52 protein-coding genes (1 of these 52 running past the window's edge) are annotated in these 57,224 nt (G+C 64.7%); 39 read left to right on the forward strand and 13 right to left on the reverse strand.

Translation table 11 applies throughout. The features are described 5' to 3' along the window. Positions 1-120 precede the first annotated feature (120 nt). Positions 121-2,448 carry a hypothetical protein gene (locus F9K20_RS07670; RefSeq protein ID WP_290999498.1) on the forward strand — a complete coding sequence of 776 codons (2,328 nt, stop codon included), beginning with the start codon at positions 121-123 and terminating at the stop codon, positions 2,446-2,448. 13 nt (positions 2,449-2,461) lie between these two features. Here F9K20_RS07670 and F9K20_RS07675 read toward each other — a convergent pair whose 3' ends face one another. Together F9K20_RS07675 and F9K20_RS07680 are read right to left on the reverse strand one after the other, a co-directional pair. After that, entirely contained in the window at positions 2,462-3,106 is a 645-nt protein-coding gene (locus F9K20_RS07675; RefSeq protein WP_290999500.1) for a hemolysin III family protein, read from the reverse strand. 153 nt (positions 3,107-3,259) lie between these two features. Beyond that, complete coding sequence (locus F9K20_RS07680; protein ID WP_290999503.1) at positions 3,260-3,931, reverse strand: outer membrane beta-barrel protein; 672 nt, start codon at positions 3,929-3,931, stop codon at positions 3,260-3,262. A 502-nt stretch (positions 3,932-4,433) separates the two neighbouring features. On the opposite strand from F9K20_RS07680, the gene F9K20_RS07685 reads away from it, so the two are divergent. The 4 genes from F9K20_RS07685 (at position 4,434) to F9K20_RS07700 (ending at position 9,538) form a co-directional block, all read left to right on the forward strand. Next, positions 4,434-5,129 carry a helix-turn-helix domain-containing protein gene (locus F9K20_RS07685; protein WP_290999506.1) on the forward strand — a complete coding sequence of 232 codons (696 nt, stop codon included), beginning with the start codon at positions 4,434-4,436 and terminating at the stop codon, positions 5,127-5,129. Between the two features lie 86 nt (positions 5,130-5,215). Then, complete coding sequence (parC, locus tag F9K20_RS07690) at positions 5,216-7,471, forward strand: DNA topoisomerase IV subunit A (protein ID WP_290999509.1); 2,256 nt, start codon at positions 5,216-5,218, stop codon at positions 7,469-7,471. Positions 7,472-7,757: 286 nt separating this feature from the next. Next, a complete protein-coding gene (glnA, locus tag F9K20_RS07695; protein WP_290999510.1) occupies positions 7,758-9,188 on the forward strand; it encodes a type I glutamate--ammonia ligase in 1,431 nt (476 codons plus the stop codon). Between the two features lie 29 nt (positions 9,189-9,217). After that, a complete protein-coding gene (locus F9K20_RS07700) occupies positions 9,218-9,538 on the forward strand; it encodes a hypothetical protein (protein WP_290999513.1) in 321 nt (106 codons plus the stop codon). A gap of 381 nt (positions 9,539-9,919) precedes the next feature. Here F9K20_RS07700 and F9K20_RS07705 read toward each other — a convergent pair whose 3' ends face one another. The 7 genes from F9K20_RS07705 to F9K20_RS07735 form a co-directional block, all read right to left on the reverse strand. Next, positions 9,920-10,252 carry a hypothetical protein gene (locus tag F9K20_RS07705; RefSeq protein WP_290999516.1) on the reverse strand — a complete coding sequence of 111 codons (333 nt, stop codon included), beginning with the start codon at positions 10,250-10,252 and terminating at the stop codon, positions 9,920-9,922. A 339-nt stretch (positions 10,253-10,591) separates the two neighbouring features. Continuing rightward, on the reverse strand, positions 10,592-11,140 hold the full coding sequence (locus F9K20_RS07710) for a CAP domain-containing protein (RefSeq protein ID WP_290999519.1): 549 nt from the start codon (positions 11,138-11,140) through the stop codon (positions 10,592-10,594). 225 nt (positions 11,141-11,365) lie between these two features. Beyond that, positions 11,366-11,680 carry a hypothetical protein gene (locus F9K20_RS07715; protein ID WP_290999522.1) on the reverse strand — a complete coding sequence of 105 codons (315 nt, stop codon included), beginning with the start codon at positions 11,678-11,680 and terminating at the stop codon, positions 11,366-11,368. Continuing rightward, the gene (gene pedF / locus F9K20_RS07720) at positions 11,673-12,089 is read right to left on the reverse strand and encodes a cytochrome c-550 PedF (protein WP_290999524.1); all 417 of its coding nucleotides are present in this window, start codon (positions 12,087-12,089) and stop codon (positions 11,673-11,675) included. Before pedF ends, F9K20_RS07715 begins: the two co-directional genes overlap by 8 nt. Before the next feature lie 19 nt (positions 12,090-12,108). Then, positions 12,109-12,549 (reverse strand): hypothetical protein, encoded by a 441-nt coding sequence (locus F9K20_RS07725; protein WP_290999527.1) that lies wholly within the window; start codon positions 12,547-12,549, stop codon positions 12,109-12,111. After that, the gene (locus F9K20_RS07730; RefSeq protein ID WP_290999531.1) at positions 12,546-13,259 is read right to left on the reverse strand and encodes a pentapeptide repeat-containing protein; all 714 of its coding nucleotides are present in this window, start codon (positions 13,257-13,259) and stop codon (positions 12,546-12,548) included. The genes F9K20_RS07725 and F9K20_RS07730 overlap by 4 nt, the downstream gene beginning before the upstream one ends. 123 nt (positions 13,260-13,382) lie before the next feature. Beyond that, positions 13,383-15,269 carry a methanol/ethanol family PQQ-dependent dehydrogenase gene (locus F9K20_RS07735; RefSeq protein ID WP_290999895.1) on the reverse strand — a complete coding sequence of 629 codons (1,887 nt, stop codon included), beginning with the start codon at positions 15,267-15,269 and terminating at the stop codon, positions 13,383-13,385. Positions 15,270-15,854: 585 nt separating this feature from the next. Here F9K20_RS07735 and F9K20_RS07740 point away from each other — a divergent pair. Then, complete coding sequence (locus tag F9K20_RS07740) at positions 15,855-16,994, forward strand: ABC transporter ATP-binding protein (RefSeq protein ID WP_290999534.1); 1,140 nt, start codon at positions 15,855-15,857, stop codon at positions 16,992-16,994. On the opposite strand, the gene F9K20_RS07745 is transcribed toward F9K20_RS07740, so the two are convergent. Continuing rightward, on the reverse strand, positions 16,991-18,358 hold the full coding sequence (locus tag F9K20_RS07745) for a GH1 family beta-glucosidase (protein WP_290999537.1): 1,368 nt from the start codon (positions 18,356-18,358) through the stop codon (positions 16,991-16,993). The two genes, F9K20_RS07740 and F9K20_RS07745, sit on opposite strands and share 4 nt — an antisense overlap. A gap of 619 nt (positions 18,359-18,977) precedes the next feature. Here F9K20_RS07745 and F9K20_RS07750 point away from each other — a divergent pair. The 5 genes from F9K20_RS07750 to F9K20_RS07770 all read left to right on the forward strand — a co-directional run bounded on the left by F9K20_RS07750 (position 18,978) and on the right by F9K20_RS07770 (position 26,649). After that, the gene (locus F9K20_RS07750; protein WP_290999540.1) at positions 18,978-20,381 is read left to right on the forward strand and encodes a glucoamylase family protein; all 1,404 of its coding nucleotides are present in this window, start codon (positions 18,978-18,980) and stop codon (positions 20,379-20,381) included. Positions 20,382-20,460: 79 nt separating this feature from the next. After that, positions 20,461-21,729 carry a sugar ABC transporter substrate-binding protein gene (locus F9K20_RS07755; RefSeq protein WP_290999543.1) on the forward strand — a complete coding sequence of 423 codons (1,269 nt, stop codon included), beginning with the start codon at positions 20,461-20,463 and terminating at the stop codon, positions 21,727-21,729. After that, on the forward strand, positions 21,726-22,604 hold the full coding sequence (locus F9K20_RS07760; protein WP_290999547.1) for a carbohydrate ABC transporter permease: 879 nt from the start codon (positions 21,726-21,728) through the stop codon (positions 22,602-22,604). Before F9K20_RS07755 ends, F9K20_RS07760 begins: the two co-directional genes overlap by 4 nt. Continuing rightward, positions 22,601-23,422 (forward strand): carbohydrate ABC transporter permease, encoded by an 822-nt coding sequence (locus F9K20_RS07765; protein WP_290999549.1) that lies wholly within the window; start codon positions 22,601-22,603, stop codon positions 23,420-23,422. The genes F9K20_RS07760 and F9K20_RS07765 overlap by 4 nt, the downstream gene beginning before the upstream one ends. A 2-nt stretch (positions 23,423-23,424) precedes the next feature. After that, positions 23,425-26,649: a discoidin domain-containing protein gene (locus F9K20_RS07770; protein WP_290999551.1), complete on the forward strand. Its 3,225-nt coding sequence runs from the start codon at positions 23,425-23,427 to the stop codon at positions 26,647-26,649. A 17-nt stretch (positions 26,650-26,666) separates the two neighbouring features. Here F9K20_RS07770 and F9K20_RS07775 read toward each other — a convergent pair whose 3' ends face one another. Then, complete coding sequence (locus F9K20_RS07775) at positions 26,667-28,238, reverse strand: glucan biosynthesis protein (protein WP_290999554.1); 1,572 nt, start codon at positions 28,236-28,238, stop codon at positions 26,667-26,669. 107 nt (positions 28,239-28,345) lie between these two features. Continuing rightward, positions 28,346-29,044, reverse strand: a complete 699-nt coding sequence (locus F9K20_RS07780; protein ID WP_290999556.1) for a L,D-transpeptidase — start codon at positions 29,042-29,044, stop codon at positions 28,346-28,348. Between the two features lie 125 nt (positions 29,045-29,169). On the opposite strand from F9K20_RS07780, the gene F9K20_RS07785 reads away from it, so the two are divergent. The 28 genes from F9K20_RS07785 to F9K20_RS07920 all read left to right on the forward strand — a co-directional run bounded on the left by F9K20_RS07785 (position 29,170) and on the right by F9K20_RS07920 (position 55,482). Then, positions 29,170-29,742, forward strand: coding sequence for an alpha/beta hydrolase (locus tag F9K20_RS07785; RefSeq protein WP_290999559.1), 573 nt, complete (start codon positions 29,170-29,172; stop codon positions 29,740-29,742). 253 nt (positions 29,743-29,995) lie between these two features. Continuing rightward, the gene (locus tag F9K20_RS07790) at positions 29,996-30,445 is read left to right on the forward strand and encodes a CBS domain-containing protein (protein ID WP_290999562.1); all 450 of its coding nucleotides are present in this window, start codon (positions 29,996-29,998) and stop codon (positions 30,443-30,445) included. Between the two features lie 314 nt (positions 30,446-30,759). Beyond that, positions 30,760-31,830 carry a hydrogenase small subunit gene (locus F9K20_RS07795; RefSeq protein WP_290999565.1) on the forward strand — a complete coding sequence of 357 codons (1,071 nt, stop codon included), beginning with the start codon at positions 30,760-30,762 and terminating at the stop codon, positions 31,828-31,830. Beyond that, positions 31,830-33,623, forward strand: a complete 1,794-nt coding sequence (locus tag F9K20_RS07800; protein ID WP_290999568.1) for a nickel-dependent hydrogenase large subunit — start codon at positions 31,830-31,832, stop codon at positions 33,621-33,623. The genes F9K20_RS07795 and F9K20_RS07800 overlap by 1 nt, the downstream gene beginning before the upstream one ends. An 18-nt stretch (positions 33,624-33,641) precedes the next feature. Further along, a complete protein-coding gene (locus F9K20_RS07805; protein ID WP_290999571.1) occupies positions 33,642-34,226 on the forward strand; it encodes a HupE/UreJ family protein in 585 nt (194 codons plus the stop codon). 10 nt (positions 34,227-34,236) lie between these two features. Further along, positions 34,237-34,965 (forward strand): Ni/Fe-hydrogenase, b-type cytochrome subunit, encoded by a 729-nt coding sequence (gene cybH, locus F9K20_RS07810; protein ID WP_290999573.1) that lies wholly within the window; start codon positions 34,237-34,239, stop codon positions 34,963-34,965. Between the two features lie 376 nt (positions 34,966-35,341). Continuing rightward, positions 35,342-36,019, forward strand: a complete 678-nt coding sequence (locus tag F9K20_RS07815) for a HyaD/HybD family hydrogenase maturation endopeptidase (protein WP_290999575.1) — start codon at positions 35,342-35,344, stop codon at positions 36,017-36,019. Then, on the forward strand, positions 36,019-36,351 hold the full coding sequence (locus F9K20_RS07820) for a HypC/HybG/HupF family hydrogenase formation chaperone (RefSeq protein WP_290999578.1): 333 nt from the start codon (positions 36,019-36,021) through the stop codon (positions 36,349-36,351). Before F9K20_RS07815 ends, F9K20_RS07820 begins: the two co-directional genes overlap by 1 nt. After that, complete coding sequence (locus F9K20_RS07825) at positions 36,348-36,809, forward strand: hydrogenase-1 expression HyaE (RefSeq protein ID WP_290999581.1); 462 nt, start codon at positions 36,348-36,350, stop codon at positions 36,807-36,809. Before F9K20_RS07820 ends, F9K20_RS07825 begins: the two co-directional genes overlap by 4 nt. Further along, positions 36,806-37,654, forward strand: a complete 849-nt coding sequence (locus F9K20_RS07830; protein ID WP_290999584.1) for a hydrogenase expression/formation protein — start codon at positions 36,806-36,808, stop codon at positions 37,652-37,654. The genes F9K20_RS07825 and F9K20_RS07830 overlap by 4 nt, the downstream gene beginning before the upstream one ends. Beyond that, positions 37,651-37,884 carry a rubredoxin gene (locus F9K20_RS07835; RefSeq protein WP_290999586.1) on the forward strand — a complete coding sequence of 78 codons (234 nt, stop codon included), beginning with the start codon at positions 37,651-37,653 and terminating at the stop codon, positions 37,882-37,884. The genes F9K20_RS07830 and F9K20_RS07835 overlap by 4 nt, the downstream gene beginning before the upstream one ends. Continuing rightward, positions 37,877-38,419, forward strand: a complete 543-nt coding sequence (gene hybE / locus F9K20_RS07840; protein ID WP_290999589.1) for a [NiFe]-hydrogenase assembly chaperone HybE — start codon at positions 37,877-37,879, stop codon at positions 38,417-38,419. The genes F9K20_RS07835 and hybE overlap by 8 nt, the downstream gene beginning before the upstream one ends. After that, entirely contained in the window at positions 38,419-39,606 is a 1,188-nt protein-coding gene (locus tag F9K20_RS07845; RefSeq protein ID WP_290999592.1) for a nickel-dependent hydrogenase large subunit, read from the forward strand. The genes hybE and F9K20_RS07845 overlap by 1 nt, the downstream gene beginning before the upstream one ends. Then, complete coding sequence (gene hypA, locus F9K20_RS07850) at positions 39,606-39,947, forward strand: hydrogenase maturation nickel metallochaperone HypA (protein ID WP_290999594.1); 342 nt, start codon at positions 39,606-39,608, stop codon at positions 39,945-39,947. The genes F9K20_RS07845 and hypA overlap by 1 nt, the downstream gene beginning before the upstream one ends. After that, positions 39,947-40,900, forward strand: coding sequence for a hydrogenase nickel incorporation protein HypB (gene hypB / locus F9K20_RS07855; protein ID WP_290999596.1), 954 nt, complete (start codon positions 39,947-39,949; stop codon positions 40,898-40,900). The genes hypA and hypB overlap by 1 nt, the downstream gene beginning before the upstream one ends. A 4-nt stretch (positions 40,901-40,904) precedes the next feature. Beyond that, positions 40,905-41,147: a HypC/HybG/HupF family hydrogenase formation chaperone gene (locus tag F9K20_RS07860; RefSeq protein ID WP_290999599.1), complete on the forward strand. Its 243-nt coding sequence runs from the start codon at positions 40,905-40,907 to the stop codon at positions 41,145-41,147. Continuing rightward, positions 41,144-42,313, forward strand: a complete 1,170-nt coding sequence (hypD, locus tag F9K20_RS07865) for a hydrogenase formation protein HypD (RefSeq protein WP_290999602.1) — start codon at positions 41,144-41,146, stop codon at positions 42,311-42,313. The genes F9K20_RS07860 and hypD overlap by 4 nt, the downstream gene beginning before the upstream one ends. Further along, positions 42,310-43,356, forward strand: a complete 1,047-nt coding sequence (hypE, locus tag F9K20_RS07870; RefSeq protein ID WP_290999603.1) for a hydrogenase expression/formation protein HypE — start codon at positions 42,310-42,312, stop codon at positions 43,354-43,356. The genes hypD and hypE overlap by 4 nt, the downstream gene beginning before the upstream one ends. A gap of 2 nt (positions 43,357-43,358) precedes the next feature. Continuing rightward, positions 43,359-45,071 carry a hydrogenase maturation protein gene (locus tag F9K20_RS07875; RefSeq protein ID WP_290999605.1) on the forward strand — a complete coding sequence of 571 codons (1,713 nt, stop codon included), beginning with the start codon at positions 43,359-43,361 and terminating at the stop codon, positions 45,069-45,071. Continuing rightward, complete coding sequence (locus F9K20_RS07880; RefSeq protein WP_290999608.1) at positions 45,068-46,555, forward strand: sigma-54 dependent transcriptional regulator; 1,488 nt, start codon at positions 45,068-45,070, stop codon at positions 46,553-46,555. Before F9K20_RS07875 ends, F9K20_RS07880 begins: the two co-directional genes overlap by 4 nt. Positions 46,556-46,568: 13 nt before the next feature. Next, positions 46,569-47,954, forward strand: coding sequence for an ATP-binding protein (locus tag F9K20_RS07885; protein ID WP_290999611.1), 1,386 nt, complete (start codon positions 46,569-46,571; stop codon positions 47,952-47,954). Beyond that, positions 47,944-48,984, forward strand: a complete 1,041-nt coding sequence (locus F9K20_RS07890) for a HupU protein (protein ID WP_290999614.1) — start codon at positions 47,944-47,946, stop codon at positions 48,982-48,984. Before F9K20_RS07885 ends, F9K20_RS07890 begins: the two co-directional genes overlap by 11 nt. Continuing rightward, positions 48,981-50,432, forward strand: coding sequence for a nickel-dependent hydrogenase large subunit (locus F9K20_RS07895; RefSeq protein WP_290999617.1), 1,452 nt, complete (start codon positions 48,981-48,983; stop codon positions 50,430-50,432). The genes F9K20_RS07890 and F9K20_RS07895 overlap by 4 nt, the downstream gene beginning before the upstream one ends. Before the next feature lie 11 nt (positions 50,433-50,443). Next, positions 50,444-52,822 carry a carbamoyltransferase HypF gene (gene hypF, locus F9K20_RS07900; RefSeq protein WP_367115902.1) on the forward strand — a complete coding sequence of 793 codons (2,379 nt, stop codon included), beginning with the start codon at positions 50,444-50,446 and terminating at the stop codon, positions 52,820-52,822. Positions 52,823-52,851: 29 nt separating this feature from the next. Beyond that, on the forward strand, positions 52,852-53,346 hold the full coding sequence (locus F9K20_RS07905; RefSeq protein WP_290999620.1) for a hypothetical protein: 495 nt from the start codon (positions 52,852-52,854) through the stop codon (positions 53,344-53,346). A gap of 291 nt (positions 53,347-53,637) precedes the next feature. Next, positions 53,638-54,111, forward strand: coding sequence for an aminoacyl-tRNA deacylase (locus F9K20_RS07910; protein ID WP_290999623.1), 474 nt, complete (start codon positions 53,638-53,640; stop codon positions 54,109-54,111). 64 nt (positions 54,112-54,175) lie between these two features. Further along, the gene (locus F9K20_RS07915; protein ID WP_290999625.1) at positions 54,176-55,006 is read left to right on the forward strand and encodes a cytidylate kinase family protein; all 831 of its coding nucleotides are present in this window, start codon (positions 54,176-54,178) and stop codon (positions 55,004-55,006) included. Between the two features lie 41 nt (positions 55,007-55,047). After that, positions 55,048-55,482 carry a CBS domain-containing protein gene (locus F9K20_RS07920; RefSeq protein ID WP_290999628.1) on the forward strand — a complete coding sequence of 145 codons (435 nt, stop codon included), beginning with the start codon at positions 55,048-55,050 and terminating at the stop codon, positions 55,480-55,482. Positions 55,483-55,540: 58 nt separating this feature from the next. Here the strand turns inward: F9K20_RS07920 and F9K20_RS07925 are convergent, their stop codons facing one another. After that, positions 55,541-57,224, reverse strand: the 3' portion of a protein-coding gene (locus F9K20_RS07925; RefSeq protein WP_290999631.1) for an efflux RND transporter permease subunit. 1,484 nt of this gene lie beyond the right edge of the window; the window shows 1,684 of its 3,168 coding nt (coding positions 1,485-3,168); its start codon lies beyond the right edge, outside the window; the stop codon is at positions 55,541-55,543.

Genomic DNA, 57,224 nt, shown 5'->3' on the forward strand with positions numbered 1-57,224 from the left:
GGGAAGGGGAGAGGGGCGGGGATAAGAAGAACGGAAAGCTGCGGGTAAAGCACAGACCGATACTACCTAGGCGCGTGCGGAACGGTTACCTTCTGCATTCGATTCAGGATCAGCAATCAGATGACCAACAGCATCTTCGCCGCCTATCCGAGCGCCCCAACTGTGATCGGCGACTGTATCTGCGCCGCAGTGCCAAAGTTAGCCACCCGCAATGTCACGTTCCACCCCTGGGAACACAACGATATCTGTGGTGTCGTACTGACAGACCCAATCTTTAAGGCCATCGAAGAAAGTTCGGCTATGTTTGCCGACATCACGAAGGCTAACTTCAATGTTACATTCGAGATTGCGTATGCCATTGCTAAATCAAAGCCGCTTCTTCTGTTTGTGAATGAGGGTATTGTCTTCGATCGTCCTGCGCTCAATCGAATTGGAATATTTGATACGATCGGATATGAATCCTACCAGAACTCCGACGAACTAGCCGCTGGACTCGTCAACGTCATCCATTCGCGCCCGCTTAAAACAGACTATGAACCAAACCGGCGGGCGCCCATTTACATGATCGAAATGCCTCGACAGAGCGAGGCGATGACCCACATTGTGGCAAGAACGAAAAAAACTCGCCTCAAATACCGAAGCTTCAATCTCAAGGAACATGTGCGCCTCTCCGCTAATGACGCAATTGCTCATGTTGCCAGCTCGTACGGCGTTATAGTTCCACTCGCCCCTGACAATATGCCGGATGCGGAATCACACAATATCCGGGCGGCTTTCATATTTGGATTGGCTGTAGGTTTTGGAAAGCCCGCACTTATCCTTCAGGACTTGGCTGGTCCATTCCCTATGGACGCCCGCGATTTGATATCCATCTATCGATCGCCGGCAGACATTGAGCGCTTCATTAATGACTTTTCGCTCGACGTGGTTGAGGCGATGCAGGGTCAGCAGAGCCTCAATTTGGTGAAGCCGGATCTTCTGTCAAGGCTAAGACTCGGTGACCCGGTTGCCGAAAGTGAATTTGAGACTCTTGGGCTATATTACGTTCAGGGCGACGCCTATCTGCGAGCTTTGAGAGGGGAGGTGAACTTGGTGGTAGGCCGAAAGGGCACCGGAAAAACAGCCTTGTTTTCGCAACTTCGCAATGCGAAGCGCGCGGACAAAGCAAACGTAGTTGTGGATTTGAAACCAGAGGGGTACCAGCTTGTCCGACTAAAAGAGGAGCTTCTATCGTTCATTACACGGGGAGCCCAGGAGCATTTGATTACAATATTCTGGGAGTACGTCCTTTACCTTGAGATCTGCTATAAGCTTCTCGAGAAGGATAAGGATAGGCAACGCTTTGATCACACGATTCGGGATGTGTACCAAAGGCTTAGCGTAGCTTATGCAAGCAATGACGACCTGCTTGAGGGGGATTTCTCTGAGCGACTTTTGAAGCTCTCCGAGCGGGTTATACAGAATTTCAGGCAGCGTGCAGGAAGTGACAAGGAGGGCGCGGAGGTGCGCCTTTCGTCGGGCGAGGTTTCAAATCTTGTGTATGCCCACGATATTCGGGCGCTGCGGGATTTAATTTCCAATTACCTCGTAAATAAGAAGACGACATGGGTTTTGTTTGACAATCTTGATAAAGGCTGGCCGGCGCATGGACTTCAGACTATTGACGGTATCATCTTGCGGTGTCTTATTGACGCTAGCAGAAAGATACAGCGCGAGATGACGCGGCAGGAGATTGATTTCGTTTCTGTAGTATTTGTTAGGAATGACGTTTATGAGTTGTTGATGCAAAACTCCGCTGATTTCGGCAAGGAGATGAGGGTGTCATTGGATTGGTCCGATGCGGAGATGTTGCGGGAGATGGTGAAAAGGAGAATTGTGGCTTCTGAGCGTCTTAAGGAGGGGGTCGAGTTTGAGGCGTTATGGGCTCAGATGTGTGTTTCCCATGTCAAAGGGGAGGATTCATTCTTTTATTTGATTGACCGGTGCCTAATGCGTCCAAGAAACATCCTTAAACTGGTTATGCACTGCAAAGGTGTCGCGGTTAATCTGGGTCATAAGAAGATTGGCGCAGATGATGTGGGGAAGGGCCTGCTTCTCTACTCGAACGACGTTCTGATTGAAGCGGATCAAGAGTTGGCGGATATTGACCCAAAAGCTGAGAACTTAATGTATAGGTTTATCGGTTTACCGCCGAGGTTGTCGCTCATTGAGGTGTGGGAGATTCTAGAGAAGCACGCGGTCCCGACGACAAAGTGGGATCAGATAATTGACTATTTGCTTTATTACGGGTTTTTTGGAATTGTCGTGGATGGGGATCCGGAAGTTATTTACGACGTTTCATACAACATGAAGATTCTGAAGTCTAAATTCGAAGCAGCCGGAGACGGGGTTGTATTGTACATGAGCCCGGCTTTTTGGCCGGCGCTTAGCACGAGGGAAGCGGCGTGAATGTCCGGGGGCACTAACCCAACACCACGGCGTCGAGCACGGCGGCGAAGTGGCAGCCGGACGCCGTGAGTACGCAGCCGTGCCAGATGGCGTTGTTGTAGGGCAGCTTCTCCCACAGGTGGAAGACGACGCCCACCGTGTAGAGCACGCCGCCGGCGAGCAGCAGCGTCAGCGCCGTCCCCGATAAGGCTTCGAGCATCGGGCCGAACGCCAGCACCCCCGCCCATCCCTGCGCCAGGTACAAGACGTAGCTGGTGCGCACCAGCTGCGCCGGCGCGATCAGCTTCGCCGCCACTCCGAACACCGCGATGCCCCACACGATGGCGAGCAGGAGCAAGCCGGCGCCGCCGCCCATCTTGATGGCCGCGAACGGGGTATAGGTGGCGGCGATCTTGACGTAGATGGCGGCGTGGTCGAGGCGGCGCAGGAGCCAGCGGCGCGGCCCGCGGTTGAGATTGTAGGCGGCGGAGAAGCAGAACACGGCCAGCATGCCGGCGCCGTAGACGAGGACGGCGATGGCCGCGGCGGGGTCGAGCTGCGTGGCGGCGAGGGCGATGAGGACGCTGGCGCCGATCAGCCCCAGCGTGACGCCGAGGACGTGCACGGCGCCGTCGGCGATCAGCTCGGACCTCGAATAGCTGGGGAAGATATGGCTCATGCGCTCTGCTCGGCCGTGCCCATGCGGGCAACGTGGGCGCCAGGGAAGCGCAAAACAAGGGTTGGCGCCGCTCCGCGCGGAACAGCGCACGAAAAAGGCCGGGCGCGTGGGCGCCCGGCCGGTTGGGGTGAGCCCGGTGTGTGCGTCGTGGGTCTAGAGCCCGCCCCACTTGACGTTGAGCCGTGCGGTCACGGTGTTGAGCTCGATCTCGCGGTCGCCCGACGACAGGATGCCGCCGAGGAACAGGCCGGAGCCTTCCGATTCCAGCTCCATGCGCGTGTACTCGACGCCGAAGCTGACCGACTCGGTGAACGCGTACTCGACGCCGCCGCCGAAGGCGAAGCCGTCCGCGGTGTCGTTCTCGCCCGAGGGCAGCGTGATCACCGGAAAACCTGGAACGATGACGATCGAGGAACCATAGTCGACACCGGCCACGGCCCAGCCGGCGGTGCCGTAGATAAGCCAGCGGTTCTGCGCGTAGCCGAGTTTGGCCAGCGCCGCGGCGACCCAGTTGACGTTGGTGTCGCAGTTGAACACGCCCGGTGGGATACCTAGGCCGCTTAGCCCGAGGCAGTCGTTCGTCGAGCCGCTGATGTCGGCGCCGCTCAAGCGGAACTCGCCGCCGACGACCCAGTTGCCGAACTGTTTGTTCATGCCCAGCTGCACGCCGCCGAGGCCGCCATCGACATCGCTGCTGCTGCTCAAACTCGGCGGGATGAAGCCGAAGATCTGCAGCGGCTCCTCGGTGATGTCGGAGTCGCCCCAGCCGTAACCGCCGTGGACGCCCATGTAGACGCCGGACCAGCTGTAGGCGGGCGGGGCCACGAAGAGCCCTTGCTCCCCCTGTCGTAACCGTCGGCCGAGGCGGCCGCGCCGAGCCCCACGACGGTCGCCAGCGACACCGCCGCTGCCGAGAACACGCTGAACTTACGCATGACGCTACTCCCGTTACTTGACGCGCGATCGCGGCACTTAGCGATTGCCCCCGCGACCCCCTTGCCCAAACCCTCCACTTGCTGGCGCCGGCCGGCCCCGGGCGTGCTCGGGCCGGCCGGCTTGCGAGAAGCGTAGTGAGAAGCGCGGGCGGAATTGGTGGTATCGGAGCAACAACGGTGGCGAAGACACCTCTAAATTTAAAGATGAAGCAAGAAGGACTGAATAATGAAGGCCAGCCGATTGATCATTTTCTCCTCATGCCTTGATGAATGTCGCCCCATCGTCTTGCGCATGTCGCGCGCTTAGTCATGTTCGGCGGCGGCGCGTGCGATATTTGTATTGTCGACTACACTTGCGCCGTGGACGGCTTCTGCAACCGCTGGAGGCCGCAATGGAGTACGAGCTCGCCGAGATCCGCGCCCACGCCTTGTTCAAGGATCTGGGCGATCAGAGCCTGCAGCGGGTCTTGAGCAATGCGGTGATGTCGCTGTTTCCGCGTCACTCGACGCTGGTCACGGAAGGGCAGCGCTGCGACCTGCTCTACATGCTGTTCGAAGGCACGGCGACGTCGACCAGCGTGCATCGCGGGCGCGCAACGACGCTGTTTCTGCTGAAGCCCGGCGCCGCCTTCCCGCTGTCGTCGATCGTGCGCAACGAGGTGCCGCTGTCGACCATCGTCACCCAGGGGCCGTGCCGCATCCTCATGCTGCCGGCGGAAGGGGTGCGCGCGCTTCTATCCGCCGACAACGCCTTCTGCCTCGCGGTGCTCAACGCCATGGCGCGTACGAGCCGCGACAAGACGCGCGAGATCAAGAACCTGAAGCTGCGCTCGAGCGCCGAGCGGCTGGCCAACTGGATCCACGAGATGCACCGCAAGACGCCCAAGCGCCGGCGCCTCGACCTGCCGATGGACAAGAAGACGCTGGCGCTGCGCCTCGGCATGACGCCGGAGAACCTGGCGCGCGGGTTTGCGCACCTGCGCGCCTACGGGGTGCGGGTGGAGGGGCGGACGATCTGGATCGAGGACCCCGGCGCCTTGGCGCGCTATGCCGACCCCAGCCCGCTCATCGACGAGAGCCAGGCCTAGTGGAGGGAGCGCAGTTCCCTTCTTTCGAAAGCTGCATCCACAACCTGGGGCTTGCGGGGAGCCCCAAGGGGCAGTAGCCCATCCCCATGACCGAAAAACCGATTCTGCCCGGCCCCGACGGCATCGAGCCCATAAACCTCAAGGACGCGCTGGAAGAGCGCTACCTCGCCTACGCGCTGTCGACCATCATGCACCGGGCGCTGCCCGACGTGCGCGATGGCTTGAAGCCCGTGCACCGGCGCATCCTCTACGCCATGCACCAGCTGCGGCTGACGCCGGACGGCGGCTTTTTGAAGTGCGCCAAGATCGTCGGCGACGCCATGGGCGACTATCACCCGCATGGCAACCAGGCGATCTACGACGCCCTCGCCCGCCTCGCGCAGGATTTCGCCGTGCGCTACCCGCTCATCGACGGGCAGGGCAACTTCGGCAACATCGACGGCGACAACCCGGCCGCCGAGCGCTACACGGAGGCGCGCATCACCGCCGTCGCCGCCGACCTCCTCGAGGGCCTCGAGGAGGAGACGGTCGACTTCCGCGCCAACTACGACGGGCGCAAGCAGGAGCCGGTGGTGCTCCCCGCGGCGTTCCCCAACCTCTTGGCCAACGGTGCGTCCGGCATCGCCGTGGGCATGGCGACCAACATCCCGCCGCACAACGTCGATGAGCTGTGCGCGGGGCTCCTGCATCTGATCAAGCACCCCAACGCCACCATCGACAAGCTGGTGGAGATGATCCCGGGGCCGGACTTCCCCACCGGCGGCGTGCTGGTCGAGCCGCGCGATTCAATTCTGGAAGCGTACAAGACGGGGCGCGGCGGCTTCCGCCTGCGCGCCAAGTGGGACAGGGAGGAGGGCGGGCGCGGCACCTACCAGATCGTCGTCACCGAGATCCCCTACCAGGTGCAGAAGGCAAAGCTCGTGGAGCGCATCGCCGAGCTCCTGACCGAGAAGAAGCTGCCGCTGCTGGGCGACGTGCGCGACGAGAGCGCCGAGGAGATCCGCCTCATTCTGGAGCCGAAGAGCCGCACGGTCGATCCGGTGCTCTTGATGGAGAGCCTCTTCCGCCTCACCGAGCTAGAGGTGCGCTTCGGCCTCAACATGAACGTGCTGTCGGCCGGTCAGATCCCGGGCGTGCTCTCGCTGCGCGACGTGCTGCGCCAGTGGCTCGAGCACCGCGTCGACGTGCTCGTCAAGCGCTCGCAGTATCGCCTGCAGAAGATCGAGCACCGCCTCGAGGTGCTGGACGGCTACCTCGTCGCCTATCTCAACCTCGACGAGGTGATCAAAATCGTCCGCTTCGAGGACGACCCGAAGGCCAAGCTGATCGCCCGCTTCAAGCTCACCGAGGTGCAGGCCGACGCCATCCTCAACCTGCGCCTAAAGTCGCTGTCGAAGCTGGAGGAGATGGAGATCCGCGCCGAGCACGACAAGCTGTCGAAGGAGCGGCGCGAGCTAAAGCAGCTCTTGAAGTCGGACGAATTGCAGTGGGAGCGCATCGCGGCGGAAGTCAAGGAGGTGCGCGAGCGCTATGCCAAGTCGACCCCGCTCGGGCGCCGCCGCACCTCCTTCGCCGACGCGCCGACGATCGACGTCGACCTCGACGCCGCGCTGATCGAGAAGGAGCCGATCACCATCGTGCTCTCCGACAAGGGCTGGGTGCGGGCCTTGAAGGGCCACATCGACGACCTCTCGAAGCTCGACTTCAAGCAGGGCGACAAATTAAAGCGCGCCATCAAGGCCTCGACGACGGATAAGCTGCTGCTGCTGGCCACCAACGGCAAGATCTTCACGCTGGAAGCCTCGCTGCTGCCGGGCGGGCGCGGGCACGGCGAACCGGTGCGCCTGATGATCGACCTGGAAGAGAATCACGACATCGCCGACGCCTTCCCCTACCAGCCGGGGCGCAAGCTCTTGATCGCCTCGACGGCGGGGTACGGCTTCATCGTGCCGGAGGACGAGGTCGTCGCCGCAACGCGCAAGGGCAAGCAGGTGCTGAACGTGACGGAGCCCGAGGAGGCGCGGCTCATTGTGCCGGTGCCGGAGGGCGCCGACCACGTGGCGACCGTGGGCGAGAACCGCAAGCTTTTGATCTTCAAGCTCGACGAGGTGAACGAGATGACGCGCGGCAAGGGCGTCATCCTGCAGCGCTTCAAGGATGGCCAGCTGGCAGACGCGCGCGTGTTCAAGAAGGCGGACGGGCTGTCGTGGAGCGACAGCGCCGGGCGCACCTTCACGCTCTCCTGGAGCGAACTGCGCGACTGGGTTGGCGTGCGCGCGCAAGCCGGGCGCGTCGTGCCCAAGGGCTTTCCGCGCTCGAACAGCTTCGGGCCTGCGTTTTAGCCGGGCGCTATTGCCGGGTGAGGCAAGGTTGCTGGTCGAGGCCGCTGGTGAGCGGTCCGGATAAGTTCATGCGTGCTGCCATTAACCCACACTGGCCTGACGCGGACGACCTCAGGTGCGCTGCCCTGCTGTGACGGCAAAGCGAGTTGGGCTATGCTGGTGGGCTGTTGAGCAGCGAAGTCCGAACGTCCCGCAAGGGAGATCCGACTCGGGCGATTTATTGAATAGATCTGCTGCCTAATTGCTCGAGCCCATCCTGCACGTTCGGCCAGATGGGAGCGAAGCCATGTTCTTGAATTGCGGCACCGCCGACGACGTCCTCAAGTCCATCAAGGACAAGGACGTGCGCATGATCGATCTGCGCTTCACCGATTTGCCCGGCACCTGGCAGCATTTCTCCGTCCCGCCGGGCGCGCTCGATGCCGATGCGCTGAGGGACGGCATCGGCTTCGATGGGTCGTCGATCCGCGGCTTCCAGGAAATCCAGGAAAGCGACATGCTGGTCGTTCCCGACCCGTCGACGGCGCTCCTCGATCCGTTCGCCGAAGCGACAACGCTCGCCCTTATCTGCAACATCAGGGACCCGGTGACGGGGCAGAGCTACAGCCGCGATGCCCGCCACATCGCGCAGAAGGCGGAGACGCACCTGACCTCAACCGGCATTGCAGATGCCGCCTATTTCGGCCCCGAGGCGGAGTTCTTTGTCTTCGACGACGTGCGCTACGGGCAGGACATCAACTATGCCTTCCACGAGATCGGCTCGAAGGAGGGGACGTGGAACACCGGGGCCGAGGAGAACCCGAACCTCGCCCACAAACCGCGCCAGAAGGAGGGCTACTTCCCCGTCCCGCCCGTCGACAGCCTGCAGGATCTGCGCACCGAGATGGTGCTGACCATGGAGGAGCTGGGGATCAAGGTGGAGGCGCACCATCATGAGGTGGCGACCGCCGGCCAGGGCGAGATCGACATGCGCTTCACCACGCTCACGCGCATGGCCGACAACCTGATGCTCTATAAGTACGTGGTCAAGAACGTCGCCCGCCGGCACGACAAGACGGCGACCTTCATGCCCAAGCCGCTGTTCGAGGACAACGCCTCGGGCATGCACGTGCATCAGAGCTTGTGGAAGGGCGGCACCAATCTGTTCTTCAGTGATGCGCACTACGCGGGCCTGAGCGACCTCGGACGCTATTATATCGGCGGCCTATTGAAGCATGCGTGGGCGCTGTGTGCGCTGTGCGCGCCGACGACCAACTCTTATCGGCGTCTGGTGCCGGGCTACGAGGCACCGATCAATCTCGTCTATTCGCAGCGCAACCGCTCCGCCTGTTGCCGCATCCCGATGTACTCGCCGAGCCCCAAGGCGAAGCGCGTCGAGTTCCGCACGCCCGATCCATCCTGCAACGGCTACCTAGCCTTCGCGGCGATGCTGATGGCAGGTCTCGACGGCATCGAGGGGCGCATCGATCCCGGCGAGCCCATCGACAAGAATCTCTACGATCTGCCGCCCGCTGAGGCCAAGGCGGTCAAATCGACCCCCGGCTCATTGCAGCAGGCGCTCGACGCACTCGAAACCGACCATGATTTCTTGCTGCGCGGCGACGTCTTCACCCGGGACGTGATCGAAACCTGGCTCAGCTACAAGCGGGAGAAGGAGGTCGACGCCATCGCCTTGCGGCCTCACCCATATGAGTTCCATCTCTACTACGACATCTAGTGACGGTCGCACCCATGCCTGCGAAGAGAGTGATCGACACGGATCACGGCGCAATCGATGCCGACGTGCTCGCGGAGCTGCAACAAAGCTTCGCGACATCCGAGCTGCTGACGGCGATCGAGGCGATCGAAGCCAGCGAGGGCCGGCAGAAATGGCTGCGCGCGTGTCTCGTTCGGCTGCACGCCATGGCGAACCATCTGATCAACGGCGCGCCCCAAGCAGTCACCGGCGAGGAGGCTATTTGGCAGTTGGCAGAAGAGATAGGCGATGAGCTGGATGCCCGCACGGCCAACCTCGCTCATGTATCGAAGCTGGTGGATCGGCTGGGACAATTGCGGCCCAATGGGTGATGCCTGGTAGATGCCATCGGAGTGCCAGGCGCACCTTTACGCTCGGCCGGAGCGAGCTGAAAGGTCAACGCCCCCGATCGATCCTGCAGACGATCTCGCTGGTCGCGGTCACCACGACGGGATCGAGGTTCAGGAAGAATGGAGGCGCAATTCCCGATTTCTCGCGCGCATCCTTGCTGTAGTCCGCATAACGGACCTCGTTGCGCCACCCGCTTGGCGTTAAACAATAGCGACTTCAAAGAAGCGCCGCCGCCGCGTCGCCCGAAACCCGGAAGTTGCCCGCCGGGTTTCGAGGTAGGTCTTAGTGTCGTCGTAGCGTTCCGAGAGTCAGTAATCCTTCGGACACCAGGATTCCGTGGAGGACGCGTACGACAGGGGCCGTCACTGGCATTCTGGCTTTTCGGGGTGATTCTGGCACGGGCACCAGGAACCCTCGGACGCCTTGCATGACTTGGAGTAGGCCGATGCCGTTTTCTCCGTTTGATTCCACTCGTCCGCATCGACGCTGTTGTTGCGGTCGGTGTCCATGGCCGAGAATTCTGGCTGGGCGGTTCCAAGCTTCATCTTTCCAGCGTTCTCGTTCCATTCACTGCGGCTGACCGTGCCGCTGCCATCGGTGTCAACAATTTTCATCTTGTCGCTCCACTCGCCCGCGACGGCGGCCGTCCCCGAAAGCAGCAGAACCGAAACGAAAGCGACCCAATTCTTGGTCATTGCGTCTTCTCCCTAATTCTATCGTCATGGCGTCGTCGACCGTTGCGGGCAACGGTCCTGTCGCCGTTTTTCGGCGGCCTCGTAACGGGCGCCTTCTCTCGAAGCTTAATCAATGGCAAACCCTCCAAATCCACGCGGGACATACTGGCAGGCGTCGGCGACGGCAGAGATCTGTTGAGTTCTGCTTTTGGCCGCGCGCGAGCGAACACCTCCGAGCTGCGCTTTGTCAGATCTGCACCAGCGAGCGCACGGCAGTCAGCACGGTCCAACTTGCGTGGACGAATCGCTCTGTCCCGCGGCCGGGCAGATGTGGCCCGTAGGCCGCGCGCCCCCTGGCCGTCACGGCCAGCGCGAGAAGCATTGGACGAAGTAGGTGCAGGGGCCCAAGAAGCATGAGCCGCCCGCAACACCGACACCGATATGGTTCATCTCGGTTCCGACCAGATGTTTGCGGTGACCCGAGGAGTTGAGCCACATCCGGAGCGCGCTCTCGGGCGTGGTGCCGTTGCCCCTGGCGATGTTCTCGGTAACCCTGATTACACGTTGACCGGTGGTGTTGCGGCGCTGGTAGCGGCTGGTGGGCGAGCTGCCGCCAGGTCCGAAGTGATTGAAATAGCTCCGTCGTGCCATGTCCTGCGCGTGATCGAAGGCCGCTTGCGAGCAGACCGGGTCTTCCTCGAACGCGGGAAGGCCGGTCCGGCGGCGAAACGCGTTGGTGATCCTGATCGTCTCCGCCGCATGTCGCTCGAATGTGGTCAGTTGCCGTGGCGGAGTGGCTGCGGGCCCCTGGACAACGGGAGCGGGCGCCGGTGCATGCGTGATCGTTTGCGTGCGCCACGCACTAGTGCGCGCCTGGCCAAGCGCAGAGAAGGCCGGCAGCAACATCATGAGGACGAGTAGCCCGAACAACTTGGGGGCGCGGTGCCAAGCCGGGCTGGTTCGCTGTGCGTGACCAGGCAGAAGGCACACAATCCTGTCCCATCGAATCGTTTTGGCGGCCCGCAGCGATCATGTTGCCGCTGAATGTGCGCTCGTCTTGGCAGGATTGTTGCCGTTTAGGGGCGACGACCAATGCGCCCGCAGGGCCGAAGGCATTGGCGCCGGCCACCGCCGTTATGGCGGCCCGTCGGGCTGCAGCAGCCGCAGCGCCTTGAACTCCTGCTCCTTCGTCTCGACGACGCAGGAGCGATCGTCGTCGATGTCGCTGCAGGCGATCGTGAGACCGTCGGGGTAGCTGCTCACGTTGAGGCAGGTGGCTTTGAATCGACGCGCATTGGGCTTGCTTGCAAGACGCACAATACTCTCGATCCCGCATCCGGTCTCGAGAGTGACAAGACGCCGGATCATGTAGTCTTGGATCTCGGCACCGGCAGCCCCGGCGAGCGACAGCAGCATTGCCGCGCCAAGGAGCGCCGCCCACTCAGTCATCGGGCTGCGCATCGATATAGCTGCGAATGGCCCACATGGCCTCCTGGCTCAGAATGTTCTCGAACGGGGGCATCTTCACGCGATCATCGCGCTTGGCACCATTGATGACGCGCGACAGAAACCAGGCATCCATCTGGTCATTGACCTCCAGGGCTCGGAGGTCGGGGGCCATGCCACCGGACTTCACGTCGAGGCCATGGCAGCGGGCGCAATTGGAATTGTACCCCTTGCTGCCGATCTCGATTGCCTTGGGATCCCCGCGATAAGGATTGGAGAGCAGCCACTCGGTTCCGAGCGGCCTCAGCCCCGTCGTGTCCACAGGCTGCGGAGCGGCGTCGCCGTGAGCCCACACGATAATCGGCATCGCCATGACGGCGGTAAGGACGAGAAACAGGTGCTTCGACTGCATCGTGATGCTTCCAAAGTGCTCAGTTGGTGTTGGCTGCCTGCAGCGGCTCGAGCCAGACCCGCCAGGCTTCGCTGCCGTTGATTTGCAGGAAATAGGTTCCGGCTTTCTCGATGAGGTAGCGGTCCTCGCCGCCGCCGCCGATGTGCAGGTTCTGCACGACCTCGTCATCGGCGGTCTTGAGGTAGAGAACGAAGATCGCCCCGTCGCTCTGATAGCGGAGCCAGGTTGGCTGGGAGATATCGAAGCGCTCGGTGACGAGGCTCAAGCGGCCCGCGAAGCGCGGCTCTGTCAGTCGCCTGGCGGCGCGGTCGTAACAGCGGAGCCGCTCGCTGTCGCTGGCCATCGCCAGGCACGACCGCATGCTCTCCGCCGCTCCGCCGGCCCGCGCGAGATGATCCAGCCCCAACGGCATCGAAAGCGCGAGAGCAGCTATCGGACTTGCCAGGACGCCGATCCTCATTGCCCTGGCGCCGGCTCCCACTTCGACTTGTCCTCCTCCCAGGACTTCGAACCCTTCTGCCAATCGGTGGGACAGCCTGTGCAGCCGTCCATGAACGCGTCCTGGAAGATCGCGAAGCGGAGCTTCACGCCTTCGAAAACGGCGTTGCTGAGATTGGCTTCGTAGAATTTCGTCTCCTGCACGTCCGTATTGATAAACTTGGCGCCGATGAACTTGGCGCCTTTGGCGAACGCCTTCTCTAGCGTGGCGGCGCTGAGATCGGCGCCGGAGAAATCCGCCTTTGGCATGCGCACGAACGACAAGTCTGCTCCACGCAGCGTAGCGCCCGTTAGCTGCGCGCGCGCCATGAAGGCGATGGTGAGACGCGCCCCATCGAGGTTGGCACCGGTGAGATCGGCCCCTTGCAGGTTCGCATGACGCAAGTCGGCGCGTGCGAGATTGGCGCCTTTCAACTGCGCCCCTTCGAGGTTGGCGTCCTTGAGGTTGGCGTGGCGCAGATTGGCGCCCTCGCAACGCGTTCGCGGCGCGATCGTGCAGCCATTGACGACCCAGGGTTCGGGACGCGCCTCCTCGTTGGTAATGACGGGGTAGTCCTGCGCGAGACAGGCTGCCGAAGCCGCGCTCGCCATCAGCACGACGAGGAGCGCACGTGGGGACGCGACAGCGCGCAACAGTTTGGATGACCGCGCACGATGTGTTGGACCAGCCATGCTCAGTTTCCAGTTGAATTGCGAAAAGGGCAGCGGGGTCGTGCCCCGCTGCCAAGTGCCGTCCAGGAAACGCGTGGGAGAGGAATGTCCCAGGTGGTGGACGGAGCGCTTCGATTGTCGCGGCTATTCCGTCGTGGCCGTCGCCTGCGGAACCTCGAACACCCAGAACGAACCGCCCTGGCTGACCTGCTTGGTCTGGTCAGCCATGTCGCCGCCCCACAGCGGCACGGCGCCGCCGTAGCCCGACGCAATGCCGATGTACTGGCGACCATCCGTCTCCCAGGTGACGGGCTGCGAGACGACGCCCGAGCCGGTCTGGAACTTCCACAACTCCTTTCCGGTCTTCGCGTCGAAGGCCTTCACATAGCCGTCGCTGGTGCCCGTCAAAACCCAGCCGCCCTTGGTGGAGAGCGTTCCCGCCCACAGCGGCATCTGCTCCAGATGCTCCCAAACGATCTTGCCGGTCGCCGGGTCCATCGCGCGCAGAGCGCCGATGTGGGTGTCGAACAGGCGATGGATGCGGAAGCCCTGACCGAGGTAGGCAGCGCCCTTCTTATAGGTGAGGTTCTCGGTCCAGTAGTCCTCGGTCCAATCGTTGGTCGGGATGTAGAAGAGCTTGGTGTCTTGATTGTAGGACATCGGCATCCAGTTGGTGCCGCCGAGGAAGTTCGGTGTCACCTTGATCGGCTTGCCCTTCGCCTCGCCCTCGGCCGGCTTCGGCGGACGTTGGCCCGCGACCTCGTTTGGACGCCCGGTCGCGAGGTCCCATCCGGTCGCCCAGCTGATGTCGCGGACCATGGGGTAAATGCCAAATGCACTGCCAGCCTGCTTGGAGATATTTCCGTCACGCGCGGCGAGCTTCTCGAGGTCGGTGATGAACAGGAAGCCGTTGCGGTCGGCATGCGCGCCGGCACGTACGATCTTGCCGTCCTTCTCCATCTCAAAGAGCGTGATCGGGTTGTTGCCCGAGTAGTCCCAGGCGTCGTTGGGTGTGTGCTGGAAGAAGCCCACCAGCTCGCCGGTCGATGGTTCGACGTAGGCTTGGCCCGAAGTGTAGAGGCTGTCGCCCGGCGAGCGATAATGTGTGTTCCACGGCGCGGGGTTTCCGGTGCCGACGACGATGGTGTTGGTCTTCTCATCGTACGTTGCCGTCTGCCAGGGCGCACCGCCACCGTGGTGCCAGGCCTCGACCTTCTTGCCGTCCTTGTTGTTCGGCCACGAGGGGGCTTTCGTGTCGCCGGTCGGCGTCGAATCTTTGCCGTTCAAGCGGCCCATGTGGCCCTCGACCAGCGGGCGCATCCAGATCTCTTTTCCGGTGTCGGGATCGCGCGCATAGAGCCGCCCGACGACGCCGAACTCGTCGCCGGAGGAGCCATGGATCAGCAGCACCTTGCCGGTCTTGGCGTCTTTAACGATTGAGGGGGCGCCGGTCATCGTGTAGCCGGCCGTGTGGTCCTCGAACTTCTCGCTCCACACCACCTTGCCGGTCTTGCGGTCGAGGCCGACCATGCCGGCATCGAGGGTGCCCATGAAGATCTTGTCGCCGTAGATGGCGGCGCCGCGGTTGACGACGTCGCAGCAAGGACGGATGTCGTCGGGCAAGCGGTGCGAGTAGCCCCAGAGCTTCTTTCCGGTCTTGGCATCGAGCGCGAACAGACGCGAATAGGAGGCGGTGATGTAGATCACGCCGTCGTGTACGAGCGCCTGGCTCTCCTGCCCCCGCTGCTTCTCGTCCCCGAACGAGAACGACCAGGCGGGCTTCATGCGGGCGATGTTCTCGATGTTGATCTTGTCGAGCGTGCTGTAGCGATGATTGCGCACGCCCATGCCCCAGCTGACGACGTCGTGCGTCGTGCTCTCGTCGTTGAGGATGTCCTCCCAGGTGACGGATTTCGTGCCGTCGCCATCGGCGCTGGCAACGTTGAGATTGGCGATTGCCGCCAGCGCCAATACTGAGACCGCGGTCTTGAGCGCCAACTTGCCGCTCCGGCCAGGGCGCCTTGAAAGCATGAGCATGCGTTTTCTCCCATTTCCAAGGTTTTGAGCGGCGACTGAATTGCGCCGCTTGAGAAGACGCTTATGGGGCGCATGCCGAATGCGTAAATTCGACCTTAGACAAAGATTGCGCGATTTGTTTATTTGCTAATACCAAAGTCGAATGCATATTTTCCCTGAATTCCTAAAATGAGCAGGAGAAATTCCCATTTCAAATGGACAGAATTGCAATTGCTATTCCAATTCCTGGCAAATCGGGTTCGGGCCGGGGCGATGCTCGCGTGCACGCTGCAACTGCGCGCGGGGCGCGATCTCGTCGGGATGAGCTGCTTGAGGCCCGAGCCGGAGGTGGCGCGGCCTGGCCGACGCGTCGGCGGAGCTGCCATGCAACTCCGTCAACCGGAAAGTCGTGCGGCGTCACCAACCCCTGAGGGAATCCTGCCGCGTTCCGCAGCGTGCCACGTTCACTTAGTGTCTTCTGGCGTCTTTCGGTGCCCGCCGCCGCACGTCAAGCGTTGACACCTCAATCTTGTGGCCCTCAGTGGTCCACCATATAGACTTCGCCCCATCGCGAGCGATCAGTCCGGTGCACGGGATCCCATGAGCGAGCTTAAACTCTCCAACGTGCGCAAGAGCTTCGGCAGCGCCGTGGTGCTCGAGAACATCAACCTCGAGATCGCCGACGGCGAGCTCGTCGTCTTCGTCGGGCCCTCGGGGTGCGGAAAATCGACCCTGCTGCGCCTCATTGCCGGGCTCGACGAGGTCTCGGGCGGCGAAATCTGCATCGACGGACGGATCGTCAACGACGTCGCCCCGGCGCGCCGGGGCGTGGCGATGGTCTTCCAGTCGTATGCGCTTTATCCGCACATGACCGTTTATGAGAATATGTCGTTCGGGCTGCGGCTGGCCAAGCTCGATAAGACGGAGATCGAGGCGGCTGTGCGCGCGGCGGCGCGCACGCTGCATATCGAGCATCTCCTCGACAAGAAGCCGAAGGTTCTATCGGGTGGCCAGAGGCAGCGCGTCGCCATCGGGCGGGCGATCGTCCGCAAGCCGAAGGTGTTCCTGTTCGACGAGCCGCTGTCCAACCTCGATGCGGCGTTGCGGGCGAGCATGCGTTACGAGCTGGCGAAGCTCCACGCCGAGCTGAAGACGACGATGATTTACGTGACGCACGATCAGATCGAGGCGATGACGCTCGCCAAGCGCATCGTGGTGCTGTCGGCGGGATGCATCGAGCAGGTCGGCACCCCGATGGACATCTACCGGGATCCGGACAATGTCTTCGTCGCCGGCTTCATAGGCTCGCCGCGCATGAATTTCCTCGAGGCCGAGATCGAGTCGGCAGGCGCGCGAGGCGTCGTCATCCGACTTGCCTCGGGCGACACCATCACCGCGGCCGTCGATGCCGGTGCCGCGCGCCCCAAGCAGCGCGTGACGCTCGGCATTCGCCCGGAGCATTTCAACCCGCGTGCGCAGTTGAATGTGCTGCCGGTGAAAGTCCGCTTCGTCGAATCGCTGGGTAGCGTGACCATCGCCTACGGCACGCTGGCGCGGACCGAGACGGAGGTAACGGTGCAGCTGCCCGGCGATGTGGAGGTGCGTCCCGGGGAGACGATCCGGCCGGGATGTGCGCCGTCTGCCTGCTACCTCTTCGATGCTGACGGGCGCGCCTTCCGCCGCCTTGCCGAACCGGTCGATGAAACCCCGGAAGTCGCCTTGCCGCGTGGGCGCATCTAGCTGGCGGCGGCAGGGCTTTCCTCGAGCACGGCTCCGTTCGTGGCTATGACCTTGGCATAGAAGCGCGCGCTGTCCTTCGGCGTGCGCTCGAGGCTGGCGAAGTCGACATGCACGATGCCGAAGCGCTTCGAGTAGCCGAGCGACCATTCGAGGTTGTCGAGCAGCGACCAGACCATGTAGCCACGCACGTCGACTCCCTGCCGAATGGCCTCGTGCACGGCGCGGATATGCTCACGCAGGTAATCGACGCGCAGAGGATCCTCGACGCGGCCCTTCTTCGCCGTGGGCGGATCGAAGAAGGCGGCGCCGTTCTCGGTGATGTAGAGGGGGATGTCGCCGTAGCGGCGCTTGATCCATAGAAGCGTCTCCGTCAGGCCCGGCGGAAACACCTCCCAGCCCGTCTCGGTGTAGGTCGCCTGCTTCTGACGCACCGCACACGCCCTGAGCGGCCAAGCGTTGGGATCGTGGCGCGTGACGCTGCGCGTATAGTAGTTGACGCCGAGGAAATCGATCGGCTGGCGGATGCGCGCAAGGTCCCGCGCCGGCCACTGCGGCCACGCCTCGCCGAAGATCTCCGCCATCTCCTCCGGATAGCGGCCAAGGCATACTGGATCGAGGTACTGCCGGTTCATGTAGGCTTCGGCGCGCGCCGTGGCGGCCACATCGGCGGGATCCTCGGAGGCGCGATACTTCGGCTCGATATTGACCACGAGGCCGATCTCGTGGTGCCCCGTGGCGCGATAGGTCTCCACCGCGGCGCCGTGCGCGCGCAAGAGGTTATGCGAGGCGATCGGGGCCTCGAAGCGGTTGCGATGCCCCGGGGCCAGGGCCCCGTGCAGGTAGCCGCCATCCGATACGACCCACGGCTCGTTCAGCGTCACCCATTTCTTCACGCGGTCGTCGAGGCGGCGGTACATGACGTCGGCGTAATCGGCAAACCACTTCGATATCTCCGGATTGAGCCACCCCCCGCGGTCGTCGAGCGCGGCCGGCAGGTCCCAGTGATAGAGCGTGACGAGCGGCTCGATTCCGTTCTCGAGCAGGGCATCGACAAGACGCTCGTAGAAGTCGAGTCCGGCGTCATTCACGGCGCCGGTGCCGGCGGGGAGAATTCTGCTCCATGAGATGCTGAAGCGGTAGGCCTGCAATCCGAGGCGCCGCATCAGCGCCACGTCGTCGGCCCAGCGGCGGTAGTGATCGCAGGCGACGTCACCGGTGTCGCCGTCGCGCACTAGTCCCGGCGTGTGCACGAAGCGGTGCCAAATGCTCGGCCCGGCACCATCGGCGAGAGGCGATCCTTCGATCTGATATGCCGCTGTTGCGCTACCCCACAAGAACCCCTTTGGAAATTGTGCGCCGCGCATTGCTTCCCTCCGAGTATGTTGCACTGCAGTTCCTCGTTACGCACGATTTGAATACATCCCGCGTGCGTCAGTAGCACGCAAGACACGTCGCATCGCAACAAACGCACGCGACTTAACTCTGCGTTCGAAAAGCTCCGTATCAAGAGTTGCCGCGCTCCGCGGATGACGTTATGCGTCGTCGTACGGGGGAGCGGAGGGCATGATCTCTAGCCTGCAATCCACAGAACGGGTCAACCGTTCGCGACGAGATCGCAGCGCGCACCCGATGTCCGCGCAAATCCCTTCGGCATGTTTCACGCCTGTAGCCAAACGTGTAGAGCGCGATCGGTGTCGCGTGGCGCTCACCTTATTGCAGTCCCAAACTCTGCTTAGGCAACACCCGCCCTGCGAGGGGGCGCGGCAGCTGCAGCGGCCCATCCTCGTCGCCAACAACCACAAATCCCTGGAGGCGTGACGCCGGCCGACTTGGCCAGCCCGAGGTGTTTTCGGGATGCCCCGCGGTCCGAAGAAGGGAGACGGAACTTTGCCAAAACGCACAACGCTCGACCGAGGCAGAAGGTTGCCTGCAGCGCGCGCGCGCCCCAGCCGACGCTCAGTGCTCGTCGGCGGCTTGGGCCTTATGGCGACTGGTACACTGCCGTTCCTAGCGGCCCCGGGCGCAATTCCACGCCTGAAAGAACCTGAGCAGCCCGTGCTCGACCCTTTGATCGCAGACGTTCAGAAGCGCACGTTCCGATTTTTTTGGGAGACGACCAATGTGCGCAATGGGTTGGCGCGCGACCGCTACCCGTCGCAGTCGCCCTCGAGCATCGCCGCCGTCGGATTCGCGCTCACCGCTTACCCCATCGGTGTCGAGCGCGGCTACGTCACGCGCCGCGTGGCGGTCGAGCGCGTGCTCACGACCCTGCGCTTCTTCCACGATGCGCCCCAGGGCCCCGAACCGCGCGGCACGACGGGCCACCACGGTTTCTTCTACCACTTCCTGGATCTGACCACCGGGCTGCGCGCCGGAGGCTCGGAGCTGTCGACGGTCGATACAGCGCTGTTCCTCGCCGGAGCGCTGTTCTGCCAATCGTACTTCGACGCCGAAGACGACGACGAGGCGCAGATCCGCCAGCTCGCCGAGAATATCTACGCGCGCGTCGATTGGCGCTGGGCGCAGATTCGCCCGCCGGCGATCAGCCATGGCTGGTCGCCGGAGTGCGGGTTCCTCGAATACGATTGGCGCGGCTACAACGAGGCGATGATCGTCTACCTGCTGGCCCTCGGCTCACCGACGCATCCGGTCGAGCAGGCAGCGTGGGAGGAATGGACGAGCACCTACGACCAGTCCTGGCAAAGCGATTTCGGGGAGCCGCACCTCGCCTTCGCGCCGCTGTTCGGTCACCAGTATTGCCAGACGTGGATCGATCTGCGCGGCCTGCGGGACCGCTATATGAGCAATCGCGGCATAGACTACTTCGAGAACAACCGGCGCGCCATTTACGCGCAGCGGGCGTACGCCATCGCCAATCCGCATGGCTGGAAGGACTACGGCAGCGACGTGTGGGGCGTCACCGCGTCCGACGGACCGGCCGATGTTGCGCGCGAGTATGCCGGCAAGCTGCGTTTGTTTCGCAGCTATGCAGGGCGCGGTGTCGTCGGCCCCTATGGGTACGACGATGGCACGCTGGCGCCGACCGCCGTTCTCGGCTCCATCGCTTTCGCGCCGGAGATCGTCATTCCGACGATCCGCGAGCTGCATCGGCGCTATGGCCAGCACATATACTCCGAATATGGCTTCCTCGACGCGTTCAACCCGAGCTTCGATTTCGACGTCCCACTCGTGCACGGGCGCTGCATCAAGGGTTTCGGTTGGGTGGCGAGCGATTATCTCGGCATCGACCAGGGGCCCATCGTCGCCATGATCGAGAATGGACAAACGGGCCTCGTCTGGCGTGTGATGCGCAAGAACCCGCACTTGCGCCGCGGCCTCGAGCGTGCAGGGTTCAACGGCGGATGGCTCGCGACGACGGAAGCGTGAGGTGCGCCGACGGCGCAGCGGGCGAGACCTACATCGCGTGAGCGATGGCAGATCGGCGTTGGTCACGGGTAGCAGTCTTTTGACGAACCGCATCGCAGCGCGTCTCATCCCGATCTTCCTTCTCGCCTGGGCGCTCGCCGGCTGCCAGGAGAGCGCCGACACGGCGACGGTCGTCCGATTTTGGGCGATGGGCCGCGAAGGCGAGGTGGTGCGCGAGCTCATTCCCGACTTCGAGCGCGCGCATCCGAACGTCCGCGTCGAGGTGCAGCAGCTGCCGTGGACGGCTGCCCATCAAAAGCTGCTCACCGCGTTTGCCGGCGACGCGTTGCCCGACGTGGCCCAGCTCGGGAACACCTGGCTGCCGGAGTTCGTCGCGCTGCGCGCGGTCGATCCCGTCGATCCGTCGGTGGTCGACGTCGACGATTACTTTGCCGGCATCTGGCAGACCAACGTGCTCGACCAAACGGCGTATGGGGTGCCCTGGTACATCGACACGCGCCTCCTGTTCTATCGCCGCGACTTGCTTGCCGCTGCGGGGTACGCCGCTCCGCCGACGACGTGGGAGGAATGGGTCGAGATGTTGCGCGCCCTCGAGCAGCGTGCCGCGCCCCACAGTTACGGCGTGCTCTTGCCGCTCAACGAATACGAGCCGCTGCTGGCGCTCGCAGCGCAGCAGGAAGCGCCGTTGCTGCGCGACGGGGACACGCGGGGCAACTTCCGCAGCGATGGTTTCAAGCGTGCGCTCCGCTTCTATCTGGATATGTTCGAGGATGGCTTCGCGCCGGCCACGGGCGCCCACCAGATCGCCAACACGTGGGATGAGTTCGCGCGCGGACACTTCACGTTCTACATCACCGGGCCGTGGAACATCGGCGAGTTCAAGCGGCGGCTGCCGGCCAGCCTGCAGGCGAGCTGGATGACGGCGCCGCTGCCGGGAGCCAACGGCCCCGGCTATTCCACGGCTGGCGGCGCCAGCCTCGTGGTGTTCAGCGGCTCGCCGCGCAAGAAGGAAGCCTGGCAGCTCGTGCAATACCTTTCGCGGCCTGACGTGCAGCTGCGCTTCCACGCCATGACGGGCAACCTGCCGCCGCGGCGCAGCGCGTGGAACGATGAGCGGCTGCAGGCCGACGTTTACGCGCGCGCCTTTCGCGAGCAGCTCGAGCGGGTCAAGCCGGCGCCGATGGTGCCCGAGTGGGAGCGCATCGCCAGCGAGATGCAGCTCGTGGCCGAGCGCATGGTACAGGGGGGCCGCATGACGGTCGACGAGGCGGCGGCCGAGATCGATCGGCGCGCCGACCGCATCCTCGAAAAGCGGCGCTGGCTGCTGGCGCGAAAGGAGCAGCCGTGAAGCTCAACTGGGCGGCATGTGCATTTGTGGCGCCGGCGCTGGTGGTGATCGTCGTCTTCTTCTTCGCGCCGGTGCTGGCGGGATTCGCCCTGAGCTTCACCGACTTCGACATCTACGCGCTGGCCGACCTCGGCAACCTGCGCTTCGTCGGCATCGCGAACTACGTGGAGCTGCTGCAAACGCCGCTGTTCTGGAAGGCGCTCGGCAATACGCTCTATTTCGTCGGCGTCGGCGTGCCGCTGTCGATCGCCGCCTCGCTCGGGGCGGCCCTGTTGTTGAACTCCAAGCTGGCGCGGTTCAAGGGGTTCTTCCGCGTCGCCCTCTTCGCACCCGTCGTCACCACGCTCGTCGCCGTCGCCATCGTCTGGCGCTACCTGCTGCACACGCGCAGCGGCCTCATCAACTACGGTTTGGAATGGCTGGGGCTCGGCACCATCGATTGGCTCGGCGATCCGCGCTGGGCGATGCCGGCGATCATCCTCTTCGCGGTGTGGAAGAACTTCGGCTACAACATGATCATATTCCTGGCCGGGCTGCAGAGCATTCCCGAGGAGCTCTACGAGGCGGCGCGCATCGATGGCGCATCGAGTTGGCAGCAGCTCCGCTTCGTCACCTTGCCATCGCTCGCTCCGGTCATCCTGCTGGTGAGCGTGCTGACGATGGCCGGCTACTTCCAGCTCTTCGCCGAGCCGTATGTGATGACGCAGGGCGGCCCCCTGCAAAGCACGGTGAGCGTGCTCTATTTCATGTACGAGGAAGGCTTCAAGTGGTGGAACCTCGGTTTCGCCTCCGCCATCGCCTTCATTCTCTTCGTGCTCATGTTCGCGGTGACGATGCTGCAGCTCTACGTGGCACGCTTGAGGGAAGCGCGATGAAGCTGAGCCCGGCCGCCATCGCCATCAACGGTGCGCTCATCGGCGCCGCAATGCTGGCGCTGTTTCCGCTCGTGTGGATGCTCTCGGTCTCGTTCATGGCGCCGGGAGAGGCGAGCGCCTTTCCGCCTCCGCTCCTCCCGCAGGAGCCGACGCTCGCCAACTACCGCGAGCTGTTCGCCCGCGAAGGCATGGGCCGCTTCTTCTTCAACAGCTTGGCGCTCGCTGTCGCCGCCACCGTCCTGTCGCTCACCTTCAACGTCTTGGCCGGCTACGCCTTCGCCAAGCTGCGCTTTACGGGGCGTGAGCAGATCTTCCGCTCCCTGCTCGGCGCCATCGTCATCCCCGCCCAGGTGGCGATGCTGCCGCTGTTTCTGCTCTTGAAGAGCCTGGGGCTGGTCAACACCTATGCCGGCGTGCTCGTGCCGGCGCTCGCCACCATCTTCGGCATTGCGCTGGTGCGCCAGTACGCGCTCTCCATCCCCGATGAGATGCTCGAAGCGGCGCGCGTCGATGGCGCCAGCGAATTCAGGATCTTCGTCTCCATCGTCCTCCCCGCGCTGCGACCGATCCTGGCGACGCTGGCGACGTTTACGTTCCTGGGGACGTGGAACGACTTCATGTGGCCGCTCATCGTGCTGTCGGACGAGCGCCTCTATACGCTGCCCGTCGCCTTGGCCTCGCTGTCGCGCGAGCATGTACAAGACAACGAGCTGATGATGGCCGGCTCGGTGGTGACGATCCTTCCCGTGCTGCTGCTGTTTCTCGTGCTGCAGCGCCAGTATCTTGCCGGTCTGTTGGCGGGGAGCATCAAAGGATGAGGATGGCCAATGCCCTCGGCTGGCGTGAATGGCGTGCACGCGCTCTGCTGGCGGCCATCGGAATCGTTGCGTTGGGTGCGAGCGCGAGTGGTGCCAAGGTGAGCGATCAAGCGCAGGTGCTCGATGACTTTGAGCGGCTCGGTGCGTGGAAGGCCGATGCCTCCGACGGCGTCAAGGCTTCGAGCCGGTCGACGGCCGGCGTGCATGGGGGCGCCCTGCGGCTCGATTTCGACTTCGGACGCTCCGCCGGCTACGCATTCGTGCGCCGCGAATTGCCGCTCGATCTGCCGGAAAACTTCGAGATCTCGTTCCTGCTGCGCGCCAATGCGCTGGTGAACAACTTCGAGGTCAAGTTCTCCGATGCCAGCGGCGACAACGTGTGGTGGTTCGAGCGTCGCGACTTCGAGTTTCCCAACGAGTGGCGTCGCATCAAGATCAAGAAGCGACAGATCTCGTTTGCCTGGGGCCCCACCGAGGACCGCACCCTGCGGCGCATCGAGCGCCTGGAGATCCTTGTGGGCGCCGGTCGCGGCGGCGGCAGCGGCTCGATCGAGATCGACGATCTGAGGTTTCGCGCGCTACCGCCCCCACCGACGCATTTCCCGCCTCTTAAGGCGACGGCGACATCTTCGCTGCTCGACGCCGGGCCGCAGCTGGCGGTGGACGGTGATGCACGTACCGGCTGGCGCACCGATCCAAAAGCGCGACCGGCGCAAAGTCTCACCGTCGATATGGGCATGCTGCGCGAGTTCGGCGGTCTCGAGCTGAAGTGGATGGATGGCGCTCGGGCCCGCCGCTACGACGTGGAAATTTCGAGCGACGGCGTCGACTGGGAGGTGCTGCGGCGGGTGACCAATGGCGACGGCGTCAAGGACGCGCTGCTGCTTCCGGATCAGGAGGCACGCTTCGTTCGGCTCAATCTTCACGAGGGAGCGAAGGACGGCTACGCCCTTGCCGAGCTCGATATCAAGGACATCGCATTCGGTGCCTCGCCCAACGCCTTCTTCCAGGCCCTGGCGAGGGACGCGCCGCGCGGCCTCTACCCGCGCGGCTTCTCCGGTGAGCAGCCCTATTGGACGCTGGTCGGCGTCGACGGGGGCGACGATAGTGCACTTCTATCCGAGGATGGCGCGCTCGAGATCGGCCGCGGTGGATTCTCCATCGAGCCGTTCATCGTGTCGGACGGGCGCCTCGTCACCTGGTCCGACGTCACCACCACGCAGGCGCTGTCGGAAGGGTATCTACCGGTGCCGAGCGTCACCTGGAAGCATCGCGACTGGAGCCTGCGCGTCACCGCCTTTGCGCGCGGCTCACGCGACACTGCCGAGCTCGTGGCACGCTACACGGTCAGCAACGAGACCGATCGGCCGCAAACGTTGCAGCTCGCGCTCGCGGCGCGACCGTTCCAGGTCAATCCGCCGACGCAGTTCCTCAATCTCGCCGGCGGTGTGAGCGCGATCAGGTCGCTCGACTGGGACGGGGCGAAACTATCGGTCAACGGGCAGGCGAAGGTCGTGCCGCTCGCGGCGCCGGATCGATTTACCGCCTCGGCATTCGAAGCCGGCGGCTATCCCGACAAGCTGCTCGCGGCGGCAGATTCTTCGCCCAGCCACGTCGCCGACGACGTTGGATTTGCCTCCGGCGTTCTCGTCTACCGCATGCAGTTGGCGCCGCGAGCGAGCCGCACAATCGGTCTCGTGGCGCCGTTGGCGGGCGAGGCGACAGCACCCGATCTTGGCGGTCGCTCGGCGGAGGACTGGCTCGAGGCGCAGCAAAGTCAGCTCGAAGCAGAGTGGCGCGCCAAACTCAACCGCGTCGAGTTCGACGTCCCGGCGGGCGGCCGGCACATCGTCGACACACTACGCTCGTCCCTCGCTCAAATTCTCATGACGCGCGATGGGCCCATCCTACGCCCCGGTACGCGCTCCTATGGACGCTCGTGGATCCGCGATGGGGCGATGATATCGGAATCGCTGGTGCGGCTCGGGCATGCCAACATCGCGGCGGACTATCTGCGCTGGTTCGCCCCGCACCAGTTTGACAACGGCAAGGTTCCCTGCTGCGTCGATGCCAGGGGTGCCGACCCGGTGCCTGAGCACGACAGCAACGGACAACTGATCTTTCTCGCCAACGAGGTGTTTCGCTATACGGGCGACCGCGCCCTGTTGGAAACGACGTGGCCGCACGTCGAAGCCGCCGTGCGCTTCATGGACGGCCTGCGGGCATCGGAGCGCACGCCCGCCAACCTCACAGCGCAGCGCCGTATGCTGTTCGGGCTGCTGCCGCCTTCCATCAGCCACGAGGGCTACGCTAGCAAGCCGGCCTATTCGTATTGGGACGTGCTGTGGGGCCTGCTCGGCTACAAGAATGCGGTGGCCATCGCCGAAACGCTCGGCAAAGGTGACGCGGCGCGGGAATTCGCGCAGGCACAGAACGAGTTCCGGCGCGACTTCAAGGCGTCGGTGCGCACCGCCGCCGAGGTGCACGGCATCTCGTACGTGCCCGGCGCCGCCGACCTCGGCGACTTCGACGCCACATCGACGACCATCGCCTTGGCACCCGCGGGCGAGGAGCAGAATGTGCCCGGCGATCTGCTGCGCGCCACGTTCGAGCGCTATTGGCGCAACTTCTTGGATCGGCGCGACGGCAAGGTGAGCTGGGACGCCTACACGCCCTATGAGCTGCGCGTCGCCGGCAGCTTCGTTCGGCTCGGCTGGCGCGAGCGCGCCCACGAGCTTCTCGACTACTTCTTCAGGGACCAGCGCCCTGCGGCGTGGAACCAATGGGCGGAGGTGGTCGGCCGCGAGGCGCGGCAGCCTCGCTTCATTGGCGATATGCCGCACGCGTGGATTGCTTCTGACTACATCCGTTCGGTGCTCGACATGTTCGCTTACGAGCGCCAGAGCGACAAGGCGCTGGTGCTGGCGGCTGGAATACCCGGCGATTGGCTCGCTGGCCCCGGCTTCAAGGTGAACAACCTGCGCACGCCCTACGGCTCGCTCAGCATGTCGTTCAAGCGGCGCGGCGACGACATTGTGGTCCACCTTGGCGGCGATGCGCGCCCGCCCGGAGGCTTCTTCCTGCCATGGCCATGGTCACCGCCTGCGAATGCGCGTAGCAGCGACGGGCAGCCCCTGGCTTGGCAAAACGGTGAATTGCACATCAGGGATCTCCCCGCCGAGGTCCTGATCGAGCAGGGCGCCGCAGCGAAGCAGGATGCGGGCTGAGCTCCTCGCAGAGGAGACTAGCGACGCCAGCGGAAGAGCCAGACCTCCGACGCCGGCTGCCCGTCGGCAACCAAGGCAAGGCGCAGCTCGCTCTCCTTATGACCCTGCGGATCGAGCTCGAACGTCGCCCGAATGCCTCCGGACACGTCGTTGCGCTGCATGAGGGCGGGACCGGTGAGGCCGGCGCCGGCGCTGATCACGGCTTCCGGTAGCGGCCGCAGGGGTGCGTCGGTGACACCGACGGATGCGACCTGCTCCGGCTTGGTGGCGCGCGGGTCGAGGAAATCGATGACAAAGCGCACCGTCCCCGGTCGTGAGCCTTCGCCAATGCGCGTTGCTCCCACGCGATAACCGCGCCAGGCGGGTGTGTCGTCGCACCAGCTCAGCCGATAGCCGATTGAGTACGTGTGCCCGGCGTGCAGTGTCTTGTCGGGACGCCAGGCGGCGACGATGTTGTCGAAGTATTCGGCCTGCGTCGGGATCTCGATGAGCTGCACGCAGCCATCGCCCCAGTCGCCCTTGGGCTCGACCCAGGCGCTGGGGCGGTCCTGGTAGTGCGCCTCGAGGTCCTGATAGGCGTCGAAGTGCCGTTCGCGCTGAATGAGGCCGAAGCCCTTGGGGCTGCGGTCGCGGAAGCAGCTCATCTGCAGCTCGGGCGGACTGAGAAGCGGACGCCACAGACGCTCATCGGCGCCGTTCCAGGCAGCGAGCGCGCCTGAGTCGTGGATCGCGGGGCGGAAATCAGGCGGCCCATCGCCGTCGTGCGTCGCCTTCAGAAACATGCTGGTGAGGGGTGCCAATCCCACCTTGGGCAGATCGCGCCGCGGGAAGATCTGTGCCTCGACGTCCATCACGGTCGCGGCACCCGGCGCGATGACGAACGTGTAGGCGCCGGTCACCGAGGGGCTGTCGAGCAGCCCGTGGACGGTAAGCGCGCTCTGGTCCTTCGGGCGTTCGATCCAAAAGCTTCGGAAGAGAGGGAACTCCTCTGGCTCGGGGCCTTCGGTGCTCAGCGCCAGGGCGCGCGCCGACAGGCCGTAGCTGTGGTGCTTCCCGAGGCCGCGGAAATAGCTTGCCCCCTGGAATGCCAGCAGCTCGTCGTAATAGTCCGGCCGCTTGAGCGGCGCGTGGATGCGAAAGCCCGAAAAATGCAGAGGGGCGTTACGCGGGACCTTTCCGTCCTGGGGACCGAAGTCGAACAGGTCGCGATCGGCGCTCAGCCGCCGGATAGAGCCGTTGTCGACGAGAAAGATGTCGACGGCCGAGCGGTAGATGTAGGCAGAGACGAAGAACTGCAGCTCGAAACCAAGGTTCTTGCCGCGCCAAATGGCCCGCTCGGGGCGAAACCGCAGATCTCGATACGCATCGTACCCCATCGCTGCCAGCGGAGCGGGCGTCTCAACGGGCGGCACAAAGGCGCGGCGCGCCAGCTCCTTGGCACGCTGGCGAACGAAACGGGCGATTGCATTCTTGCTGGCCTTGGGCGCGTGCGTTGGGGCAGCTGGTAACTTACCGCGGCTCAGAGTGGCGCTGGGCCCCAGCGTCGCCAATGCGGCCAATCCGGTCGCCAGGAAAGTGCGGCGCTGCACGATCTGATCCTCGCCTTGAGCGAGAAGTCTGTGAGTGCGTTTTTGAACGTGACCTGAACGAGTTGCAGCATGACGCGCTGCAACATGGGTGTCCAGTGATCAGCGGCTTAGTCAGCCCAGTGATCCACTGCTTCGGGCGGAAGGTCGGCGGGCGCCATCTCTCGCAGTCGCGGGCGCGCCGGGGCACGGCTGGACACGACGTCCGCCGCTGAGTCGAAGTCCGCGGTCGCATCGAAGCGCTGCCACGTCACCGTCACCTTGGCTCCGATCTTGGCGCGTGGGTAGAGATCGCGCACGTCCTGATTGTACATGCGGATGCAGCCCTTGGAGGCGGCGGTGCCGATCGTCCAGGGCGCATCGGTGCCGTGAATGCGATACGAGCTGGCGCCGAGGTAGAGCGCGCGCACGCCCAGCGGGTTCATGGGATGCCCGCCCGGCACCCAACTCGGCAGGCGGGGATTTTCCGCCAGCATGTCCGGCGTCGGTCGCCAGGAAGGGTTGACCTTCTTGTCGGAGACCTTCGTCACACCCTGCCAGCGATCCTGCTCGCGCGGAATGGCGATGGGGTAGCTGACGGCCTCGCCGGGGTGGGTGATGAAATACAATCGCCGATCGCCGAAGCTGACGACGATTTCGCCGGGTGCGAAGCGCCGATCAAAGCGCACCATTTCCCGGCCGCTGCCGTCGCTTTCGTCCCCGCCTCCCCAGTCCCAGAACAATTGGGCGTGGGCCGGCTGAATTGGCGTGACGGCGCCGGCGAGCATGGCTAACGCGTAGATGAAGGCTGGGCCCGGAAAGCGTCTCATCGACCCCCGTTTCCATCGAGCAGACGGCGGTAATATCCAGTGCCATCTGCGCTAGCAGTGTGGCAGGAAAACGGTTGTCGAGGGCCGTGCCTGCCCCAACCAGAGCACCAGGAAAACTGCCGCGCATGCCCGAGCGCAATTGCATCATCGTTCACGGCTGCCCCGCCGGGCCGGAAGGAGAGCGTGATATCGAGACGCGATCCTATGACAAGCATTGGATCCCATGGGTGCGGGCGAGCCTGACCGCGCGCAATATCCCGACGCTCATACCGATCATGCCGGAGCCATGGGCGCCGGATTACCAGGCTTACAAGCGCGAATTCGAGAAGCTTCCGGTCTCGGAGCGCACCATCCTAATCGGTCATAGCTGCGGCTGCGCGTTTCTCGTCCGCTGGCTTGGCGAGTCCAAGCAGGCGATCGACACTCTGGTGCTCGTCGCGCCCTGGAAAATACCGAGGGCCGGGGATCCCCACCGAAAAGCGTTTTACGAATTCGCGATCGACGAGACGATAAAGGCCCGGGTGCGCCGCATCCTGATGTTCACGTCCGATACCGAGAGGGAGGACGGGAAGAAGAGCCTCGCCCTCTATCACGCGGCGCTAGGCGGAGACATCGTCGATCTCGCCGACAAGGGCCATTACGTCATGGCCGATATGGGAACGCAGGCGTTTCCGGAGCTGCTCGATAGAATTGTTTAGGCTCCGGCGAGCGACTGCCGTCGTTGCTGCCCGCCCATTCGATTTTCTGGGACGCGCAGCGTTGGGCGCCTGGTTACGCGCTAATCACTACATGCGCACGCTTGGAAGGTCGCCATCCGGGCGTCGATCATCCACTCCACCCCCGCGGCGCTAACTGATTGTTCGTGGGCGCTCTTTTCTTCTTGGCTCGGGTCTTGCCTCAGCGGCCCTCACCAGACTTCGCCGAACGAAGCGATAGCAAGGGAGAAGGCCCATGAAGAGACGCGTCGTGAAAGTCGTCGACATCCTCGAGGCGAAAGGCCCGGGCCTGCTGACGATCAAGCCAACCGAGACCATTGCCACGCTGGCGCGCCGCCTGCAGCAGGAGCGGGTCGGGGCGATGATTGTCAGCCATGATGGCGTGTCCCTGGACGGTATCATCTCGGAACGAGATATCGCCTACGGCCTCGCCCTGCACCGCGGTCATTTGCATGAGCTGCCCGTCGCCGCGCTGATGACCAAGAAGGCCTTCACGTGCTCGCCGGACGACAGCCTATCGGAGGTGGCCAAGGTGATGGCCGAGCGCCACATTCGCCATCTGCCGGTGCTCGACGGCAAACGGCTTATCGGGGTCATTGGCATGCGCGACGTCTTCATGCACCGCCTCGACGAGATGCAGCGTGTCACCAGGCTGCTCAGCTACTATGTCGGTGCCGCGCAATAAGCGATCGCCGATCTGGACGGCACGCTCGCGCGCTGCCGCCAAAAAATCGATCGCGCGCCGCGGCGGGGCGGTGCGCCGTCGTCCCTGAGTGCGAACCTTCTTCCTTGCCGGGTCATAGCTGGTGGTCACGCACCATCCACTGCAGCCAAGTCCTGCAAGCCAGCTATTCGCAAGCGCCATCCCTCAAACCCCGGAGAACGACAACAACATATTGATTTGAAGCGAAAAATGCGATTGGCCCACGTCTTGCTTTCTTAGGTATTGGCAGACTTCGCCACAAACAAAATTCGCGAGCGAGGGGAGAGACGCCAGACATGACCGAGACATTCTATGACGTATTGCGGCGGCAAGGCATTTCGCGCCGAAGCTTCCTGAAGTTCTGCAGTCTGACTGCGGCGTCGCTGGGACTGGGTCCCGCGTTCGTATCGAAAATGGCGCATGCGCTGGAGACCAAGCCGCGCACGCCGGTGCTGTGGCTGCACGGACTTGAGTGCACGTGTTGCTCGGAAGCGTTCATCCGCTCCGCGCATCCATTAGCCTCCGACGTCATCCTGTCGATGATCTCGCTCGACTATGACGACACGATCATGGCGGCTGCCGGCCATCAGGCCGAATCCATCGTCGACGAGATCATCGAGAAGTACAAAGGCAACTACATCCTCGCCTGCGAGGGTAATCCGCCGCTCAACGCCGACGGCATGTACTGCATCATCGGCGGCAAGCCCTATCTCGACCAGTTGAAGAAGGCGGCCTCGAACTGCAAGGCGATCATCTCGTGGGGATCGTGCGCCTCGTGGGGCTGCGTGCAGGCCGCGCGGCCCAATCCGACGCAGGCGGTGCCGATCCACAAGGTGATCCGCGATAAGCCGATCATCAAGGTGCCGGGCTGCCCGCCGATCCCGGAGGTGATGACCGCGGTCATCACGTACATCGCCACCTTCGAGAAGCTGCCCGAACTCGACCGACAGGGCCGGCCGAAGATGTTCTATTCGCAGCGCATCCACGACAAATGCTATCGCCGACCGCACTTCGACGCGGGACAGTTCGTCGAGGCGTGGGACGACGACAGCGCCAGGAAGGGCTACTGCCTCTACAAGATGGGCTGCAAGGGTCCGACCACCTACAACGCCTGCTCGACCACGCGCTGGTATGGCGGCGTGTCGTTCCCGATCCAGTCGGGCCATGGCTGCATCGGCTGCTCGGAGGACGGCTTCTGGGATAACGGCTCGTTCTACAACCGTCTCACCAACATCAATCAGTTCGGCGTCGAGGCCAATGCCGACCAGGTCGGCTTGGCGGCCGTCGGTGTCGTCGGCGCCGCAGTCGCTGCCCACGCCGCCGTGAGCGCCATCAAGCGCGCCCGCGATAAGGGAGGAAATCAGTAATGGCAATCCAGACGCCGAACGGCTTCAACCTCGACACCAGCGGCAAGCGCGTCGTGGTCGATCCCTTGACCCGCATCGAGGGTCACATGCGCTGCGAGGTCAACATCGACGCCGACAACGTGATCCGCAACGCGGTGTCGACGGGCACCATGTGGCGCGGGCTCGAGGTCATCCTGAAGGGGCGCGATCCGCGCGATGCTTGGGCCTTCACGCAGCGCATCTGCGGGGTCTGCACCGGCACCCACGCGCTGACCTCGGTGCGCGCCGTCGAGGATGCCCTCGACATCAAAATCCCGGAGAACGCCAACTCCATACGCAACATCATGCAGCTATCGCTGCAGATCCACGACCACCTCGTGCATTTCTACCATCTGCACGCGCTCGACTGGGTCAATCCGGTAACGGCACTGAAGGCCGATCCCAAGGCGACGAGCGAATTGCAGAAGATGGTCTCGCCGAGCCATCCGAAGTCATCGCCGGGGTACTTCCGCGACGTGCAGAACCGGCTGAAGCGGTTTGTCGAGAGCGGCCAGCTCGGTCCCTTCAAGAACGGCTATTGGGACAATCCGGCCTACCTGTTGCCGCCGGAGGCCGATTTGATGGCCACCACGCATTACCTGGAGGCGCTCGACTTCCAGTCGCAGATCATGAAGACGCGCGTCATCTTCGGCGGCAAGGATCCGCATCCCAACTGGATCGTCGGCGGCGTGCCGTGCGCGATCAACGTCGATGGCACCGGCGCCGTCGGTGCGATCAACATGGAGCGTCTCAACTACGTCTCCGACATCATCAACCAGTCGACGGAGTTCATCGAGAACGTCTACATCCCCGACATCATCGCCATCGGCAACATCTACAAGGGCTGGCTCTACGGCGGCGGCCTGTCGGGCAAGAGCGTGCTGGCCTACGGCGACATTCCCGAGAACGCCAACGACTATTCGGCCGCCAACCTGCTGATGCCCCAGGGTGCCGTCATCAACGGCAACCTCAAGGAGGTGCACCCCATCGATCTCAGGGATGCTTCGGAGATCCAGGAGTTCGTGCCGCACTCCTGGTACTCCTACCCCGACGAGAAGAAGGGGTTGCATCCGTGGGACGGCATCACCGAACCGAACTACGTCCTGGGGCCCAACGCCAAGGGCACGAAGACGAATATCGAGGAGCTCGACGAGGCCGGCAAGTATTCCTGGATCAAGGCACCGCGCTGGAAGGGACACGCGATGGAGGTGGGCCCGCTCGCCCGCTACGTCGTCGGCTACGCGGCCGGCCACCCGGAGATCACCGAGCAGATCAACGCCACCTTGGCGGCGCTCAATGTTCCGGTCGACGCGCTCTTCTCGACGCTGGGCCGCACCGCGGCGCGCGCGCTCGAGGCCCAGCGGTGCTGCCGTCTGCAGCGCCACTTCATGGACAAGCTCATCGCCACCATCAAGGCGGGCGACTCCTCGACGGCCAACGTCGAGCGCTGGGAGCCAGAGACGTGGCCGGCGGACGCCAAGGGTGTCGGGTTCACGGAAGCTCCGCGCGGAGCGCTGGCGCATTGGATCAAGATCAAGGACACCAAGATCGACAACTACCAGTGTGTGGTGCCGACGACCTGGAACGGTTCGCCCCGCGACAACGAGGGAAACATCGGCGCCTTCGAGGCTTCGCTCATGGACACCAAGGTCGAGCGGGCCGAGGAGCCGGTAGAGATTCTGCGCACCATACACAGCTTCGATCCCTGCCTTGCTTGCTCGACGCACGTCATGAGCGAGGACGGCCGCGAGCTCGCTAGCGTCAAAGTACGCTGAGAAGTGGGAGGAAAAACAATGCGAAACATTCGTCTCGTCACCGGCGCAGCTCTGGCCCTATTGCTGGCCGGGGCAGCCCCCGCGTTGGCCCACACCGGGGTCGGCCACACACACGGCTTCTTCGCCGGCATCACCCATCCCGTTGGCGGTCTCGATCACTTGCTCGCCATGCTTGCCGTCGGCATCTGGTCGGCGCTGTCGAGCCGGGGGCAAATGGGGCGCATGTGGGTGGCTCCGGCCGCCTTCATCGCCGCCATGCTGGTCGGCGCGACGGCGGGATACCTGCAGGTTCCACTGCCCATGGTGGAGACGGGCATCGCGCTCTCGGTGGCTCTGCTGGGACTGTTGATTCTGACGCGCGTGGAGGTGTCGCTCGTGGTGGGTGCGGCGCTCGCCGCCGTGTTTGCGATCTACCACGGACAGGCGCACGGCAGCGAGGCGACAGGGGCCATCCTCGCCTACATGGCGGGCTTTGTCATCGCTACCGCAGCCCTGCACGGGATCGGCGTCGGCCTTGGCCTGGCGATGACGCGGGTACGTCTTGCCGCACCGGTCGCCGGCACCGCGATTGCCGCGGCAGGCGCCTATCTCCTGTCGGCATGAGGGCGGGGCCATGGTCATGAAATCGACGGCCGATCTGCAGTCGCAACCCTCGACCGTCTACGTGTACGAGGGCCCGCTGCGGCTTTGGCACTGGGTCAACGCGCTCGCCATCCTGACGCTGGCGGTTACCGGCTACTTCATCGCCAGCCCGCTGCCGACGCTGCCGGGCGAGGCGAGCGACCACTTCCTCATGGGGTACATCCGCTTCGTCCATTTCGCCGCCGGCTACGTGCTGATCGCCGGATTCCTGCTGCGGGTGTACTGGGCGTTCGCCGGCAACGAGCACGCGCGGCAGATCTTCCTGCCGCCGATCTTCAGCGCCAAGTGGTGGGGAGAGGTGCGCCACGAGATCGAGTGGTACCTGTTCATCGCCAAGGCGCCGAAGAAGTACGTGGGGCACAACCCGCTGGCGACGCTCGCCATGCACGTGCTGTTCGTGTGGGGGATCATCTTCATGATCATCACCGGCCTCGCCCTTTACGGCGAAGGCGAGGGGATGGACTCCTGGCAGTACGCGTTGTTCTCGAGCTGGGTGATCCCGCTGTTCGGCAACAGCCAGTGGGTGCACACCTATCATCACCTCGGGATGTGGGTGATCGTCATCTTCGTGATGGTGCACATCTATGCCGCGTTCCGCGAGGACATCATGTCCCGCCAGAGCATCATCAGCACGATGATCTCCGGCTGGCGCACCTTTAAGGACAACCAGCCGGCCGACGATCGACATTCACCAGACTGACGGCCAACCTCCTGGAGGCCCGGTCCAAGCCCGGCCTCCTCCCCTTGAACTGCCCATACGTCCCGGCGCTGGCCGGCCGTATGGGCTCTTTTTTTGGGGCAAGCGAAGGGGCCCGGCCAATGGGTGGAAAGCTATTTCTATACCTGGAAAGTATAGATTACCTATGGCCCCAGTCCCGGGGCCAGTCTGGCAGTCCTGCTGGCAAGTGACATTCCATTTCTTGAGGAATGTTGGACACTAGCTTTCCAATTTTCTCGGCCAGCAACCGCCGGACGACCGCGATTTGACTTGGATCAGGATCGCTCCCGCTCTTTGGCCCATGCTTTGCTTGGTGTCTCGAAACGCAACACTCGCCAACAGAAGATAAGGGTGTGCGATGGAGGAAGTGCCGAGGGTTCTGATCCTGGGGATCGGCAACCTGCTGTGGGCGGACGAAGGGTTCGGTGTGCGCGCCGTTGAGGAGCTGCACCGCGCCTATGCCTTTGCGCGCAACGTGACGCTGATGGATGGCGGCACGCAGGGCATCTATCTCATCGAGCACGTCCGCAACGCCGACATCCTGGTCGTCTTCGACGCCGTCGACTACGGCTTGCCCCCCGGGACCATCAAGCTGGTCGAGGACGATGAGGTGCCCAAGTTCCTCGGCGCCAAGAAGATGAGCCTGCACCAGACGGGCTTCCAGGAAGTGCTGGCCATGGCCGAGATGCTGGGGGATCTGCCCAGGCATCTGCTCCTCGTCGGCGTGCAGCCCGTCGAACTCGAGGACTACGGCGGCAGCTTGCGCAGCGACGTCAAAGCGCAAATCGCTCCCGCGATCGGGCACGCGATTGCCTATCTCGCCCGTTTCGGGATCGAGCCTCAGCGGCGCGCCGCCCCGCTCGCCGACGACATGACGCTGTCCTCAGCCGAGGTTTCGCTGAGCGCTTATGAAAACGGGCGTCCATCGGAGGCGGAAGCCTGCCGGTACGGCGACCCGCGCGTGCTCGCGGCGACGGGCAGCGACGCGGCGCCGGTCGATGCGGCTGCGGACCCATCCGCGCCGGAGGTCGCCTGATGTGCATAGGCGTCCCCATGCGCGTGATCGAATGTGACGGCGCACGCGCCGTCTGCGAAGGGCAAGGTGAGCGGCGCACGATCGACATGATGCTCGTCGGCCGACAGGCTCCGGGCACCTGGGTGCTCGTCTTCCTCGACGCTGCGCGTGAGGTTGTGAGCGCTGAACACGCCGCGCTCGTCGGGCAGGCGCTCGATGCGCTTGGGCTGGCGATGACCGGCTCCACCGCCCTCGATCATCTCTTCCCGGATTTGGCGGGCCGCGAGCCCGAGCTTCCCCCTCATCTCAAAGAACAATTGGCCAAGACGACGAGTCGAGGAGACCCACAATGACGACGCCGTTGATCGAGGCTCTTGTCGCACGCCACGGCTTTGCCGTCGTCGACGAAGGGTCGCTGGATGCCTTTCTCAAGGCGCACGAGCATTCGGTGCTGTTCTTTCCCGGCGACGCCGACCGCCTGGTCGAAAGCAATGACGTTGCGGTTATCCTGCCGGAGATTCTCAAGGTCTTGGGCAAGCGGCTCGCGCCGGCGCTGGTCGCCAAGCAGTCCGAGCGCCAGCTGCAGCGCCGCTTCCGGTTCAACGCCTTCCCGGCCCTCGTCTTCATGCGGCGCGACGGCTACCTGGGCGTGCTTACCCGCGTGCTCGACTGGTCCGACTACCTCGCGGAGATTCCCGCCATCCTTGCCAGCGAAGCGACCGAGCCGCCGCCATTCAAGTTTCCCGACGGCTGCTATTCAGCCGGCATGCGGCGCGAAGGTGACCACGAAGCCCAAGGAGAGCTGCAATGACCGGCACCAATCCCGCCATGGTCGGCCCCGGCACGCAACCGTCCGAAGACGATGGCGCCGTGCTCGAGTACATGGAAATGCCAAAGAACATGCGCACCTACTCCGCGCCGGTGCTTCCCGAGCCGGAGGAGACGCACGGCATCGAGCGGGCGCTGGCGATACTTGCCGAGGTCCGCGTGGCGGCCGCGGAGGCTGCCGCGGGGCAAGCCGCGCGCTGCTTCGATATCACCGGTCTCGACGCGACCAATCGGGAATTCATCGATCAGGCGCTGGGCGACGGCGAGGTCTCGATCGTTGCCGGCGCCACCATACTGGCGCAAGAGTCGGTGCTTGCCGGCCTCTGGCGTGTGCACGAGACCGACATCACGGGCGCGTTGAAGCGTGACTTGATCGAGGTCGGCGCATTCCCGTCGGCCGTTCTGGATGTCGCCCAGGCAGCGGGTCTCGAATGCATGCGCTCGCACCGGGGTGCACTGCCGCCCGGCGTGCTCAACGCCCCGGCGCTGGTCACCGAGCTCGACGACAAGATCGCTGCCTACGGGCCCGGTGTTGCCGCGCACGTCATCAACCTGACGCTGCTGCCGCAGACCGAGGAGGATATCGCCTTCCTCGACCAGCGGCTCGGGCCCGGCGCGGTCACCATCCTATCGCGCGGGTACGGCAACTGCCGCATCACGTCGACGGGGACGCGCAATGCCTGGTGGGTCCGCTACTTCAACTCGCGCGATGCGATCGTCCTCAACACCATCGAGGTCGCCGACGTGCCGAGCGTGGCGTGTGCGGCGGAGGAAGATCTTGCCGACAGCGCCCAGCGTCTGGGCGAGATCCTGGAGGTCTACCGGTGAAGGACACTTTCTTTGCCGGCTCCTACGGCGGTAACAACCAGAACATCGGCGAGGCAACCCGTCTCGAATGCAAGATCTGCTGGTACGTCTATGACCCGCAGGCGGGCGATGACTATTGGCAGATCCCCACCGGCACGCCGTTCTCTCAGCTCCCCGACCATTGGACCTGCCCGAACTGCGACGGCGCCAAGTCGGGCTTCATGATCCTCAATGGGGACGCCGATGCCTGATACGCTGACGATAGCGGCGCGCCTCGAGGCCGCCTTTGCCAAGATCGAGGCGGAGCGCATGGACGGTATCCCGATCCTCAATCCGCGCCTCAAGGTCGAGGCGGTCGGCACGCGCGACTGGAACGGCGATTGGCTGTCGGTGCTCATCACGCCGTGGTTCATCAATCTCATGCTGCTGCCGGGAACGGATGAGTGGGCGGCCGTGTGGGCGGACCTGCCGCTCGGCTCGAGGCTGGCCCACACCTTCCCCGCCGGCCGCTTCGATTTTCTCGTCGGCGAAGAGGAAGGCATCGGGCGCTATCAGATGTGCTCGCTGTTTTCCCCCGTGCTCGAGTTCGAAGACCAGGAGGCCGCCCGCATCGCGGCCGAGGCGGCATTGGAAGCCCTGTTCGACGCGCGCATCGACGAAAGCCGCGAGCCCGGCGGCGAGCCGAACGCGCCGCGCGACGATGAGCGCGAGGACGCAAGCCGGCGCGGTATCTCGCGGCGAAACCTCATTTCCGGCAAGATCGCATCAGGACGGGGCTCGGTGTGATGGCGATCGAGGGGTGCCTGACGATCGATCTCGACCGCGCCGCCGATGGCGCCGGGCGCGCGTCGATCGCCTCGAGCCGCCCGCTTGGTCTGACGAAGGCGTTTGTCGGCAAGAGCGTGTACGAGACGGTTCGCACGCTGCCGATCCTTTTCAGCGTCTGCGGCGTGGCGCAAGGTGTGGTCGCCGCGCAAGCCTGCGAGCGCGCGCTCGGCATCGAAGCGGGCGAGGAGACGCAGGCCATACGCCAGCTCCTGGTCCTTGCCGAGAGCCTGCGCGAGCACCTGATCCGCGCCGCGATCGACTGGCCAAGGTTCCTCGGGCGGGAAGCCAAGCCGGCGGAGCTGCTGCGCATCATGCGTCTGTGCGAAGGGCTGCGGCAGGCGCTCGATCGCGAGCGTACGGCGCTTGCCGTCGGCGGCGCGGCGAGCCTCGACGCCGCGCGCTTGGCCGCCGACATCGTGGAGCTTGACCGTCTCATCGAGGAGCTCGTCCTCGGCGAGCCGGTCGCCGCGTGGACCGCACGCCACTCGGCTGCCGACCTGGAGCGCTGGGCGCAAGCCTCTGTAATGCCGGCGCAGCAGCTCGTCCAAGCGGTGCTCGAGCGCGGATGGGCTGACGCCGGACGCGCCGAGACGCACTTTCTTCCGCACCTCGCCGACGCCGAGCTGATCGGCCCCCTTCTTGGCCAGGAGGCCGAAGACTTCGTCGCCGCGCCCACCTGGGACGGCGACCCCAAGGAGACAAGCGCACTCGCCCGCCAAGCCGACAACCCGCTGGTGCGCGATCTGATGCGCAGCTGCGGTAGCGGGCTGCTGACACGCATCGCGGCGCGGATCGTCGAGATCGGCGCAGCGCCGGGCGCCATGACCCGTATCATTGAGCATTGGCGCGAACGGGAAGACGTCGAAGGGCCGACCCACGCAAGCGCTTCGGGGGCAGCGCCCGGACGCGCCGTCGCGCAGATCGAAGCCGCACGCGGACGCCTGGTGCATGGCGTGGAGATCGAGCGCGATGTCGTATGCCGCTATGCGATCCTGGCGCCAACCGAATGGAACTTCCATGCCCGCGGCAGCGCCGCCCGCGGTCTCGGCGAGATCGCCGGTCGCCCGCATGAGACGTGGCAAATCGCCGACCTCTTCATCACCGCGATCGATCCCTGCGTGGGCTACGAGCTGAGGGTTGCGTGATGCACGAGATGGCCATCTCAGAAAGCATCATCGGCATCCTGGAGCAGGAGGCGCAGCGCCAAAACTATACGCGCGTCAGGAAGGTGCGGCTCGAGATCGGTGCGCTCGCCGGCGTCGAGACGGAAGCGCTGCGCTTCTCCTTCGACGTGGTCACCAAAGGGACGCTCGCCGAAGATGCCGTGCTGGAGATCATTGCCATGGAGGCGCAGGCCTGGTGCCTGCCGTGCGAGCGGGTGGTGACGATACGTCAACGCTACGACGCCTGCCCGGACTGCGGTGGCCATCAACTGCAGGTCACGTGCGGCGAGGAGATGAGGATCAAGGATCTGGAGGTCGACTGATGTGTACCGTTTGCGGCTGTAGCGCGGGCGAGACGCGCATCGAGAAGGCGGGAGCGCCTGGGGCACACGCGCATGCCCACGAGCACACGCATGCCGATGGTACGACGCACGTTCACGCGCACAGCCATGATGACGCCGGCATCGATGACCATTCCCACGATCACGACCACCATCATCACCATCATCATGGCGAGGGCGCCATCGACTATGGCCAGGGCCCGGCACGCGCGCATGCTCCGGGCATGAGCCAGGCGCGCATGGTCGCCATCGAGCAGGACATCCTGGCTAAGAACAACGCTTACGCCGCCGCCAACCGGGCCTTGTTCAACGCGCACGGGATTCTGGCGCTGAACCTCGTCTCGAGCCCGGGCTCCGGCAAGACGACGCTGCTCGTCAAGACGATCGAGCGCCTGAAGCACGATCTCATGATGTGCGTTATCGAAGGCGACCAGCAGACCTGCAACGACGCCGAGCGTATCCGCGCGACCGGTGTCAAGGCGCTGCAGGTCAATACCGGGAAGGGCTGCCATCTCGACGCGCACATGGTTGGGCATGCGGTCGAGCACCTAAGTCCCGCCGACAGCAGCGTGCTGTTCATCGAGAACGTCGGCAACCTCGTCTGCCCGGCGGCCTTCGACCTCGGGGAAGCGCACAAGGTGGTCATCCTCTCGGTCACCGAGGGCGAGGACAAGCCGCTCAAATATCCCGACATGTTCCACGCGGCAGACCTGATGATCCTGGCCAAGACCGACCTGCTGCCGCATCTCGACTTCGACGTCGGCCAGACGATCTCCAACGCGCGCAAGATCAACCCTGGAATTAAAGTGCTGCAGGTCTCGGCCAAGACCGGCGAAGGCCTCGATGCCTGGATACAGTGGATCAAGGCCGCACGCGCTCTCGCCGCGATCGGCCGTGGCGATCTCCTCGCCACCGCCGCCGTGCAAGGGAGTTGAGACCATGTGCCTCGCCCTGCCCGCCGAGGTGATGTCCATCGATTGTGCGACGGAAACCGCAGTCGTCGCGCTTGGCGGCGTCAAGAAGGAGATCTCGGTCGCGCTGCTCGAGGATGTGACCCCTGGCGACTACGTGCTCGTGCACGTCGGATTTGCGCTGCACAAGCTCTCGCCCGAGGAGGCCGACCGGACGCTGGCGATGATCCGCGAAGCCGGCGAGGACCCGCTCGAGGAGCTGGCGCTATGAAATATGTCGACGAGTTCCGCAACGGTGACCTCGCCAAGCGCCTTGGCGCCACCATCGCCCGGGAAGCGGGAGCGGAGCGCACCTACCACATCATGGAGTTTTGCGGCGGCCACACGCACGCCATCTTCCGCTACGGCGTGCAGGACCTGATGCCGTCAAACGTGCATTTCGTGCATGGGCCCGGCTGTCCGGTGTGCGTGCTGCCGATGGGGCGCATCGACAATGCGATCGAGCTCGCCGAGCGCCACGGCGCCATCGTCTGCAGCTATGGCGATATGATGCGGGTTCCGGCCTCCGAGCGCCGGAGCCTGATCAAGGCCAAGGCGGCCGGCGCCGACATACGCATGGTCTATTCGATCAGGGATGCGCTGCGGATCGCGCGCGAGACCCCGGACAAGGACGTGGTCTTCTTCGCCATCGGCTTCGAGACGACCACGCCGCCGAGCGCGGTCGCCATCCGCGAGGCCAAGGCGCAGCGCCTCGGCAACTTCAGCGTCTTCTGCAACCATGTGCTCACGCCGCCTGCGATCCAGCATATTCTGCAGAGCCCGGAGGTGCGCGAGCTCGGTAGCGTGGAGATCGACGGCTTCCTCGGCCCCTCGCATGTCTCCTCCATCATCGGCAGCCGGCCTTACGAGTATTTCGCCGAGGAGTTCCAGCGCCCGGTGGTGATTGCGGGATTCGAGCCGCTGGACGTCATGCAAGCGACGCTGATGGTGATCCGCCAACTGAACGAGGGCCGCCACGAGGTCGAGAACGAGTACGTTCGCGTCGTGACGCGCGAGGGCAACGTCAAGGCGCAGAGGCTGGTCGCCGAGGTGTTCGAGTTGCGCCAGAGCTTCGAGTGGCGGGGCTTGGGCGAGGTACCCTACAGCGCGCTGCGCATCAAGGACGCCTACGCCGACTTCGACGCCGAAAAGCGCTTCTCGGTCACCACGCGCAAAGTGCGCGACGCCAAGAGCTGCGAGTGTCCCTCGATCCTGCGCGGGGCGAAGAAGCCGACCGACTGCAAGCTGTTCGGCACCGCCTGCACGCCCGAGAACCCCATCGGCTCGTGCATGGTATCCTCCGAGGGCGCGTGCGCGGCTTACTGGACCTACGGACGGTTTCGCGGCACCGGCGCCGACATGGCGTCGACGCGGGCGCAGAAGGAGGCGGCCGCATGACGATCATGACCCGCTTTGCCTCGCGCCTCGACCTGCGCTCGGGCACCATCGACATGACGCACGGCAGTGGCGGCCGTGCCACCGCACAGCTCGTCTCGGAGCTGTTCGTCAGGCACTTCGACAACGCCATGCTGCGACAAGGCAACGATCAGGCGGCATTTGATGTGCCCGCGGGGCGGCTCGTAATGACCACCGACGGGCACGTGATTTCGCCCCTCTTCTTTCCCGGCGGCGACATCGGCTGCCTCGCCGTGCACGGCACGCTCAACGACGTCGCCATGTCGGGGGCGACGCCGCTCTATCTGTCGGCGGGCTTCATCCTCGAGGAGGGGTTCCCCTTCGCCGATCTGGAGCGCATCGTCGCCAGCATGGCGGGCGCTGCGCGCGATGCGGGCGTGCCAATAGTCACCGGCGACACTAAGGTGGTCGAGAAGGGCAAGGGGGACGGCATCTTTATCACCACGACCGGCATCGGCGTTGTTCCCGAGGGCGTAAACATCTCGGGCGATCGCGCGCGACCCGGCGACAAGATCATTGTCTCGGGCGCGATCGGCGACCACGGCGTGGCGATCCTGTCGAAGCGCGCCAATCTCGAGTTCGAGACTGAGATCAGCTCCGACACCGCTGCGCTGCACGGGTTGGTCGCGCGCATGGTTGCGGAGGTCCGCGACATCCACTGTCTGCGCGATCCGACGCGCGGCGGCCTCGCCACGACCTTGAACGAGCTTGCCCAGCAGTCGCAGGCCGGGATGCGCATCCGCGAGTCGGCGGTGCCCGTGCATGCAGGCGTGCGGGCGGCCTGCGAGCTCTTAGGTCTCGATCCGCTTTACGTGGCCAACGAAGGCAAGCTCGTTGCCATCTGCGCCGAGCCCGACGCTCCGCGCCTGCTCTCCGCCATGCGCGCCCACCCGCTCGGGCGCGAGGCGGAAGTCATCGGCGAGGTCATCGCCGACACCAATGCCTTCGTACGCATGGAGACGAACTTTGGCGGCAGCCGCATCGTCGACTGGCTGGCCGGCGAACAACTTCCGCGGATCTGCTGACGATGCGAATTCTGCTCCTCGCTCACAGCTTCAACAGCCTCACGCAACGCATGTTCGTGGAGCTTACGGCGCGCGGGCACGAGCTGTCGGTGGAGCTCGACATCAACGATGCGGTGACATGCGAGGCGGTGGCGCTCTTCGAGCCGCATCTCGTCATTGCCCCATTCCTCAAGCGCGCCATCCCGGAGGCGGTCTGGCGCAGCCACCCGTGCCTGATCGTGCACCCCGGCATCCGCGGCGACCGCGGACCGTCGGCCCTCGACTGGGCGATCCTCGAGGACCGCACCAGCTGGGGCATCACGGTGCTGCAAGCGGAGGCCGAGATGGACGCCGGCCCCGTGTGGGCATGCGCCGATTTCGCCATGCGATGCGCGACCAAGTCCAGCCTCTACCGCAACGAGGTCACCGAGGCCGCCACGCGCGCCGTCCTCGAGGCCCTGCAGCGTTTTGAGAGTGGCGCCGGCCCGCTGCCGGAGGCGGGCACTGACGAGGTGGCGCACATCGGCGGCTGGCGGGGGCTTTGCCGCCAGTCCGACCGCGCCATCGATTGGCAGCGCGACGGCAACCCCACCGTGCTGCGCAAGATCGCCGGCGCCGACGGCACGCCCGGCGTGCGCGATATTCTCCTCGGCCGCGAGGTCTACCTGCACGATGCGCATCCCGCACCCGGCTTGGCGGGAGCGCCCGGCAGCATCCTCGCCACCAGCGGGCCGGCGGTTGCGGTCGCGACCATCGACGGCGCTATCTGGATAGGCCGGCTGCGGGACCCGGCGAGCACCCACCCCTTCAAGCTGCCGGCGACCGTGGTGCTGAAGGGTGCCATCGGCTCAGTTCCCGAGATCGAACGCGACACCGACTACGGCTATCGCGAGATCACGTATGAAGAGAGCAACGGCGTCGGCTATCTGCATTTCCGTTTCTATAACGGAGCCATGGGCACGGATGCGTGCGCGCGGCTGCGCGCGGCCTACGCCCGGGCGCTGGAGCGGCCGACGAAGGTCATCGTGCTGTTGGGCGCCCCGGACTTCTGGTCGAACGGCATGGACCTCAATGCCATCGAGGCGGCGGAAAGTCCGGCCGACGAATCCTGGCGCAACATCAACGCCATCGACGATCTGGCGGAAGCGATCATCCGCACCGACAGCCATCTCACCGTCGCCGCCCTGCAAGGCAATGCCGGGGCAGGCGGCGTATTCCTGGCACGCGCTGCCGACGAGATGTGGCTGCGCACGGGGGTGATCCTCTCGCCCCACTACAAGGACATGGGAAACCTCTACGGCTCGGAGCTGTGGACCTACCTGCTGCCGCGACATGCGGGTGCGGAGAATGCACAGCGCATCATGGCGGCGCGGCTGCCGATGGGGTCGAGCGAGGCCGTAGCGCTCGGTCTTGCCGATGCGCGCTTCGGTGCATATCCAGCAGAATTCCTCGCGGCGGTGCGCGGCCGCGCGGAGGCGCTGGCCGCCGCCCCCGATTGGGCGGCGCGGCTTGCCGCCAAGCGGCGAGAGCGGGCAGCCGAGGAGGGCAAGAAGCCGCTCGCCGCCTACCGCGCCGAGGAGCTCGAGCGCATGCGCCTCAACTTTTACGGCTTCGATCCGAGCTATCACGTCGCGCGCTACAATTTCGTGCGACGCGTCCCGAAATCGAGAACGCCGATCACCATTGCGCGCCATCGGGACAAGCGATTTTCCCTTTGCTGGAGGAACGCGTCATGACGGGCTTGCCGACGGTTCTGATCGTCGACGACGAGCAAAGAAGTCTCGAGTCGCTCGAGCGCATCCTCGAGGACAACTTCGACGTGAAGACCGCGGTCAGCGCGGAGAAGGCGGAGGAGATTCTCGAGCGCGAATGGGTGCAGGTCATCTTGTGCGATCAGCGCATGCCGCACGTCTCGGGCGTTGAATTCCTGCGCTCGGTGCGCAACCGCTGGCCCGAGGTCGTGCGCATGATCATTTCCGGCTACACCGACGCCGAGGACATCATCCGCTCGATCAACGAGGCCGGCATCTATCAATACGTGACCAAGCCGTGGCAGCCGGAAAGCCTGATCCTCACCTTGAAGAACGCCGTGCGCCTCTTCGAGCTGCAGCGGGAAAACGAGCTTCTGGCCGTAGAGCTGAAGATGTCGTCGGATCGGGCGGAGAACGTGATCGCCGCGCGCCGCGGAGAGCTGAAGCAGCACTACCGGCGCGACGACGGCATCATCCGCAGCCCCGACAGCCCCATGAACGAGGTGTGCGATCGCATCGCCCGCATCGCGCCCTACGACATCTCGGTGCTGATTACCGGCGAATCCGGGACCGGCAAGGAGCTGGTCTCGCGCGCGCTGCATTACAACAGCCTGCGCTGGGACAAGCCGTTCGTGGTCGAGAACTGTGCCGCGATGCCGAGCGAGCTGTTGGAGAGCGAGCTTTTCGGCCACAAGCGCGGCGCCTTCACCGGAGCGGTGGAGGACCACATCGGCCTATTTGAGCGCGCCGACGGTGGAACCGTCTTCCTCGATGAGATCGGCGAGGTGTCGCCCGCCTTCCAGGTAAAGCTGCTGCGCGTGCTGCAGGAGGGCGAGTTCCGTCCCGTCGGGCGCCGGCAGACGCGCAAGGTCAACATCCGCGTGCTGGCGGCGACCAACAAGGATCTCGAGGCCGAGGTGAGGGCCGGGCGCTTCCGCGAGGACCTCTACTATCGGCTGTCGGCGGTGACCATTCACGTCCCGGCGTTGCGCGATCGGCGCGTCGACATTCCCGTCATCGCCCGCATGCTCCTCGACAAGGCGCAGAAGCAGCTCGGCAAAAACGTCAAGGGCCTGACGGCGGAGGCGATCGAATGCCTTACCGCCTACTCATGGCCGGGCAACGTGCGTGAGCTGCAGAACGAGATCCAGCAGATCCTCGTGATGGCGCCCGAGCATGGCGAGGTCGGCGCCGATCTATTGTCGTCGCGCATCCTGCGCGCGGTCCCGGCGGGCGAGGACAACGAGATCGATTTCGTCGGCTCGCTTGACGGCACCCTGCGCGAGAGGATCGAATCGGTCGAGGCGTGCATCATCCGCGAGACGTTGATCCGGCACCGCTGGAACAAGAGCCGCGCCGCCAAGGAACTGGGCCTATCGCGCGTCGGCCTGCGTAGCAAGCTCGAGCGCTATGGCCTCGAGAAAGTCGAGGGTATCGATGCGGAAGGCCGCCGGAAGATCGCCAGCTGACTCGGGAGCGAGCATGCTCGTGTCGCCCAAGCCCGATGCCAAGGCAGAGCGCCGTCTGATCCAGCGGGCCGGCGTCGCCCGCACGCTCGACATGACCCCGGTCAGCGAGGAGGCATGGATCGAGGTCGTGCAGAAGATGGATGCCGTCTATGCCGACCTGGTGCATCACCAGGTGGCGCTGGAGCGCAAGAACGCGGCGCTTGAGGAGGCGCAGCAGTTCATCGGCAGCGTCCTGGCGGCGATGACGGACGTGCTCATCGTGTGCGACCGCAACGGGCGCATCGAGCGCGTCAATGCGGCGCTCGAGCAGCTGACCGGGCGGGCCGAGGCCGACCTCATCGGCGAGCCGCTTGCAACACTCTTTGCCGACAAATCAGCGCCGTTGATCGCGCGCTTTGCCGACAAGCTGAGCGGCGAAGCGCCAATCGCCGACCACGAGGTGGCGCTCTTCGACGGCAGCGGCAACCCAACGCCACTGGCCATGAATTGCTCCGCCCGCTACGACCACAAGGGCGCTCTCCTCGGCTTCGTCCTGATCGGACGCCCGGTCGGCGAGCTGCGCCGCGCCTACGAGAGCTTGAACGTCGCCCACCGCGAGTTGCGCCAGGCGCAGCAGCAGCTCGTCGTCTCGGAGAAGATGGCGGCCATGGGTCGTCTCGTCGCCGGCGTCGCGCACGAGCTCAACAATCCGATCAGCTTCGTCTTCGGCAACATGCACGCGCTGAAGCGTTACGGAGAGCGGCTGACCAAGTACCTGCAGGCCATCGATCGCGGCGAAAGCGCGGAAAAGCTGCAGGCGCTGCGCGCCAAGCTCAAGATCGACCGCGTGCTCGCCGATATTGCACCCCTCGTCGACGGGACGCTCGAAGGCGCCGAGCGCGTCAGCGAGATCGTCCAGGACCTGCGCCGCTTCTCGAGCACCCAGTCGGAAGCGCCGGACGCTTTCGATTTGGTGCGCGTCGCTCGCACCGCAGTGAGCTGGGTCGTGAAGGCGGCGCGCATCAAGCCGGCCATCGACTTCCACATGCCCGAAACGCTCGAGATCGTCGGGCGCAAGGGGCCAGTGCATCAGATCATCGTCAACCTGGTGCAGAATGCCGTCGACGTCATGGCCGATCTCGAGGAGCCGCGCCTCGAAGTGGCGGCGCTCGTCGACGGCAACTCGGCCAGCGTGGTGGTCCGCGACTATGGCCCCGGCATCACTGCCGATGCCATGGGACGCATCTTCGAGCCCTTCTTCACCACCAAGAAGCTCGGCGAGGGCACCGGGCTGGGGCTCTATGTCAGCTACGGCCTCGCCGAAGAGCTGGGCGGCAAACTCGAAGCCGGCAACCATCCGCTGGGGGGCGCCGTGTTCACGCTGCGCTTGCCCCTGAAGGAGAAGGGGCATGAAGCCTAACGGCAGGGGCAACGGCGCGGCGCATGGCCCGCGCAATCTGCTTTGGCTGCAATCGGGCGGCTGCGGCGGGTGCACGCTGTCGCTGATCTGTGCCGAGCAGCCAGACTTTCTCACTGCCCTCGACGTCGCCGGCATCCATCTCCTCTGGCACCCGTCGCTGAGCGAGGCGACGGGGAGCGAGCTGCACGCCGTGCTCGGCGCCGTAAGGTCGGGATCCGTTCCGCTCGATATCCTGTGCCTCGAAGGCTCGGTGATCCACGGTCCCAACGGCAGCGGCCGTTTCCATCTTCAGGCTGGCTCCGGCGAGCCGATGAAGGATCTCATCGCCGAGCTCTGCCAGCTGGCCGGCGACGTCATCGCCATCGGCACCTGCGCGGCGTATGGCGGCGTTACCGCGGCCGGCAGCAATCACGTGGAAGCTTCCGGCCTGGCGTATGACGGGAGTGAGGCGGGCGGCCTGTTGGGCCCGACCTTTCATGCCCGCTCCGGCATGCCGGTGATCAATATCTCCGGCTGCCCGATCCACCCCGATTGGGTGGTGGAGACGCTGCTCCAGCTGGCGCTCGGCACCCTGACGGAAGCCGATCTCGACGCCCTGGGGCGGCCGCGCTTCTATGCCGAGAACCTCGTGCACCATGGCTGCCCGCGCAACGAGTACTACGAGTACAAGGCGAGCGCCGAGCAGCTCTCCAACCTCGGCTGCCTAATGGAGCACTTGGGCTGCATGGCAACGCAGGTGCACGCCGATTGCAACATTCGGCTGTGGAACGGGGGCGGCTCCTGCACGCGCGCCGGCTACCCGTGCATCTCCTGCACCGAGCCCGGCTTCGAGCGTCCGACGCATGCCTTTCTTGAAACGCCGAAGCTGGCCGGGATTCCGATCGGGCTGCCGACGGATATGCCGAAGGCTTGGTTCGTAGCGCTTGCCGCGCTGTCGAAGGCGGCCACGCCGCAGCGCGTCAAGATGAATGCCGTCGCCGACTACATCATCACCCCGCCCTCGGCGACGTACGGGAAGGGGCGAAAATGAGCCGCCGCATCGTCGGTCCCTTCAACCGCGTCGAGGGCGACCTCGAGATCAAGCTCGAGATCGAAGGCGGCGCGGTCAAAGGCGCGTGGGTCAACTCGCCGCTCTATCGCGGCTTCGAGCAGATCCTCAATGGCAAGGATCCGCGCGATGCGCTCGTCTATACGCCGCGCATCTGCGGTATCTGCTCGGTCTCCCAGTCCATGGCGGCCGCGATGGCGCTGGCGGCGGCTGAGGGCATTACCGCTCCCCCGAACGGCCGGCTGATGCAAAACATCATCCTGGCGACCGAGAACGTCGCCGACCACTTCACGCACTTCTATCTCTTCTTCATGCCCGACTTCGCCCGGCCCATCTATGCCGAGGAGCCCTGGCACGGCGAGGTTGCGTCGCGCTTCAAGGCGGTCGAGGGGGCCGCCTCGCGCGAGATCCTGCCCGTCCGCGCCGCCTTCATGCACATCATGGGTACGCTTGCCGGGCATTGGCCGCACACGCTCGGCCTGCACCCCGGCGGCACGACGCATGCCATCGACCGCGCCGGGCAGGCGAGGGTGCTGGCGACGCTTGCGGCTTTTCGGCGGTTCCTCGAGACGCGGATGTTCGGCGACAAGCTCGAAGCCGTGGCGGCGCTCGGCTCGGCCGCCGAGCTCAGCGCCTGGGCCGCGCGGGGCGGCCCTGCGGCCAGCGACTTCGGCATCTTTTTGCAGCTCGTCAAAGCGCTCAGGCTGGACGAGCTCGGCCGCACCGGCGATCGCTTTCTCAGCTACGGCGCCTACGCGGAGAATGGCGCCCATCTCTTCAAGCGCGGCGTCTATATCGATGGGAAAGTCCGTGCGTTCGACCAAGCCGACATCACCGAGGACCTGTCCTCCGGCTGGTTCGCACACCGCAACGGCCCGCGGCATCCCTCGCGCGGCGTGACCATTCCCGACGCCGACGCCGAAGGCGGCTACACCTGGTGCAAGGCGCCGCGCCTTGCCGGTCAGGTGGTCGAGGTGGGCGCGCTGGCCCGCCAGCTCGTCGATGGGCATCCATTGATCGCCGACCTCGTCCAGCAGAGCGGCGGCAACGTTGCGAACCGCGTCATCGCGCGCCTGCTGGAGGTCGCGCGCGTCGTGCTGGCGCTCGAGAGCTGGACGCGCCGCTTGACGCCCCATGAGCCGTTCTACGTGCAGGGGCAGATGCCCGCCGAGGCGGAAGGGGCCGGCCTCATCGAGGCGGCGCGCGGCTCGCTCGGTCATTGGCTGACGGTGAAGAACGGGCGCATCCTCAACTATCAAATCATCGCGCCGACGACGTGGAACTTCTCCCCTCGCGACGCCTCTGGAGTGCCGGGGGCCTGCGAGCAGGCGCTCGTCGGCGCGCCGGTGCGCGAAGGGGAAGTCGAGCCCGTCGCCGTGCAGCACGTCGTGCGCTCCTTCGACCCGTGCATGGTGTGCACGGTGCATTGAGGAGGCGAGAAGTGGCGGGCGGCGAGCAAGTTCTGAGTTGCGGGGGGCGCCCGATGGGGGCGGAGTACCGCGTGCGCGGCCTCGTCCAGGGCGTCGGCTTTCGCCCCAACGTGTGGCGGCTCGCGACGCGCTTCGGCCTGGCCGGCGAGGTTCTGAACGATGGAGAGGGCGTGCTGATCCGCGCCTGGGGGGCTCCCGAGCGCCTGGCTGCCTTCGAGGCCGCATTGGTGGACGAGCCACCGCCGCTCGCCCGCGTCGAGGCGATCGAGCGCGTGGATCTGCCGGGCTGCGCGGGCTCGGATGAATTCCGCATCCTGGCCAGTGAAGCGGGGAAGATCGAGACCGGGATCGTCCCTGATGCCGCGACCTGTCCCGATTGCCTCGCCGAAGTGCTGGACCCGGCCAACCGCCGCTTCCGTTACCCGTTCACCAACTGCACTCACTGCGGCCCGCGCCTGTCGATCGTGCGCGCCATCCCCTATGATCGCGCCACGACGTCGATGTCGGCGTTCCCCATGTGCGAGCATTGCCGCGCCGAATATGAGAACCCAGCCGACCGGCGCTTTCATGCCGAGCCCAACGCCTGCCCTGTCTGCGGGCCCCGTACGTGGCTCGAGGGTGCGAGCGGCAATCGCATTGCCCCCGAAAGCGGCGAGGATTCCGTCGCTGCCGCCGCGCACCTGATCGCGAGCGGCGCTATCGTCGCCATCAAGGGCATCGGCGGCTTCCATCTCGCGTGCGATGCCGGCAACGACGCCGCCGTCTCCCGCCTCAGGGAGCGCAAACAGCGCTATCACAAGCCCTTCGCGCTCATGGCGCGTGACGTTGGGATGGCGAGCGCCTATGCGCGTGTGAGCGGGGCGGAGGCCGCATTGATGCAGAGCGCAGCGGCGCCGATCGTCGTGCTGGAGGCGCCGGCGGATCGCCAAGCGCTCGCACCGGCCATCGCGCCGGGGCAGTCCGGTCTCGGCTTCATGCTTCCCTATACGCCACTGCATCATCTGTTGATGCGCGGCCTTAAGCGTCCGATCGTGCTCACCTCCGGCAACCGCAGCGACGAGCCGCAGTGCGTTGAGAACGGCGAAGCGCGACGGCGCCTCACCGGCATCGCTGACTTCTGGCTGATGCACGACCGCGGCATCGTCAACCGGCTCGACGACAGTGTAGCGCGCCTCGTGCTCGGAGCACCATCACTGTTGCGGCGCGCGCGCGGGTATGCTCCCGCTCCGCTCCGCATGCCGGACGGCTTCGCTGCCGCGCCGCGCGTCTTGGCCTTGGGTGCCGAGCTGAAGAGCACGTTCTGCATGCTCGGTGCCGGCCGGGCGACGCTCTCGCAGCACATCGGAGACCTCGAGGACGCCGCCACCCACGACGACTATCGCGACGTGCTCCGCCTCTATCACAGGATCTTCTCCTTTGTGCCGGAGGTGATCGCGGTGGATCAGCACCCCGACTATCTATCGACCCAGTGGGGACAGGCACTGGCGCAGCAAACGGGTGCACGCCTCGTCGCCGTCCAGCATCATCATGCCCACATTGCCGCGGCGCTCGGTGAGCATGGCATCCCCATAGAGACGTCTCCGGTGCTCGGTATCGTGCTCGACGGCATTGGCCTCGGTGAAAAGGGCGAGCTGTGGGGCGGCGAGTTTCTGCTTGCCGACTATCGCAGTTGCGAGCGGCTGGCACGCTTTGCGCCCGTCCCGCTGGTCGGCGGCGCCAAGGCCATGCGCGAGCCGTGGCGCAACGCCTTTGCCCATCTCGACCGGTTTGTTGGCTGGGAGAGCGTCGCTGCCCGCTACGCGGGGCTGGATATCGTCCGCCTGCTGCGCCAGAAACCCGTCGCGACGCTGGCGCGCATGATCGACAGCGGCATCAACGCGCCGCGGGCAAGCTCGGCGGGACGCCTGTTCGACGCCGCCGCGGCGATGCTTGGCATCGCGCCGGAAGCCACCTCCTACGAGGGGCAAGCGGCGTGCGAGCTCGAGGCGCTGGCCGCGACGCGTTTCTTCGACGACAGCAGTGCCTACCCGACGGAGCTCGCTCCCGGCACTTTCCCAACGCTGCAATGGGGACCGCTGTGGGCCGCACTGCTCGATGACCTAGCGAAGGGCACCGATCGCGCCATCATAGCGGCCCGCTTCCACCGCGGCGTCGTCGCGGGCCTGGTCAGCACCGCATGCAAGTTGATGGACGCTCACCGCATCGATACCGTCGTCCTGTCAGGTGGCGTGTTTCAGAACCGGCTGCTGCTCGAAGGCGTGGGTGCCGCACTGGCGCAATCAGGTGTTAAGGTTCTCGTCCCACGATCGCTACCGGCAAACGACGGCGGATTAGCCGTTGGGCAGGCGCTCATTGCCGCCGCGCGTGATTTGACGGACGCGAACTGTTGATCGCGATGGTCGCAGGCAGGGTTTCGGACATGCGCAGGCTCGTGTTCGTCGCTGTCGCCCTGGCTGTCGTCTGCGCCAACGCGGACGCTAGAACGATCAGCGTCGTGGCATTTGCCAGTGAGTATGGCGTCGTCCTGCTCGACAGCCTCAAGTCGAAGGCGGCGTTTCGCCTGTTCGAGAGTCTCAATGTCGAGGTCGAGAACCGCGTCATCGCCGAGACCAAGATCTTTGCTCCTCCCGACGGCTCGTTCCGCATCGCCTGCACCGGACAGGGCGCCGATTATGCATGTGCCGTCGTCGTCTATGCCGGGAGTTACGCCGACCTCGATTTCGACAGCGACCGGGTGGAGCTGACCGTGCCGTCGGGCATGGCGAAGACCTACGACGGGATATTCGACGCGCCGGGCGGGGAGTTCCACTTCGAGACCGAGGACGGCCGTCTCACCATCGATTGGTCGCGCGACAGGCTCCATATCCTGGCACCCGGCCGGACGCGCAAGCCCGGCGCGCGGCAGAAGACGTGACGCGGCGCCAGCGGGTGCCTAAAAGGGCTCTCCACGCTCCCGATTGCATTGCGGAAGAAGCTGTTTGTTGGCGCCAAGGGGCCCCGCGGAATATTGCGGGGAGCGACACGAGGACCTAGATTAGAGGATATACAGCGACTGGGCGGTGAGATCGCGTCACGTCCGTCGCCATGCCGGGCAGCGCCGTTTCTTTCCCCTTCGGGCAGGCGCCGACCCTGCCGGCTAGCGATGCCGCAGCTCGATCCCGCCGGTCGACAAACGACCATGCGACGGCAGGAAGGAGACATTGCCATGGGTATCGCAATATCGCTGCAGCGATATCTCGACGGCCGGGCTGTAGCCTACGACGTCTTGACCCACGATCAAACCAAATCATCGCTGGCAACGGCGCACGCGAGCGCCGTACCCGAAGCCAACCTCGCCAAGGGTGTTCTGATAAGGCGCAAGGACGGATACCTGCTGGCGATCGTGCCCGCCTCATGCCAGGTGCAGCTCAACGCGGTTGGGCACTGGCTGAAGCAGCCCGTTGGCTTGGCGACGGAAGAGGAAGTGAACGCGATCTTTGGCGACTGCGAGCCGGGGTCCGTGCCCCCCATCGCCGGCGCCTATGGGCTGCCGGCGGTGATGGATGACCGTCTCGAAGGCTTCAACGACATCTACTTCGAGGGCGGCGACCATCGCACGCTGGTGCACGTGTCCGGTCGCGAGTTCCACCGCCTGATGGCCAACGTTCCGCACGCCCCAGTCGCTGATCGCAGCCATTGATGGCGCGCGGGGGCTGATCCGCGCGTAACCAGACGCAAGTTTGCGCCTCTCAAAGGAGGACGCCATGACCGTCATCGCCATGACGCGCGAGATGGCCACCCGCGGAAGGGAAATCGCTGCCGGCGTTGCCGAGCGCCTTGGCCTTTCCAACGTTCATCACGAGATCGTCGAGCACGACATCGCCCAACGTGCCGGGGCGACGGAAAGCAGCGTGCATCGGTACCTCGAGGGCGAGGCATCGCTCCTGGAGCGCTGGAAGCTGGACCGCAGGCGAATAGCGCAATGCACGGCGCAGGAGATCCTGGAGCTGGCCGCCAAGGGTAACGTGCTGATCAGGGGTTGGGGCGCCACGCATGTCCTCAGGTCGCTGCCGCAAGTCCTGTGCGTTCGCGTCTGTGCGCCAATACAGTTCCGCGAGAAGGTGTTGATGGAGCGGAGAGGCATCAGGGACGCCGCGATCGCGCGTCACGAGATCGAGCGCAACGATGCCGCTCACAACGGCACGATGCAGAGGCTGTTCGGGGTCGATTGGCAAGATCCCTCGCACTACGCCATCGTGCTCAATACGGCGCGCGTTCCGGTCGCAGAATGCATCGAGCACATTGTCGGCCTGGCGAGAAGCTCTGCCTTCACTGAAACCCCGCAGTCCCGCGGCTCGCTGATGGACGAGTTGATCCTGGCGAGGATCCGCCATGCCATGGACGAGCGGTTCGGGCCGGATTCACTGCAGTTCGGGTTTGAGGCGCATGTCAGCGCCGGCAAGGTGACGCTGACCGGGGCGACGACTGACGAAAAGCTCATCGTCGATGCCGTTCGACTGCTGCAGGGCGTCTCCGGCGTCAGGGGCGTCGAGAGCAAGATCACGCATGTCTCCTTCGTTCCACACGGAAGCTAGGAGAATTGCTACGGGCTCGGGATTGAAAGTGGTGATCGCCGATGCTTACTGTGCGACATGTGCTCAACGAGAAGGGCTGCAGCGTTCATCACATTCACCCGGACGCTACCGTTCGCGACGCGCTCGCCAAAATGGCGGAGTACAACATAGGGGCATTGGTCGTGCTGGACGGCGGCAGCCTCGCGGGCATCATCACGGAGCGCGACTATGCGCGCAAGATCGTCTTGAAGGGACGCACGTCGCCGGCAACGCCGGTGCGCGAGATCATGTCGACGCGGGTGATCTGCGCGCGGCTCGATCAGACGGTCGAGGAATGCATGGCCGTGATGACGGCGAAGGCCGTGCGCCATCTCCCGGTTCTCGAGCACAAGAAGGTAGTCGGCATCGTTTCGATCGGCGACATGGTCAAGAGCATCATCGACGATCAGAAGTTCATCATCGAGCAGCTCGAGCACTACTTTCAGGGCGGCCGCTGACGCATAACTCCGGTCGGCCCGGCGCGCGCCTTTGGCAACGCTCAGTTCAGGTCGCCATTCATGCCCCAACCAGGCGCCCGCCCGGGTCACTCAACTCGTCTTGCGCGGTGGAAACGGCCGGAAGACGCCAGCCCTTGATGAGGCCGTAGATCGCGGGAATGACGATGAGGGTGAGCAGGGTCGAGGACACCATGCCCCCGATCATCGGCACCGCGATGCGCTGCATGACCTCCGAGCCGGTGCCGGTGCTCCACAGGATCGGCAGCAGGCCGGCGATGATGGCGACCACCGTCATCATCTTCGGGCGCACGCGCTCCACCGCGCCTTCCATGATCGCCGCGTGCAGATCAGCGCGCGACAAGGGTCGCCCTTCCCGCTGCGCACGCTCGCGCGCCTCGGAGAGCGCCTGATCGAGGTAAATGAGCATCACCACGCCCGTCTCGGCGGCGACGCCGGCGAGCGCGATAAAGCCCACCGCGACGGCGACCGAAAGGTTGAAGCCGAGCCACCACATCAGCCAGAAGCCGCCGACCAGCGCGAAGGGCAGCGACAGCATAACGATCAGCGTCTCGGTCCAGCGCCGGAAGTTCAGGTAGAGCAGCAACACAATGATCAACAGCGTCACCGGGACGACGATCTTCAACCGCTCCTTGGCACGCTCGTAGTACTCGAACTGGCCGCTCCAGGTGACGTAGTAGCCGTCGGGCAGCTTCACCTGCTCAGCGACGGCGCGCTGCGCATCGGCGACGTAGCTGCCGAGGTCGCGATCACGCACATCGACGAAGATGTAGGCCACGAGCTGCGCGTCCTCGGTGCGGATCGAGGCAGGCCCTTGCGTGCGCTTCACGGTGGCGACTTCTCCCAGCGGCACAGTGCCGCCATTGGGAAGGGTGACCAGCACATCGCGCGTGATCGCGACCGGATCGGACCTGAGCTCACGCGGGTAGCGCACGTTGACCGCATAGCGCTCGCGCCCTTCGACGGTTGTGGTCACCGTCTCGGCGCCGAGCGCGGTGGCGACAACGTCCTGCACGTCGCCGACCATCAGACCGTAGCGGCCGAGCTGGTCGCGCTTCGGTTCGATCTCGAGGTAATAGCCGCCGATAACGCGCTCGGCATAGGCGCTGGCCGTGCCCGGCACGTTGCGCAGGGCTACTTCAATCTCGCGCGCGACATGCTCGATCTCCTTGAGATTCTGGCCGAATACCTTGACGCCGATGGGCGTGCGGATGCCCGTGGCCAGCATGTCGATGCGCGCCTTGATGGGCATCGTCCAGGCGTTGGAGACGCCTGGGAACTGCAGCGACTTGTCCATCTCGCCAATGAGCTTGTCGACCGTCATGCCGGGGCGCCACTCGCTTTCGGATTTGAGATTGACGACGGTCTCGAACATCTCGGTCGGCGCCGGGTCGGTGGCCGTCGCCGCGCGCCCCGCCTTGCCGTACACGGAGGCCACCTCCGGGAAGGACTTGATGATGCGGTCCTGGGTCTGCAGCAGCTCGGCGGCTTTGGTGATGGAGAGCCCGGGCAGCGACACCGGCATATAGAGCAGCGTGCCCTCGTTGAGGTTGGGCATGAACTCCGAGCCGAGCTTGGATGCCGGCCAGACGCTGATGGCGAGCACCGCCACTGCCAGCGCGATGGTCAGCGTCTTGGCCTTGAGTACGGCGTTGATCACGGGGCGGTAGATCCAGATCAGGAAGCGATTGATGGGATTTCGCGCCTCGGGAATGATGCGTCCC

It is taken from the genome of Hyphomicrobium sp., from assembly GCF_009026145.1.
Taxonomy (GTDB): Bacteria; Pseudomonadota; Alphaproteobacteria; order Rhizobiales; family Hyphomicrobiaceae; genus Hyphomicrobium_A.

Bases quoted from the DNA above. Each gene is read 5' to 3' on its own strand.
- F9K20_RS07670 (WP_290999498.1), top strand. From the start codon at position 121: ATGACCAACAGCATCTTCGCCGCCTATCCGAGCGCCCCAACTGTGATC.
- F9K20_RS07675 (WP_290999500.1), bottom strand. From the start codon at position 3,106: ATGAGCCATATCTTCCCCAGCTATTCGAGGTCCGAGCTGATCGCCGAC.
- F9K20_RS07685 (WP_290999506.1), top strand. From the start codon at position 4,434: ATGGAGTACGAGCTCGCCGAGATCCGCGCCCACGCCTTGTTCAAGGAT.
- parC (WP_290999509.1), top strand. From the start codon at position 5,216: ATGACCGAAAAACCGATTCTGCCCGGCCCCGACGGCATCGAGCCCATA.
- glnA (WP_290999510.1), top strand. From the start codon at position 7,758: ATGTTCTTGAATTGCGGCACCGCCGACGACGTCCTCAAGTCCATCAAG.
- F9K20_RS07705 (WP_290999516.1), bottom strand. From the start codon at position 10,252: ATGACCAAGAATTGGGTCGCTTTCGTTTCGGTTCTGCTGCTTTCGGGG.
- F9K20_RS07710 (WP_290999519.1), bottom strand. From the start codon at position 11,140: ATGATGTTGCTGCCGGCCTTCTCTGCGCTTGGCCAGGCGCGCACTAGT.
- F9K20_RS07715 (WP_290999522.1), bottom strand. From the start codon at position 11,680: ATGACTGAGTGGGCGGCGCTCCTTGGCGCGGCAATGCTGCTGTCGCTC.
- pedF (WP_290999524.1), bottom strand. From the start codon at position 12,089: ATGCAGTCGAAGCACCTGTTTCTCGTCCTTACCGCCGTCATGGCGATG.
- F9K20_RS07725 (WP_290999527.1), bottom strand. From the start codon at position 12,549: ATGAGGATCGGCGTCCTGGCAAGTCCGATAGCTGCTCTCGCGCTTTCG.
- F9K20_RS07730 (WP_290999531.1), bottom strand. From the start codon at position 13,259: ATGGCTGGTCCAACACATCGTGCGCGGTCATCCAAACTGTTGCGCGCT.
- F9K20_RS07735 (WP_290999895.1), bottom strand. From the start codon at position 15,269: ATGCTTTCAAGGCGCCCTGGCCGGAGCGGCAAGTTGGCGCTCAAGACC.
- F9K20_RS07740 (WP_290999534.1), top strand. From the start codon at position 15,855: ATGAGCGAGCTTAAACTCTCCAACGTGCGCAAGAGCTTCGGCAGCGCC.
- F9K20_RS07745 (WP_290999537.1), bottom strand. From the start codon at position 18,358: ATGCGCGGCGCACAATTTCCAAAGGGGTTCTTGTGGGGTAGCGCAACA.
- F9K20_RS07750 (WP_290999540.1), top strand. From the start codon at position 18,978: ATGGCGACTGGTACACTGCCGTTCCTAGCGGCCCCGGGCGCAATTCCA.
- F9K20_RS07765 (WP_290999549.1), top strand. From the start codon at position 22,601: ATGAAGCTGAGCCCGGCCGCCATCGCCATCAACGGTGCGCTCATCGGC.
- F9K20_RS07770 (WP_290999551.1), top strand. From the start codon at position 23,425: ATGGCCAATGCCCTCGGCTGGCGTGAATGGCGTGCACGCGCTCTGCTG.
- F9K20_RS07780 (WP_290999556.1), bottom strand. From the start codon at position 29,044: ATGAGACGCTTTCCGGGCCCAGCCTTCATCTACGCGTTAGCCATGCTC.
- F9K20_RS07785 (WP_290999559.1), top strand. From the start codon at position 29,170: ATGCCCGAGCGCAATTGCATCATCGTTCACGGCTGCCCCGCCGGGCCG.
- F9K20_RS07790 (WP_290999562.1), top strand. From the start codon at position 29,996: ATGAAGAGACGCGTCGTGAAAGTCGTCGACATCCTCGAGGCGAAAGGC.
- F9K20_RS07795 (WP_290999565.1), top strand. From the start codon at position 30,760: ATGACCGAGACATTCTATGACGTATTGCGGCGGCAAGGCATTTCGCGC.
- F9K20_RS07800 (WP_290999568.1), top strand. From the start codon at position 31,830: ATGGCAATCCAGACGCCGAACGGCTTCAACCTCGACACCAGCGGCAAG.
- F9K20_RS07805 (WP_290999571.1), top strand. From the start codon at position 33,642: ATGCGAAACATTCGTCTCGTCACCGGCGCAGCTCTGGCCCTATTGCTG.
- cybH (WP_290999573.1), top strand. From the start codon at position 34,237: ATGGTCATGAAATCGACGGCCGATCTGCAGTCGCAACCCTCGACCGTC.
- F9K20_RS07815 (WP_290999575.1), top strand. From the start codon at position 35,342: ATGGAGGAAGTGCCGAGGGTTCTGATCCTGGGGATCGGCAACCTGCTG.
- F9K20_RS07820 (WP_290999578.1), top strand. From the start codon at position 36,019: ATGTGCATAGGCGTCCCCATGCGCGTGATCGAATGTGACGGCGCACGC.
- F9K20_RS07825 (WP_290999581.1), top strand. From the start codon at position 36,348: ATGACGACGCCGTTGATCGAGGCTCTTGTCGCACGCCACGGCTTTGCC.
- F9K20_RS07830 (WP_290999584.1), top strand. From the start codon at position 36,806: ATGACCGGCACCAATCCCGCCATGGTCGGCCCCGGCACGCAACCGTCC.
- hybE (WP_290999589.1), top strand. From the start codon at position 37,877: ATGCCTGATACGCTGACGATAGCGGCGCGCCTCGAGGCCGCCTTTGCC.
- F9K20_RS07845 (WP_290999592.1), top strand. From the start codon at position 38,419: ATGGCGATCGAGGGGTGCCTGACGATCGATCTCGACCGCGCCGCCGAT.
- hypA (WP_290999594.1), top strand. From the start codon at position 39,606: ATGCACGAGATGGCCATCTCAGAAAGCATCATCGGCATCCTGGAGCAG.
- hypB (WP_290999596.1), top strand. From the start codon at position 39,947: ATGTGTACCGTTTGCGGCTGTAGCGCGGGCGAGACGCGCATCGAGAAG.
- F9K20_RS07860 (WP_290999599.1), top strand. From the start codon at position 40,905: ATGTGCCTCGCCCTGCCCGCCGAGGTGATGTCCATCGATTGTGCGACG.
- hypD (WP_290999602.1), top strand. From the start codon at position 41,144: ATGAAATATGTCGACGAGTTCCGCAACGGTGACCTCGCCAAGCGCCTT.
- hypE (WP_290999603.1), top strand. From the start codon at position 42,310: ATGACGATCATGACCCGCTTTGCCTCGCGCCTCGACCTGCGCTCGGGC.
- F9K20_RS07875 (WP_290999605.1), top strand. From the start codon at position 43,359: ATGCGAATTCTGCTCCTCGCTCACAGCTTCAACAGCCTCACGCAACGC.
- F9K20_RS07880 (WP_290999608.1), top strand. From the start codon at position 45,068: ATGACGGGCTTGCCGACGGTTCTGATCGTCGACGACGAGCAAAGAAGT.
- F9K20_RS07885 (WP_290999611.1), top strand. From the start codon at position 46,569: ATGCTCGTGTCGCCCAAGCCCGATGCCAAGGCAGAGCGCCGTCTGATC.
- F9K20_RS07890 (WP_290999614.1), top strand. From the start codon at position 47,944: ATGAAGCCTAACGGCAGGGGCAACGGCGCGGCGCATGGCCCGCGCAAT.
- F9K20_RS07895 (WP_290999617.1), top strand. From the start codon at position 48,981: ATGAGCCGCCGCATCGTCGGTCCCTTCAACCGCGTCGAGGGCGACCTC.
- F9K20_RS07905 (WP_290999620.1), top strand. From the start codon at position 52,852: ATGCGCAGGCTCGTGTTCGTCGCTGTCGCCCTGGCTGTCGTCTGCGCC.
- F9K20_RS07910 (WP_290999623.1), top strand. From the start codon at position 53,638: ATGGGTATCGCAATATCGCTGCAGCGATATCTCGACGGCCGGGCTGTA.
- F9K20_RS07915 (WP_290999625.1), top strand. From the start codon at position 54,176: ATGACCGTCATCGCCATGACGCGCGAGATGGCCACCCGCGGAAGGGAA.
- F9K20_RS07920 (WP_290999628.1), top strand. From the start codon at position 55,048: ATGCTTACTGTGCGACATGTGCTCAACGAGAAGGGCTGCAGCGTTCAT.